The organism is uncultured Tateyamaria sp., from assembly GCF_947494755.1.
In the GTDB taxonomy this organism is placed as follows: domain Bacteria; phylum Pseudomonadota; class Alphaproteobacteria; order Rhodobacterales; family Rhodobacteraceae; genus Tateyamaria.
In genome coordinates this window covers 1-42,807 of the sequence record NZ_CANLVZ010000023.1, presented here as the reverse complement: position 1 = coordinate 42,807, position 42,807 = coordinate 1, and the positions used below count along the sequence as shown (strand labels likewise).

Below are 42,807 nucleotides of genomic sequence, written 5' to 3'. Positions count from 1 at the left end.
TCTTGCCGTGGTCAACGTGACCAATCGTGCCGATGTTAACGTGCGGTTTGGTACGTTCAAACTTTGCCTTTGCCATGTGTTCAGATGCCCTTCAGCTGACTGCGGGCCTACATGGCCCGGGATTTGATATCGCCGGGCATGTATTGCGGATTGGGCAGGAAATCAAGCGCCGCTGGCAGTCCCCGTGACCGGACCGTAAAGCTGGTTGCGCACCGACTCGGCAAAGCCATCGACGGTCTGGCGATAGTCGCTTTCGGGCGACGGGCTGGTTGCGGCACCGATCACGCCCGGCACGCGCACAAATTCCGAGAACCCGGTGATTTGGGTGGGGGCGATCAACACGTCCCCGGTGGCCGCATCACGCACGCTCAGCACGGCTGTCATCCGGCTGTTGCCCCCAAACGCCGCGGCAGAGCCACGCGAGGTCAGTTGTACGCTGGTCAGCTGGATCAGCAGGTCTGCGGTTTGGGGTCCCGGACGGGCCAGAGACGCCTCAAGTGCTGCCTTCACGTCGGCGGCAACCTGCGCCGGTGGGACGGCGATTTCGCGCCCAGTGACACCGGTGAACGAGGCTACATCAACCGTTACGTCGCGCACCACAAAAGTCTGCGGCGTCCCATCCTGCAGCATCGGCTGCGTACAGGCCGCCACCATGATAAGGACCAGCATCAGGCTCAGACGGCGGATATTCTCTAGCATAGGGGCGGACCTTTTCTGGGGCATGTTGTGAACAAGGATCGTCCCAGCTTAGTTGACCACCGCCGGTTCAGGAAGGGGTCGTGTGAGCGTACCGATAACAGTCCCGTCAACTGGGTCGGGCACGAACCACCCCTCTTCGGCCTGTTGTTTCACAAGGTAGCGCTCAACCGCCTTGGCGGCATTCTGGCTGAGTTGGTCAAGCTGCTCCTGCGCGTTCAGCGTGAACCCCGACCCGATGACCGACCCGGCCCCGAAGGTCTCAAGCACGGTGATCTGCTTGGGTTCATCGTTCAACTTGGCACCTGCCGCGTCATCCCAGACAGTGACATTCAGGATCAGCGCCGACTTTGGTGCCAGCACCAGCGGCACACCCGGTTGGGCCAAAACATAGCCTTCGACCGAGATGCCGAAATGGTAGCGGCTGGCACCCTGATAGCGCCCGAAGCGCTGCGCCATCGCCGCCTTGACGGTTTCGACCAGTTGCTCTTCGCTTGCGTCCCGGCTGAGCGGGCCCTTGGTCGCTTTGCTGGCCACCACGATATTGTGCTCAAGCCGGAAATCCCCGAGGGGCACGGGGGCCTCTTCCAGATCAGCGGCACCGCCACAGGCCCCAAGCAATCCAAGCAGCACAAGGCCGAACATCAGTCGCATCATTCTTGCGCACTCCACAACTCATTCCTGCCCGCAGCGTTACCGCAGGTGTGGCACCGGTGCAATTGCCCGCACCGACCCTCGGCATATATGTGACATAGCCGAGGAGCTTGCCTTCATGCCCGATACCGCCTTACCCAAGCGTCTGCCCGTGCGTGTTTCGCTCGTCAACGAAGAGTGGGGGGTGTTCAAAAGTCTGCAAATGGCGCGCAGCAATGTGTTGCGGATCATCCCCGAGGTCGCAACATCCCAACCCATCGTGTCAGGCAAGACCGGCAAGCGCTGGCACATGATTATGGACCCCGGCGCGATCCGCGCAATGCTGCTGGACCGGCTGGACCAATATCCCAAATCCATCGTCACGAAGAACCTGCTCAGACCCGCGATTGGCGAGTCGCTGTTCATCGCCGAGGGCGCGCATTGGCGCTGGCAACGACGCACGGCGGCCCCTGTGTTCACCCACCGCAACATGATGAACCTGTCGCCGATCATGACATCTGCTGCCGCACGCTGTGGGGATCGGATCGCCGCCGCAGGCCCGCGGGCCGTCAACCTGCTGGATGAGATGGTCACCACCACATTCGATGTGATCGCGGATGTCACCTTTTCGGGGGGCGACACGTTCGATCGCGATACCGTCCACAACGCGATTGAGGATTACATCTCGGAGGCTGGCAAGATTTCCCTGTTCGACGTCTTGGGTGCCCCCGATTGGGTGCCTCGCCCGGGCCGGATCATGTCGGGCAAGGCGATGCGCGACATGAAATCTGTTGCTGACAAGGCAATCGATGCGCGCGTGCAACGTGGCCCCGCGGGTGTACCAGACCTGCTCGATCTCTTGTTGCAGGGCGAGGACCCCAAGTCGGGGCGCAAAATGAACACCGCAGAACTGCGCGACAACCTGTTGACCTTTATCGTGGCAGGGCACGAGACCACCGCGTTGACGCTGGCGTGGTCGATGTACCTGTGCGCCTTCGATCCCGACGTGCAAGAGCGCGCCCGCACAGAGGCGCAATCCGTTCTGCAAGGCCGCGCGGCGACGGGGGACGATGTCGCCAGCCTACCTTTCATCCGCCAGATCATTGACGAGGCGCTACGCCTTTATCCGCCCGCCGGGATCGTGTCGCGCACCGCCATGGCACGTGATGTTCTGTGCGGCCACGAAATCCGACCCGGCGACACCTGCATGATTCCGATCTATGCGCTGCAACGCTCCAAACTGTTGTGGGACGACCCGGATGCGTTTCTTCCCAACAGGTTCGCGGATCGCAAATCCGTGGATCGCTATGCCTATCTGCCTTTTGGAGATGGGCCGCGCATCTGCATCGGGGCGTCCTTTGCGCTGCAAGAGGCGGTGATCATCTTGGCCACACTCCTAAGCCGGTTCAAATTCACACCGGTCGAGGGGCGCGACCCGGATCCAGTGATGATCCTGACGCTGCGCCCACAAGGTGGCGTGTGGCTGACGGCTGAACCTGCCTAGGTGCAGATCTTTTTCAGCGCCGCCCATTCCGCATCATCAAGAATCGGGGTCGTCACGCCCTGGTCACGGGCAAAGGCGCGTGCAGCGGCGGCCCGGTCCACAAGCTCTGGATGCGTGGACAGGTATTCGGGCAAATCGGGCGTGAGACGCTCCAGTTCGGACAGGCTGTCAAAGAAGGTTGCAAAGGCCGTCGCATCCGCCCCCGCCGCGTTCAGCATTTCCAGCGCAAAAACGTCCGCCTCGGCCTCGGCCTCGCGCGTGTAAGACGCGGTGAGCGTATATTCGGCCACGACGACCACCGCAGAGCCGCCCGCGAAATCCCCGAGGATCAACGACAAAAGCCCCGCAGATCCGGCGGCACGCAACGCGTTGCGCGTGGTGTCGCGCGCCTCCACATGGCCGATCTCGTGGGCGAGGACACCGGCCACCTCATCCGGTGTCTTGGCCCGCTCGATCAGGCCGCGCATCAGCACGATCTGGCCACCGGGCGCGGCAAAGGCGTTCACCATCTTGTGGTCGAACACATTGACATTGAGATCGTATTGCAGATCGGCCGCATCGGTGAGCCGGGCAATCATCGCATCAAGCGCGGCGCGCCCCTTGGAGCCGGTGCAGGTCAACCCCTGATCGCCGCGCCCGCCCATAAAGCGTTCCATCTGCTTCACCACGGCCTTGCCATAGGCAACCTCACGTTCGACCGGGATGAATCGGGCCAGCGTGTTGGCCATGGCAGGCAGGATGACAAAGATCATCAGCACCAGGGCCCCAACTGCAAGGCCAGCGCGTTTGGCAATCCGGCCTGTCGTACCCTTGGGGACGTCGACCCGCCCGATATCCGGACACAGGCGGCGCAGGATCGACACCATATCAGGGTCATCCACCGTCAGACGCGCCGTCACGATCAACGCACTGTCAAGCGCCGCATCCGCCTTGAGGGACAATACAAGCTGGTCCTGTCGCGCATGATCCGACAGGGCACGGATCGCGACCAGGGGCCAGTATTGCGAGCCCATAGGCAGTTCGGGATGGCTGAGCTTGAGTGTGTCTGCGGCGGTATCGACCGACAAATCGACACTCAGCCGCTGGCCGGACTCTCCGTCAAAGAACCGGCCAACGGACTGCATCAGATCGCGCCACCCACATCGAGCGCGTCCGCAAACCCTTCGGCGTCGGCCCCCGTGTCAGCCGCGCGCTGGTGAATGGTGTCGAGATGGACGGCATTCAAAACCGTCATGCTTTCGACCGCGTATTTGATCATTGGCTGCGTGATCATCACAAGGGACAAACCACCCGCGATCAGGAACGCAAGTGCATAGGGAATGGCCAGACCCACGAACAAGGCAGGTGACGCCGTACCGGCCATGATCGCGCTCGACATCGAGGCGACGATCCCCGCGATGATGCCAAAGATCACGGCCATCAGCAGACCGATCACAATCGTGCCGACCACGAAAATCTTGATGACTGCACCTGTTTCAAGGTGCGCGTCAAACATCACTCGCTCGTCCAGCACCTTGTTTCGGGTCAGATAGTTGAAGGCATAGACGCGGTAGTAGATCAGCCCGATCAGCAGCCAGATATAGCCAATGACCGCCGCCACACCCGCAATCCCGACCCCTTCGGTGACGATGGCGAAAACCACACCTGCAATGATGATCCCAAGCCCGATAAAGACATGCTTCATGCCTGCATAAAGGTCCTGCCAGCGCCCCATCTGCTCGAAACGAGCGTCGCCGTACCAACTGCGGTCAGCCATGTACTTTTCCAGACGAAACGTCGCGAGCGGGTTTAGAAGGCCCAGAGTAATGATGGTCAGAAAGATGTAACCCAAGGCGCGAAAAGCATAGCCCCACGCCCCTTTTTCCATACCGAACCGGATACCGCGCCAGCGCGTGCGCGCCATCTTGTAGCGCCGCGCGCGGTACTGCGCGAACAACATCAGCGGTAGCACCGCAAGGATCGAAAGGTTGATCGCCACCGCTTGGGCCGCAATCGCCGCCTGGGAGTCGTCTTCGGGAATGATACTGATCCCGATGAAGGCCAGCAGCAACTGGAACAGCCCCAGATAGATCGCAAGGATCACAATGGCGACGAGGAACCCAAGGAATTTCTCAAGCCCGGTGCCCGAGTATTCGAAACTGTCACCATCCCCGCTGGTGGCGGACCAGATGTATTTTCGGATGCGCGTCTTGGCCCAGAACCGGTAAATGCCGAGGGTCAAGATCGTCAGAATTGCCGTTTTGAAATACAACCCGAACAACGGCTTACCGGTCCCGAAATATCTGCCCTGTATTTGCGAACTCATAGTGCCCCACTCCTGCCTGCTTCTTGTTGTGCTCGTTGATATCAATCCCCGGTGAACCGGTTGTCACGGGGGAACCCGCGCGGTGCCATGCGCCCTGCCCCTGCCCGTTTGCCCCGCCATTCGGCCAGATCGGTTTCCGTGCGGGTCCGCCCCGCCGGGTCCAGCCAGCTTAGCCCATCGGCCAGCGTGAACACGGTCGCGTCCGACAACCCGCCGTCCTTGTATTTTTGCAAGCGCACGCCTTTACCTTTGACCATCTCGGGCAGTTCTTCGAGATCAAAGACCAGCACTTTGCGATTCTGCCCCACCACGGCCACGCTATCGCCGTCGGCAGGTGTGCACACCGCGACCGCCGTATCGCCGCGCACCGTCAGCACCTGCTTGCCGCTGCGAGTCTGCGCGATCACCTCGTCCTCAGGCACCACGAAACCATCCCCCGCCGTCGAAGCGACCAGAAGTTTGCGGCCCGGTTTGTGGGTCATGATCGAATGGATCTGCGCCTCATTCGGCAGGTCAACCATCAGGCGCAACGGCTCGCCCATGCCCCGCCCGCCGGGCAGGTTTGAAGCCGACAGCGTGTAAAACCGCCCGTTCGATCCGACCACGACCAGCCGGTCGGTGGTTTCGGCATGAAAGATGAAACGCGGCCCGTCGCCGTCCTTGAATTTCAACTCACGGGTCAGGTCGATATGGCCGGTCATCGCCCTGATCCAACCCATTTCGCTGCAGACGACGGTGATGGGCTCACGGTCGATCATCGCCTCAAGCGGCACATCCTCGACCGTGCCAGCCTCTGCAAAGGTGGTGCGGCGCGCGCCGCCATGCCAGTCCTTGCCGAACTGCTTTTTGGTCAGCTTCAGCTGATCCGTGATCGCGGCCCATTGAACGGTTTCGCTTTCCAGCAAGTCTTCAAGGCCCGCACGCTCTTCCATTAAGGCGGCCTGCTCGCGCAGCAACTCGACCTCTTCCAGACGACGCAACGACCGCAGGCGCATGTTTAGGATCGCTTCGGCCTGCACATCGCTTAGCTCGCCCTCACCCGGACCAGGGCCGACATAGTCCGCCTCGGTCATGGCGCGGGGATGGTCCTTGCTCCAATCCTCGCGCATCAGCGCGGCCTTAGGATCCTCGTCATAGCGGATGATATCGATCACCCGGTCGAGGTTCAGGAAGGCAACAATCAATCCCTCAAGCACCTCAAGGCGGTGGTCGATCTTTTCCATGCGGTGCTGGCTGCGGCGGATCAGCACCTCGCGGCGGAAATCGAGGAAGGCGCGCAGCACCTCCTTCATCGAACAGACCTTGGGCGTGACCCCGTCGATCAGCACGTTGAGGTTCAGCGAAAAGCGCACCTCAAGGTCGGAATTGCGATAAAGCATCCCCATCAGCACGTCCGGGTCGACATTCTTGGACCGCGGTTCGAGGATCAGGCGGATGTCATCGGCGGACTCATCGCGCACATCGCCAAGGATCGGGACTTTCTTGGTCTGGATGACCTCGGCCAGTTTCTCGATCAGCTTGGACTTTTGGACCTGATAGGGGATTTCGGTGACAACGATCTGCCATTGACCACGGCCCAGATCCTCGACCTCGTAGCGACAGCGCAGTCGGAAACCGCCCTTGCCGGTGCGGTAGGCCTGCGCGATCTGGTCGGCGGGTTCGACGATGATGCCACCGGTCGGAAAATCGGGACCGGGCACGAAGTTCAGCAGCGTGTCATCGCGCGCGTCCGGCGTCTTGATCAGATGCAGGCAGGCATCGCACAGCTCGGCGATGTTATGAGGCGGGATGTTGGTGGCCATGCCCACGGCAATCCCGCTCGAACCATTGGCAAGCAGATTGGGAAATTGCGCGGGCAGTACGGCAGGTTCGGTCAGGGTGCCGTCATAGTTCTCGCGAAAATCGACCGCGTTCTCGTTCAGCCCGTCCAGCAGCGCCTCGGCCACTGCTGTCATGCGCGCCTCGGTATAGCGCGAGGCAGCCGGGTTGTCGCCGTCGATATTGCCGAAATTGCCCTGCCCGTCTACGAGCGGATAGCGCACGTTGAAATCCTGCGCGAGACGCGCCATCGCGTCATAGATCGCCGCATCCCCATGGGGGTGATAGTTGCCCATCACATCGCCCGAAATCTTGGCCGATTTGCGGAAACCGCCATTCGAGGCAAGGCGCAATTCCCGCATCGCGAACAGGATGCGCCGGTGAACCGGTTTCAGCCCGTCGCGGGCATCGGGCAGTGCGCGGTGCATGATAGTAGATAATGCATATGTCAGATACCGCTCGCCCAACGCGCGGCGGAGGGGCTCGGATAGGTCCATGTTGGGGGGATTTCCGGTTTCTGACATAGATGGTGTGTAGCCGCCCACATGACGCGGAACAAGCATTGAAGCGGCCCAAACAAAAATCGGGAACCTTTGGAATGCGCATCGCGTTGCACTGACACAACAAAATGCAGTTGGGGGGAAACAGCAGTCCCTTTTACCACTGGCGGGAATCGCCCGCTCTGTTATCGACGTAGTGTGCTACACTGCTGCAAGGTGGCACCAAGAAAGTTTAGTTTGGGGGGACTCGCACGATGGGCAAGTTCATTATTATCAGTTTTGTGTTCATGGGATGGGCCTTTTACGAGATGAGCGGCGGGGCCGACTTTGACCCGATTGAGACGCGTCAGGCACGGATTGAGTTGCCCGCACCCGTGGTCGAGGAAACGCTTGAGCCAGTGCGCGTTGCGGCGGCCCCTGCGGCGACCGAAAACGTGACCCGCGTGTCTCTGAACCTGACATCGGTTGATGATGTGGCACGTCCTGAGCCTGCCGTTGGCAATGCCGAAGTGATCCAAGCCGTTGTCGAGACATCTGCGGACGCGATCAGCGACGAGACCCCGACAATCGTTTTGCCAAGCCTTGTCGGCAATGCAATCTCGATCACACCCGTCGATTTCGACCGCGACGAGACACCTGTCACAGCCGACGTCGATGTGCGCGCTGTCACCGGTAGTCGCGTCAACGTACGCGGTGGCCCCGGAACGGACTTCTCGGTGGTCAACAGCCTTGTGCGCGGCGATGAAGTCGAAATCCTGCAAGATCCCGGCAACGGTTGGGTGCAGTTGCGTCCTATCAATGGCGGCCAGGTGGGCTGGATGGCGGATTTCCTGCTGAGCGAAGGCTGATTGCATCCACGCAGCTCTAGGCTATGACTGCGCCCGTTGATATGACGAGGGCGCAGCGATGTCACAGAAATCCATTCTCATTACGGGCTGTTCATCCGGCATCGGATATGCGGCAGCCACTGGTTTGCGCGATGCAGGCTGGCGGGTGTTCGCGTCCTGTCGCAAGGCCGAAGATTGCGCGCGGCTAAAGAGCGAAGGTTTTGACAGCCCGCTGATAGATTATGCCGACACGGCTTCGATCACCGCCGGTCTCGGCGAGGTGCTGGAACAAACCGGCGGCACGCTGGATGCACTGTTCAACAATGGCGCATTCGGCACGCCCGGCGCGGTTGAGGATTTGCCCACAGACGCCTTGCGCGCCATTTTCGAGGCCAACTTTTTTGGCTGGCACGAGCTGACCCGTGCAGTCATCCCTATCATGCGGGCGCAGGGGCACGGGCGGATCGTTCAATGCTCCTCTGTTCTGGGCTTTGTCACGCTGCCGTGGCGTGGGGCCTATAATGCGACCAAATTCGCGCTTGAGGGGCTGACGGACACATTGCGGGTCGAAATGCGCGACACGCCGATCCACGTGATTCTTATCGAACCCGGCCCTGTCACAAGCAAGATCCGGGCCAATTCGATCCCCCATTTCGAGCGCTGGATTGATTGGAAAGGATCGGTGCGCGTCGAACATTACCGCGCCAAACTGCGCAAGCGGCTTTATGAAGACAGCGGACCAGACACCTTTGAGCTGCCCCCCGGAGCGGTTGTGAAAAAGCTGCGGCACGCCATAGAGTCGCCGCGCCCCCGAGCCCGCTACTTTGTCACGACACCAACCTATGTCATGGCGGCGTTGCGGCGCGTGCTGCCCACGCGGGCGCTCGATTGGGTGCTTTCGCGAGCGTAACCTGATCCCATTGTCGCTTTTTGCGCGCCGGCTGCTATGTCCAGTTGCGACTGTAATCAAAAGGACCACCCAAGATGGCCCAAGACCCCTTGTTCATTCTCATCCTTCTGGCCTGCCTCGCCGTCGTCGTCGTGCTGATGCTGGGCCTTGGCGGGTTCGCCAAAGGGTCGGGTTGGGCCAAAGACAACTCGAACAAGTTGATGCGCTACCGGATTGCGGCACAATTTGTGGCCGTGCTGCTGATCCTGGCCTATGTGGCCCTGAAACAAACCGGAGGATGAGCGGATGGTCGTTCTGAACAAGATTTACACGAAGACCGGCGATGCAGGAGAAACCGCACTTGGGAATGGCGCGCGCGTGGCCAAACACGCGATGCGGGTCACGGCCTATGGTACCTCGGACGAGCTGAACTGCTTTGTCGGTGTGGCGCGCCTCGAGGCGACAGGGGATGTGGATGCAGCCCTCAGTCGAATCCAGAATGACCTGTTCGATCTGGGCGCGGACCTGTGCCGCCCCGACATGGAAAAGGACGCCGAGTCCGAATACCCGCCGCTGCGGATGACAGATGCGCAGGTGACCCGGCTCGAGGCCGAAATCGATGCGATGAATGACGCGCTTGAACCATTGCGCAGCTTTATCCTGCCCGGCGGGTCGGCGTTGTCCGCACATCTGCATGTCTGCCGCACGGTTGCGCGCCGGTCTGAACGGCTGGCCGTGGAACTTGCGACGATGGAAGCGGTCAATTCAGCGGCCGTCAAATACCTGAACCGGCTGAGTGACTGGTTTTTTGTTGCGGCAAGGATTGCGAATGACGGTGGCAAAGCGGATGTGCTTTGGGTTCCGGGGGCGAACCGAACCTGAACCGTCCAGTATCCTGCGGAAATCTTGCGGTATCTTGCTAAAACCTTGCGTCTTGGCACGTTTCGGGCAGTTTTAACCACCGACGCGGCGTCGTTGTGGTGTGACGTGACGATTTTGTCCTGTTTCCGTAACCGCGGGTTAGGTAAACCATGCAGGACCCACTATCTCGGTTAGCGAAGTTGAGTCGTAAATTTTTTGACCGGTCCCTGACGGGTTGCAAATATGAAGAGAGGAACGCTCATGAAGGTGCTTGTGCCTGTCAAACGCGTGATCGATTACAACGTGAAGGTGCGCGTTAAAGCGGACGGTTCCGGTGTTGATCTCGCCAATGTGAAAATGTCGATGAACCCGTTTGACGAAATCGCCGTCGAACAGGCAATCCGCCTCAAAGAGGCCGGTCAGGCCGAGGAAATCATCGCAGTCTCCGTCGGTGTAAAACAGGCGCAGGAAACCTTGCGCACCGCACTCGCCATGGGCGCAGACCGCGCCATTCTGGTGATTGCAGCCGATGACGTGCATACCGACATCGAACCGCTGGCCGTCGCCAAGATCCTAAAAGGGGTCATCGACGAAGAACAGCCGGGCCTCGTGCTATGCGGCAAACAGGCCATCGACAACGACATGAACGCCACGGGTCAGATGCTGGCCGCCCTCATGGGGTGGAGCCAGGCCACCTTCGCCTCTGAAGTTGAGATCGCTGGTGACAAGGCCAAAGTTACACGGGAAGTCGATGGCGGTTTGCAGACCATCGAGGTCAATATGCCCACCGTCGTGACGGTTGACCTGCGCCTGAACGAGCCGCGTTATGCGTCGCTGCCCAACATCATGAAAGCCAAGAAAAAGCCGCTGGATGAAAAGACAGCTGCCGATTACGGCGTCGATGTCGCACCTCGTCTTGAAGTCGTGAAAACAACTGAGCCAGAGGCACGCGCCGCCGGGATCAAGGTAAGCTCTGTCGAAGAGCTTGTAGCGAAACTTAAAGAAGCGGGGGCTGTGTAATGGCTGTACTTCTTCTGGCAGAAATCAATGACGGCGAACTGGCCATGGACGCCACAGCCAAGGCTGTGACCGCATGCGCCGCACTGGGTGACGTGGTCGTGCTGGCCGCGGGTGCCACCTGTGCCTCCGCCGCCGCCGAAGCTGCGACAATCACCGGTGTCTCCAAGGTGCTGTGTGCCGAGGATGCGCTCTATGGCAAACGTCTGGCGGAGCCGGTTGCAGATCTGATCGTCTCGCTTGCGGGTGATTACGAGCACATCGTCGCTCCTGCGACCACCGACGCCAAGAACGTGATGCCTCGCGTGGCCGCGCTGCTCGACGCGATGGTGATTTCGGACGCAACGGCTGTGATCGACGCCAACACGTTCGAACGCCCCATCTATGCGGGCAATGCGATCCAGACGGTAAAGTCAGGCGATGGCAAGAAGGTCATCACCTTCCGCACGTCCACCTTTGACGCAGCCGAAACCGGCGGGTCAGCATCGGTCGAAAACATCGGTACGGCGGCGGATCCCGGTCTGTCATCCTGGGTCGAAGACAAGGTCGCCGCCTCGGATCGTCCCGAACTGACATCGGCCGGTGTGGTCGTATCAGGTGGGCGCGGCGTCGGGTCTGAAGACGACTTTGCGCTGATCGAAAAGCTGGCGGACAAGCTGGGCGCAGCCGTAGGCGCCTCGCGCGCCGCGGTCGACTCGGGCTATGCCCCCAACGACTGGCAAGTCGGCCAGACGGGCAAGGTTGTGGCCCCCGACTTGTACGTCGCGGTCGGCATTTCCGGTGCGATCCAGCACCTTGCCGGCATGAAAGACAGCAAAGTCATCGTCGCCATCAACAAAGACGAAGAAGCGCCGATCTTCCAGGTGGCCGATTACGGGCTGGTCGCAGACCTGTTCGACGCCGTGCCGGACCTGATCGAAAAGCTCTGATCGCGCTACACGCAATTGAAAAGGCCCGCATGCACGTCGCATGCGGGCCTTTTTCATTTCAGGTCATAGACTTGAGCAAAGGGGCCAGCGTATCCGCGATATCACGGTGCATCTGCGGGCCCAGCATCATCTTTGCGGCCGGGGCCTCCAGTTCCGAAAACACCATGCCATCAGTGTGCGCCTCAGCATCCTTTGAGGCGGTTACGACCTCGGCATACTTGGTCGCCAGCGGGATTACCGCATCAATCATGTCGCGCGTGACAAAGGCCGGGTCCGCGTCGATATCGGTGCCAATCTCTTCGGGCGTATGCGTGCTGGCCCACAGCAGGATCGTTTTGCCCGTGATCTGGCTAAGGACAAGGCGCATCCGCGCTGTCCACGCCGCGCGCAATTCATCCAGCACCGCCTCGAACCGGTCGGGTGACACAAGGTTCAGGCGTTGCAGCATGTGGTTGGTAAAGTTGAATTCGGCAAAGTCCACGTCCCGATAAATCGCGCGCAGCAAGGCGGATGCCTCGACAAAGCGGTCGTTGCGGCGCGGATGCACCCGGTAGAACCTGTTGGACATGTTGCGCGGGCTGGTGATCTGGATCACGGTCGCGCGCGCCTGTACCGCCATTTCGCGCACCACAGGATCGCCTGCGATCACATCCAGCCCCCCATTGAGGCTGCCGAAATTCACGCATGTGAGCCCGGTCTGGGCCTCGACAATGTCAGGAAAGGGCGTCGGGATGAACTTACCATACGTGGTCGTCCCTCCCAAAAACGCGACAAACGGTTTGTTCAAGGACCGCCTCGGCCCCCGAAACAGGACTTTGGAATTGCCATAACGGCACGGCAAGTAATCCAAGCCACCCGGACTCAATGCTTCGAAACTCATAACGACCCACTCGTTTAATATTTTACCCACGCTCAACTTCGCACAGGCGTGTTTCCAAAAGCCTAACGAAACATGACCACTTTATGACATTGGTAACACTTGCCCCCCATCGCGCCCCGCCCCTATGGTGCAGAAGCTGTCAGAAAGGATCACCATGGACATCAAATCGGTCGGGATTGTGGGCGCGGGTCAGATGGGCAACGGAATTGCGCATGTGATGTCCCTGGCAGGCTACGACGTGTTGCTCAATGACGTCTCGGGCGACGCGTTGAAAGCCGCGGTTGCCACGATTGATCGCAATCTCGAACGTCAGGTGAGCCGCGACAAAATCAGCGCCGACGAAAAAGCTGCCGCGATGGCCTGCATCAAAACAACGCCGACACTGACCGATTTGGGCCGGACAGACCTTATTATTGAGGCCGCAACCGAACGCGAGACCGTCAAACAGGCCATTTTCGAAGACTTGCTGCCTCACCTGCAACCCCACACGATCCTGACATCGAACACGTCTTCGATCTCGATCACGCGGCTGGCAAGCCGGACGGACCGACCCGAAAAATTCATGGGATTCCACTTCATGAACCCGGTGCCAGTGATGCAACTGGTGGAGCTGATCCGGGGCATCGCGACGGATGCAGAGACGTTTGATGCCTGCCGCGCGGTGGTCGACAAGCTGGGTAAAACCGCCGCGACAGCCGAGGACTTTCCGGCCTTCATCGTTAATCGCATCTTAATGCCGATGATCAACGAGGCGGTCTACACGCTCTATGAAGGGGTCGGATCTGTTCAATCCATCGACTCCTCGATGAAGTTGGGGGCGAACCATCCAATGGGCCCTCTGGAGCTGGCGGACTTTATCGGTTTGGACACATGCCTTGCGATCATGAACGTCCTGCATGACGGCTTGGCGGACACCAAATATCGCCCCTGCCCGCTGCTGACCAAATATGTCGAGGCGGGGTGGCTGGGTCGCAAGTCTGAACGTGGGTTCTATGACTATCGCGGGGACGTACCCGTCCCGACGCGCTAGGCCTCAGTCGGTCAGCGCCAGCGTGTGATCACGCAGCCACGCCATGAACCCGCGCGGATCGTCTTTCCACTTGTCCACGTCTTCTTGCGGCAGCGGGTGTCCAACGATGGGTCCTTGCGGCTTGTTCAGCGAATGCACGATCTCGTGCAGCAACAAACCCTGGCGCAGCATGGGCGACAGTTTGTTGGCGATCTGGTAGGCGCGACTGTTTTGTCCCGGGAACTTCATCGGCACAACCGTCGCGCCCGACCGGCGGATCAACTGTGCGGTGAACACGTTCCACTCGGCCTCGACGGCAGGGCCGAAGAACGTCTCGGACGCGGCAACGCCACCTGACGGAAACAAGGCCACAACGCCACCCGCCTTTAGATGGGCCATCGCCTTGGCGCGCATTTCGACACCTTTGCGCTGCGCGTCCGGTTCGTGAGGGAACGGCACGGGGATCATGAAACTGCCCGCCACCTCATCGATGGCCGTCAGCAGGGATCGGGTCAGAATGCGATAGTCGGGGCGTACCCGGCCAATCAGATCGGCAAAGATCATGCCGTCCACCATGCCGTGCGGGTGGTTGGCCACCACGATCACGGGCCCCTCTTTGGGGATCCGGTCCAATTGGTATTGCGGTGTCGTCAGATTGATGCCCATGACATCTAGGGCCGCACGCCAGAACGCCTGCCCTTGCGGGGCCCCTTGGCGCTCGAACTTTCGGATCAGGCGCAGAATGGTGAGCTTGCCGGTGAAGGCCTCCATCACCGTGATAAACGCAGCCTTCCAAGGGTCCTGAAAGGTGGACGCATATGACAGGCTGCGCCGGTCATATTTGGCAAAGCTGACCGTTTCCGGTTTCGCCATCTTCGCCATGTTTTGCGTGCTTTCGACCAATGGATCGTCACCCTTTTTTGACGTGCCGGGCCCAACACAACTGGCTCAGCTCTCTTCTCCGAACTTGTCAGCCACGAGGGCTGTCACAGCCTCGGCCAACGCATCCGCGTCCGGCCCCGAGGTTTCAACGTCAATAAAACTTCCCATGGGCGCTGCCAACATCAAAAGACCCATAATGCTGTCGCCTGATGCAGACATGCCATCCTTGTTCACGACGGCGCGTGCGTCAAAGGCTTCGACCACCTCAACCAGCTTGGCAGAGGCGCGCGCGTGCAAGCCCTTGATATTGACGATTTCCAGTGTGCATTGGGCCATGGATTATGTGTCCGCGCTTACATTTTGGCTGTCGATATATTTCTTGCCCGCGTCGAGCGCCATCCTCACCGCGTCTGTCACATCCAAGTGGCGACTTTTAGCGAGTTTGATCAGCATCGGCAGGTTTGCACCATAAAGGATGCGCCGGTTTTGCGGACGGCAGGCCAGCAGGCTCAGGTTTGAGGGCGATCCGCCAAACAGATCCGTGACGACCACGACCCCGCCGCCGTTGTCGACCTCGTTGGCGGCTGCGCAGATCTCGTCCTCTTTGGCCTGGCGGTTGTGATCCGCCTCGATCGTGATGGCGCGCACGCCCGGTTGGGCACCGACGACATGCTCGATGGCGCGCAGATACTCCGCGGCCAATCCCCCATGTGCTACGATGACAATTCCGATCACGTCGATGCCTCGTCCCGTTTGCGGCGATCCAGTTCCCGATGGCGAATAGACACCTGCCAGTCCGCCTCTGCAAGGGCTGCCGCCAAGGTTTCCGCCAAGGCAACCGAGCGGTGTTGCCCCCCGGTGCAGCCCAAAGCGACCGATAGATGTGACTTGCCCTCGTCCAGATAAGCGGGCAACAGCCACAGGACCATGTCCTGCAGGCGCTGCGCAAACAGGGGCGCACGCGGGTCCGTCCAGATATGGTCCCGCACCGCCGGGTCCTGCCCGTTCAGGGCGCGCAAAGCGGGTTCCCAATACGGATTCTTCAGGAAACGGCAGTCAAAGACCATGTCGACGGACCGTGGCAGCCCACGTTTGTAACTGAAACTTTGAACGGAAACAGCGAGTTGGCTGTGCCCGCCGGGTGAAAACCAATGCTCGACCTCCGCCCGCAGTTGATGGACGTTCAACGCCGTCGTATCGATCAGCACATCGGCGCGTGCACGCAACGGGCCAAGCAGATCCAGCTCGCGTTGAATGCCCACCTCGACCCGGTCGTCTGGCGCGAGCGGGTGACGCCGCCGCGTTTCGGAAAATCGCTGCAGCAGGACGCCGGTGTCGCAATCCAGATACAACAGCTCCGGTACAAGCCCATCCACTGCGGCGATCTGGCCCATCGCGTCCATAATGGCGGTGATCGAGAAATCCCGGTTGCGCGTGTCGATCCCAAGGGCCAGCGGCTTGTCCGTCAGCGGGTTGTCCAGCAGCGGACGGATCAGGCGCAGTGGCAGATTGTCAATCGCCTCATAGCCGAGATCTTCGAGCACCCGGATCGCACTGGATCGGCCAGCCCCCGATGGGCCGGTGACCAGCACCAAGCGGCGCGCGATTTTGTTGGTTTGTGTCATGACGGCTCTCTTCTTCCGCCTTTGACATATTGCAGGATCGCCGCAGGCCAAGCGTCCGTCTCGGCTTTGTGTAAACAAGGTATTGTACAGCCGAGTATTTCGATCTCATGCGCGTATGGCAGGCGGTTTGTTTCGGTCTGATCAAGGTCGATCACAAGGCGGATGGTCGCCTCGACCGCCTCTGCATTCAGCAACCCAATGCCGCGCGCCTCGATCAATCCCCGGATCGATGTGGGCGCGCTGGCGCGGAGTGTTCCCTGATCAACGCGCAACTCCGTCCGATCATCCGAAATCAGCTGCGCACCAAGTGCCATCAACTGTAAGGCAAGGCTGGACTTTCCGGTGCCCGAAGCCCCGCAGATCAGAACTCCCTGACCCTGAATTGCGACCGATGTGGCATGCAATCGTGTGTGCATGCGCGCCGGGAATTATACGGGCAGACCCACGACAAAGCGGGCACCCAAAGGTTCAGAGGTGATATCGGCATCTGTAGGGCGAATGTTTTCAGCCCAGATCACCCCGCCATGCGCCTCGACGATCTGTTTCGAGATTGCCAAACCAAGGCCCGAGTTGTTGCCAAAATGCTCGTCAGGACGTTGCGAATAGAACCGTTTGAAGATCTTGGTCAGGGCTTGGTCGGGGATACCGGGGCCCGTGTCTTCGACCACCACCAGCACACGGTTCTCGCGCTTGCGGGCCCAAATGCGGATCGCATCACCTTCCTCGCAAAAGGAGATCGCGTTGGTGATGAGGTTCACGAACACCTGGGCCAATCGCGCTTCAAGCCCTTGCACTTCGATACCTTGTGCAGGCAGATCGGCAATGAATTCGACGCCCTTACTGCGCGCGTCCTCGCCCAGATATTGGCCCAGATTTCCAAGCATGGTCAGAAGGTTAAAGGGTTCTTCTTCTTCCTTCACCAGCTCACTGTCGAGGCGCGATGCGTTCGAAATGTCACTGACCAGACGGTCAAGGCGACGGACGTCGTGGTCGATCACATCCAGCAGCTTTTCGCGCTGGTCCTCACGCTTGATCATACGCAGGGTTCCGACAGCAGATCGCAGGGACGCCAGCGGGTTTTTGATTTCATGTGCCACGTCGGCGGCGAATTGTTCGTTGCCGTCGATCCGGTTGTAGAGGGCCGCGATCATGCCACGCAGCGCACCGGAAAGGCGGCCGATTTCGTCCGGGCGCGCGGTCAGGTCAGGGATGCGGATGCGTCCAGGATTAACCTTGCGGGCGTTTTTGTCACGCCCAAGCTCAGCGGCTGCTGCCAAATCGGCGAGCGGGTTGGCGATGGTCGAGGCGAGCACAAGGCTCAGGCCAATCGACACCAGAGTGGCGATCACGAACATCTGCAACACGCGCTCGCGCTCACTGCGCACCATCGCATCGATTTCGCCGGACGCGCTGGTCAACGCCACAACACCCACGGCCGCGCCGTCCTGCTGAATGGGGGTCACGACGCTGAAAATCGCACCGCCCGCAACGTCCAACGCATCACTGACCTTGGTTTCTCCAGCAAGGCTTTGGGCAACAAGCGGGCGCAATTGATCTTCGATTTCAGGCGTTTCGGCAGCGCCTGATCTGGCAAATGGTCCTGATACGAGGTTCCAGACCCAGCTCAGACCGTCCGTCAGGATCGCCATGTCTCCCGATCCGGCATTGGGTTGGTCGGTCCGTAATGTGCCTTGGCTTTGCGCGATCAACGCCTCGGTCGGGTCAAAGACGTAGACGGTGTGCCCATCGCGCAGGTCGAGCGCGCCAAGGGTTGCGGCGACATCCACGCCATCGCCCGTCGCAAGGTTTACCGGCGCGCCTGCAGGCAGCTGTGCCTCGAACACGTCGGCCACCAACTCGGCTTGCGCCACCAGTGCCGCGATACGCTGCACCGCCAGACTGTCACGGGTCGAGTTCAGATACAGAATGCCCGCGACCAACACGTTCAGTGCGATCAGGTTGAAGGTGATGATCTTGCGCGCCAAGGGTGAGCCGCGCAGCGAGAAGAGGCCCCGCCGCGCACGATCGTCACGCAACTCGGACGAGGCTGCGGTTTCTGGTGCAACCCAGTCTTCGCCCAACACGACGTCGCCGTCGCGTGATGGTAGCGTGCTCATGTCTCGCACGGATGTCCCCTTGACCAGCGCCGGGAACGGCGCGGTTTATTCCTCGTTGTAACGATACCCGATGCCATACAGCGTCTCAATCGCCGAGAATTCGTCGTCCGCGCTGCGCATCTTCTTGCGCAAGCGCTTGATGTGGCTGTCGATGGTCCGGTCATCCACATAGACCTGATCATCATAGGCCACGTCCATCAATTGATCGCGCGATTTCACGAAACCGGGGCGCTGCGCCAACGCTTGAAGCAACAGGAATTCGGTCACCGTCAGCGACACGTCCTTGCCCTTCCAGGACACCGCGTGGCGCAGTGGATCCATGCGCAGATCACCGCGATCCATGACCTTGGTTTCTTCGGTATCACCGACGATATCACCGTCCATCGCATCCTGACGGCGCAGCAATGCGCGGATACGCTCGACCAGAAGTCGTTGCGAGAATGGTTTCTTGACGTAGTCGTCGGCCCCCATGCGCAGGCCAAGCACCTCGTCGATTTCATCATCCTTGGAGGTGAGGAAGATGACCGGCATTGTGGTTTTCTGCCGCAGGCGCTGCAACAGATCCATGCCATCCATGCGGGGCATCTTGATGTCCAGCACTGCCATGTCCGGCAGACGCTTGTTGAACGCGTCGAGCGCGGCCTGGCCGTCGTTATATGTTTCCACCTCGAAACCCTCAGCTTCGAGCGTCATGGATACCGACGTCAGGATATTCCTGTCGTCGTCCACCAGTGCGATCTTGGACATTGCCCGTTTCCTTTTACTGCTCAAACTTTTATTTTTTCGGCCACTCTCTTGGTTTTACGCTTTCGAATCAATCCATAAGTGCGAATCACAAGCCAAATGCGCCCCTACTAGGCGCTGAAATTGGTTAGGAATGACTAAATTGCCGCACATTCGCCCTATAGCTGTGCCCATCGGAAACAGTGTTTGCGCAATCTCCTGCTTTGGTGGCGCTAACGACGGCTCGTCCACCTATCCCTTGCCGGAATCTGCATGTTAAGACCGCAAAAGGGGGCGACGTGCTGTCGTTTTGGGTTTTTACACACCCACCCTGCACCAAAATAGCCGCGCAGCGGCATCAGGAGAGTTCATATGACATTTGGACGGGTCAACCCGCAGTTCCGCCTCGAAGATCAAGGGATCACAGAGTTGGGCGATGTCTATTACAACCTCATCGAACCTGACCTGATGGAGCGGGCGCTGGCTCGCTCCGAAGGGCACTTGGGCAAAGGCGGCACTTTTCTGGTTACAACTGGTAAGTTCACCGGCCGCTCGCCCAAAGATAAACATGTGGTCAAAACGCCAGATGTGGCGGACCACATCTGGTGGGACAACAACGCCGAGATGTCCCCCGAAGGCTTTGACGCGCTCTATGCCGACATGATCGCGCATATGAAGGGGCGCGAATACTACGTGCAGGACCTGACCGGCGGGGCCGACCCCAGCTATGCGATCAACGTGCGTATGGTGACCGAACTGGCCTGGCACGGCCTGTTTATCCGCCATATGCTGCGCCGCCCCGATGCCGAGGACCTCGCGGACTTTGTCGCTGATTTCACAGTGATCAACTGCCCGTCGTTCAAAGCGGACCCGGACAGACACAACTGCCGCTCCGACACCGTCATCGCGATGAACTTTGAGCGCAAGATGATCCTGATCGGCGGTACGGAATATGCGGGCGAAAACAAGAAATCCGTCTTTACCCTGTTGAACTACCTGTTGCCCGAACGTGGCGTGATGCCAATGCACTGCTCCGCCAATCACGCCCATGGCAATCCAGTCGACACTGCGGTGTTTTTCGGCCTGTCGGGGACGGGCAAGACCACCTTGTCCGCTGATCCAGGCCGGACGTTGATTGGTGACGATGAACATGGCTGGTCAGATCGCGGCACCTTCAATTTCGAAGGTGGGTGTTATGCCAAGACAATCAACCTCAGTCCGGAAGCGGAGCCTGAGATATACGCGACAACCGAAAAATTCGGCACCGTGGTCGAGAACATGGTCTATGATCCCGACACGCGTGAGCTCGACTTTGAGGATGACAGCCTGACGGCCAACATGCGCTGCGCCTATCCGCTGCACTATATATCGAACGCGTCGGCCTCGGCGCTTGGCGGACATCCCAAGAACATCATCATGCTGACTTGCGATGCGTTCGGGGTCCTGCCTCCGATTGCGCGACTGACGCCAGCGCAGGCGATGTATCACTTCCTGTCGGGCTTTACCTCAAAGGTGGCAGGCACCGAGCGGGGCGTGACAGAGCCCGAACCGACATTCTCGACCTGTTTTGGCGCGCCCTTCATGCCCCGCCGCCCCGAGGAATACGGCAAGCTGTTGCAGGGCAAGATCGCCAAACATGGCGCGACCTGCTGGCTGGTGAACACGGGTTGGACAGGGGGGGCTTACGGCACTGGCAGCCGCATGCCGATCCACGCAACGCGCGGCTTGCTGACAGCAGCGCTGGATGGCACCTTGGTCGCTGGTGAATTCCGCAAAGACCCCAATTTCGGCTTTGACGTGCCGATCTCTGTGCGCGGTGTCGCTGATATTCTGCTGGATCCTCGCCGCACATGGGACGATGGGGCGGCCTATGACGCTCAGGCCACCAAACTGGTCGAGATGTTCTCGACCAATTTCGAGCAGTATCTGCCCCATATTGATGACGATGTGCGCGCTGCCGCCCTTGGGTAGGCGACGCAAAGCGTCCTAGGCTGCTTCCTGAAGCGGAATATCCAACAGGTATTCCAGATCCTCACGGCTGTTATAGGCCAGAAATGTATCGATGGGCGCGTCACGGCCATCGACAACCCATTTCAACGCGCTCGGCTCAAGATGAAGGTAGCCGATGCGCGCACCGAACCCTTTGAAAGCCACCACGTTCAGGATGAAACCATAGATCCAATCCGGGTCCCATCGCTGCATCATTTCGAGCATACCGGTACGTCCAAGGACGGGCGCGAGGCCGACTCCGCGGTATTTGCCGCGCTCTGGGGCCACCCAGAACTCTCCATGATACGCCACCGTACCGGCGATTCGGTGGGTGCCCGGTGTCGCTCGGAAGCGGGATCGGGCCAGGTCGACACCCCGCAATGGGGGTGGAAACGTGCGGAACTGACGCAACAGGTAACTGCTGAGTGGGCGGCCACCCAATCGGATGCGACGCGCAGCCTGCGTGTGGATCAACTCATCGTCTTCGTTGCGACCGATGAGCCAGAAGGCATTGCTTTTATTCAGATTATGCAGATCAGGATCGAACGGCGCGCCAAGTTTCTGCATCGGGCGTTCGTCTGCCACCAGCGCTTTGTATTCCTCAAAATCGGTGCCAATCGTTAATTTGATACCTTGCGCAACCAGGATATCACGGCTTGTTGCGATGAAAGGGGCTGCGTTACCTGAAAATTGAATCGTCATGCATTGTCTCCTGTGCCGCACAGGGACAAAGTTAAGACAATATTAGTCAAATTACCCGCAAATATCTCACGTAAAGGTGGTGTTTTCCTTACCTTCCTGCGGGGTCGTCGCGGGCCAACTTCTCGAAATAGGCATTTTCAGGGTCAAAATCGGGCTTTACGATGTCGGTTGTATCGGCGCGCTGTTGACCATCAAGCTCGCTGATATTCACATCAGAGGTTGGCACCACAAGGGTCATGACGGCCGGTGAGCGGTCCGGGAAAAAGCCCGGCATCATCAACCGCTGATAGACCATCGTGGCCTGATCCGGGTCCTGTCGCTTGGGCATCCGGGTATATACGTGATCAAGGCGCGCGCTTTGCGTGGCCTCCACATCGTAAAACGCCTGATCCATCAGACGCCCGAATTCCTCACCCGCAGGCATCCGAGTGATGGGGCGTCCAATGCTCGATCGGGCGTAGTCACTGCCAAACCAGCTCACATAGGCGGACTTCATACCGAACTCGACGCAGATCCAGCCGGCATCCGTATGGCGATAGACCATCAAATAGGGTCGGACATGGGCCAGACAGGGGTTTTCGATCTCGTGCGAACACATCATCCATGCGCGATATGTCTCGCGCAACAGGATGGACTCATCACTCCAGACCCCGCCCATGGGCTGCTGCTGCTGATAAAAGAACCAGTCGCCCCGCCGCGCCTTGAGATATTGCAAGGCCCCAAATGATCCGGTCTGCCCTTGTGCCCAAGCCCGGGCGCGTAGCACCAGTTCCTGCGCTTCCGGCAGAGCGGCCTCGCCTGCGGCGGTCAGCTCGTAGCGTCGATCCCGCACCTCAAAAAGCGGCTCGCCCCGCAACACCTCAAGCTGTGCCACGTGACGACGCACCGTCTGGCGCGTGCTGTTCAACTCGGCCACCGCATGGGACAGGTTCAAAGTATGCGCCAGCGTGGTGAACGAGCGGATCATCTCGAACATCAACGGCTGGTTCATATCGGCCAAATTAGACAAAGGAGCGTTCACAAGCGATCTCAACGTATGATCTACAATACCCTATGGGTACACAAATCATACAATAATGCAACATTTACGTGTGAAAGAAACGCATATCTAGCCAATTGAACCGAGTCGGAGGATCGCCGATCACTTCCCCATAACAACCGGAGGTAATTATTTCATGTCGCATCCTGTCGACGTCCATGTTGGAAAACGTCTTAAACAAATTCGTACTCTGCGCCGCATGTCACAAACTGACGTGGCAAAACGGTTGAACCTGTCCTTTCAGCAAATTCAAAAATACGAGATCGGGTCCAATCGGGTTGCCGCAAGCCGCCTGTTCGAGCTGTCGCGGATTCTTGATGTGCCAACGTCCTACTTTTTCGAAGGGCTGGTCGAAGCGGAACCTGCACAGCGCCGTGACAACGGTGTGGATATTGTGAATGCCCTTGCCGCCATCGAAGACGAACAGATCAAATCACGCATCGTGACATTTATCGAAGACGTCTCTGGTCTGACGGTTGCGCGCCGCGCAAGCTAACCCGTCAATGCCCGCCGAATAAGGTTCAGGCCGGCAACGAGCAGCACCACAAGGGTCGCTTTTCGAAACAGCGCCTGGTCCACCCGGTCCAGCACCTGCCCCCCAAGCCATTGACCGGCAAGGGCGGGCAGGACCAGCGCAAGGCTCAGCGGCAGTGTCTCGGCCCGCAGCACGCCCGAACCCAGATGCGCCCCGACCAACGCAAGCGCCCCAAGCCCGTAGATCACGCCCTGCGCCCGCATCTGTTCGGATTTTTCCGTATCAAGTGCGGTCAGGTACAGCACGGTTGGCGGACCCCATATCCCCGATATGCCGCCCAGAAAGCCTGCGAAGGCCCCTATCCCTGCCTCGACATCGGCGCGCTGCCGCGCCAGCCGGAACCGCAACCCTATGAGTTGCAACACCGCGAAGCCCGTCACCGGAAAGCCGATCAGCCCCACCATCACCGAGATTGGCAGCACCCGGACGAGTTGGGCACTGGCCACCAGCATGACCCCGCCCACGACCAGATAGATCCAGAAACGCTTTGCAGATGCCAAGGCGGCTCCAATCCCCTGTCGCAGCGCTTGAGCGACATTCGTAATCAATGTCGGCACAATCAGACCGGCCAGCGCCAATTCCGGTTCCATAAAGGTCGACAGGCCCGAAATCATCACCATGGGCATCGCAAATCCAACGACCCCTTTGACGAAGCCCCCCAGGACGGCGATGATGAATGCCATCACCCAAAGACTGATCGGCAACAGGGTTGTGAGCGTATCCATAGCGCCCTCTTACGCCGAACCGTGCTGCACTGCAAAACAACGGCGCGAAATAATAGAACAAATTGCCGCAGCGAAATGAATATTAATTGCGCTGCACCTGCAAAGTGGATAGTGAGTCGCGCAGATCGAGATGGAGAAAAGCACCATGGCACATGACGGACAGGACTTGGGCGGCGTCGCCCCGATTTTGCTGGATGATCTGCTGGCCCTGACCGGCGCGGCCATTGCCCCCGTCGAGGCGATCACTGAGCTGGCGCGCACCTCTCTCAAGGAAAAGCTGAGCGTGGATGGCCGCGTCAGTGGCGCGCTGGTCGAGGAACATCAGACCGCAGCCCATGGTCTCGCCTGGCTGGCGACCTACACCGAATCCCTCCGCCAGATGCACAAATGGGCCGCCGCACTCGAGGCGCAGTCGAAATTCGGCGAGGTCGAGGCGCTGATCCTGCAAATCAGTTTTGGCGAATACCTCTGGCAGATCTATGGCGGCATCCAGATGAACCAGGGCGAGGTATTGCGCCTGCAAGACCTTGGCCTGTCCCAAGACGATATGCGCGGGATGATGGACCCGGCTGTGATGACATTGACCCAAGGTGGCAACACCCAAGCCGCCCGCCTGCGCCTTGTCGCCTTGATGCAGGAACGCAGCGCCGAGATCATCGTGGGCACATCCGGCCTCGATGATGAGCTTGAGATGATCCGTGAACAATTCCGCCGCTATGCGGTCGAAAAGGTCGAACCATTTGCCCATGACTGGCACCTCAAGGACGAATTGATCCCTATGGAGGTGATCGAGGAACTGGCCGAGATGGGCGTGTTTGGGCTGACGATTCCCGAACAATATGGCGGGTTGGGCCTGTCGAAAGCGTCTATGTGCGTGGTCAGCGAGGAGTTGTCGCGCGGCTATATCGGTGTCGGCTCACTCGGGACCCGCTCCGAGATCGCCGCCGAGTTGATTATCGCCGGCGGCACGGACGCGCAGAAGGAAAAGTGGTTGCCCCAACTGGCCAGCGCCGAAACCCTGCCCACTGCCGTATTCACCGAACCCAACACCGGCTCCGACCTTGGTTCCTTGCGCACACGCGCGGTCAGGGACGCCAACGGCGACTACAAGATCACCGGCAACAAGACGTGGATCACCCACGCCGCGCGCACTCAGATCATGACGCTGCTGGCGCGCACCGATCCAAACACGACCGACTATAAGGGCCTGTCGATGTTCCTCGCCGAAAAGATACCCGGTGATGAGGCCAACCCCTTCCCTACTGACGGCATGACCGGGGGCGAGATCGAAGTCTTGGGCTATCGGGGCATGAAGGAATTCGAACTGGCCTTCGATGATTTCCATGTGAAAGGTGAAAACCTACTTGGCGGGGAAGAGGGCAAAGGCTTCAAACAACTCATGGAGACGTTTGAGTCCGCACGCATCCAGACCGCCGCACGCGCGATTGGTGTAGCCCAATCGGCGCTCGATATCTCGATGCAATATGCCCAAGAACGTAAGCAATTCGGCAAAACCCTGATCAACTTCCCCCGCGTGGCCAACAAGCTGGCAATGATGGCGGTCGAGATCATGGTGGCGCGCCAACTGACCTATTTCTCGGCCTTCGAAAAGGATGAAGGACGGCGCTGCGATGTCGAGGCGGGGATGGCCAAGCTGCTTGGCGCACGGGTGGCCTGGGCGGCTGCGGACAACGGGCTGCAAATCCACGGCGGCAACGGCTTTGCGCTGGAATACAAGATCAGCCGGGTGCTGTGCGATGCGCGCATCCTCAACATCTTCGAAGGGGCCGCCGAAATTCAGGCGCAGGTCATCGCGCGGCGCCTGCTTGGCTGAAGGCATTGACCATTCGGCGCGCGCAGTGAAAGTGGGCACATGCTCACCTTCGCCGCCGCTGTCTTTTTCCTGATCATCACCCCCGGCCCGGGCGTCCTGTCCGCCGCCGGAGTGGGCGCAGCCTATGGAATGCGGTCCGGCCTGCGCTATGTGCTGGGGCTGTTCATCGGCAACATTCTTGTGATCCTCGCCGTTGTCACAGGGCTTGCGGCCCTCGTTCTGGCCAATCCGCTGGTGCGCAACGTGCTTTTCGCGCTGTCCACCGCCTATCTGCTTTATCTCGCGATGCGCATCGCCTTTGCTGGCTCAACCCTCGCCTTTCGCCCCGCGCAAAGCGAACCGGGCGTGCTGGCGGGCATCCTGCTGCAACCGATCAATCCCAAGGCTTACGCCGTCAACACCGCACTCTTTTCAGGCTTCGCGATCTTTCCCGACGCTCTGGTGGTCGAGGCGATCTGGAAGCTGATCATTGTCAACCTGATCTGGGTGCCTATCCACGTGCTGTGGGTCTGGCTTGGGGTGCGGCTGAAGGCGCTGAACCTCGCCCCACACCGGCAGCGGCTGATCAACTACGCCATGGCCGGGTCCATGCTGATCGTCGTCGCATTGGCCGTTTTTGCAGAGCTGCGCGGCTGAAATCAGGGCGTATCGCCTGCCTGTTAAGCAGCTTTTCACCCTAATGTGCGGCAAAGCGCCCAAAACCTCAGGTTGTCACGCTTTCCCTTGCACCGCAGCATACCCGGGCGTATCGCGAATTTATGGCCAAAGCACCTCTCTCCCCCGCCGCCTGGATTGAAGCCGGGCTTGACCAACTCACCGCCGTTGGGCCGATGGCCCTGCGCGCCGAGCCGCTTTCACGCTACCTCAAGACCTCAAAAGGGTCGTTTTATTGGCATTTCAAGGATGTGCCCGCGTTTCAGGCCGCCATTCTGGCGCATTGGAAGGACCGCGCGATGGCCGAGTTGAAGGCCGAAGCCGCGATGGACGGCACCCCGACGGACAAGATGATCCGCTTTGGTCAGAACGTGCAGAACGACACCGCTGGCCCGGCTCTGCGTGCATGGGCGCACGCAGATGCCACCGTGAGGGCGGCCGTGCATGACGTCGACAGCGCGCGCATGACCCGCCTTGTGGCTTTGATGTCCGACATTGGCGTCACCAATGATGATTTCACTAAAGCGGCATATGGCGCTCTTGTCGGTCTCAAGCAGATGAGTTCGGATGATGGGGAGGCGCTCGTCGCCTTTGCCGCCCTTGTCGATCTGGTCATGGCGCTCAAGTGATCAAGGTCGCAGCGTTCGCGCTTGTTGGATTTATTCCGGCCTGTCAGGCCGACGAGACCGTCGCGCGTTACGGTGCGGCGGGGGTCACGTGGACCCTCACGACACTGAACGGAGCCACCTTTGAGCCCCGCGCGACGCTCGAATTCGAGCCAGGCGGCCCGATGTCGGGGCAAGCCCCCTGCAACCGGTTCACGGCCACGAATTCGGTCCCCTATCCGTGGTTCGAAGCCGGCCCGATTGCGGCGACTAAAATGGCCTGTCCCGATCTTGATGCGGAAACCGCCTATCTTGGTGCGCTGTCGCTGATGACGCAGTCCGAGGTGCGCGGCAACACGCTGTTTCTGCGCAACGATGATGGCGGCGAGATGGTGTTCACAGCGTCCGAGTGAGCGCGTCGATAAAGCGCGCCCGCGCTTCGGGAAGCGGGCGGGTGCCCAGACTGCGGGCCAGATGCGCCTCAAAGAAGTAGCCCGTCGTGGAAAGTGCCTGCACGATCTCGGCATTTGACGCATCACCCTCGCCGTGCAGCACCGGGGGCAAAGGCAGCAACCGGTCCGCCCATTCACCCGCACCGGCACCGGATACAGCCCGCCCCGATTTGGGCGAGACATAGCGCAAGTCGTCCCGGCCCCCTGTCACCGCACAGACGCTCAGATCAAGGCCAAATCCAAGCTCTTCAAGCAGGGCCACTTCCCATTGAAGATAGGCCAGCGGCCACACATCGTTTTGCCCCAACAGATCAAGCAATTGCTCGGTGCGCCGGTACAGCAATGCGTGCGCCTCGCGTTCGGGCAGGCCATAGGCCAGCAACGCGGTCACCGTGTTCAACCCGGCCAAGGCCAGACGGTCACTCATCACAAGGGCGGCCCGGCTGCGCACAGGTTCGACTACGAAACTGCCTATATGGTCTTCGAGCCGGGCGCGCCAGGCCACATCCAGCTGCGCGCCCGGTTGCAGAATGGGCGCGATCTTGCGGCTGGTCCCGCCGCGCACCACCCCTGCGTGACGGCCTTTGTCCTCTGTAAATACATCGATGATAGCGCTGCTTTCACCGTGGCGGCGCACGCTGAGCAATATGCCGGTGCCGCGCCAGTCCATCTCAGGCCAACCCGTCCTGGTCCAACAGGTGGCGTCCTGCGCGGTCCTCGACCTCGATCACCCACAGATCAGGATCAAAACCGCGCTGGCGGGCGACGGCCGCATCAACATCCGGCTCAGGCCCCGCGGCCAGTTCGCTCCAGACACGGGTGTCGGTCATCAGATCAAAGGTGCGCTGGAACAGCGTCGCGCTACCGTCCAGCGTGTTCAGCTTGACCAAGACGACCCCGCCGGTGTCATCCCCGTGGACAACCACAAAGGCCGGAATATCCGCCAGCCGCAACCGCGCAAGATAGGCATCCACCCAGAACCGAGAAGTCAGACGCGGCACGACGCCCTCCGCTGTGTTGCTCCGGCACAGCACGCCAAGAGGCGACAGAACAAAGCTGGCTCAGACGTTTCCATCTTTGAAATCCAGCCCCATTTCGGAATAGCGTTCCGCCTCTTCCTGCCACTTTTCGCGCACTTTGACCTGCAGGAACAGATGTACCTTGCGGCCCAGAAATTCGGTCAGCTCGGCGCGGCTGGCTTGCGAGACGGACTTGATCGTCTCGCCCTTGTTGCCCAGCACGATGCCTTTGTGCCCGTCGCGGCTGACATAGATCACCTGATCGATGCGCGCCGTGCCATCCTTGCGCTCTTCCCAACTCTCCGTCTCGACGGTCAGTTGGTAGGGAAGTTCCTGATGCAGCCGCAGTGTCAGCTTTTCGCGGGTCATTTCGGCGGCAATCATGCGCATGGGCAGATCGGCGATCTGATCTTCGGGGTAGAGCCATGGCCCTTCGGGCACCTGCGTGGCGAGCCATTGGCGCAGCGTGTCCACACCGTGCCCCTTCTCGGCAGAGATCATGAAGGTCTCTGCAAAATCAAAGCGCTTGTTCAGATCGTCCGTCAACCCCAGCAGAACGGGGGCCTCAACCTGGTCGATCTTGTTGATGGCGAGGGCCACGGTACGTCCCTCTCCGATCTCGGCCAGACGTTCCAAAACGCGTTCCACGCCCGGTGTCACTCCGCGATGCGCCTCGACCATCAGCACGACCACATCCGCATCCGCCGCACCACCCCAAGCAGCAGCGACCATGGCCCGATCCAACCGGCGGCGCGGTTGGAACAGGCCCGGCGTGTCAACAAAGACGATCTGCGCCTCCCCCTCCATCGCCACACCGCGGATGCGGGCGCGGGTGGTCTGCACCTTGTGCGTGACGATGCTGACCTTGGCCCCCACCATCCGATTGAGAAGCGTGGACTTGCCCGCATTGGGCTCTCCGATCAGGGCGACGAAACCGGCGCGGGTGGTCATGTGTCTTGCTCCAATGCGTCCATCAGCGCCTTTGCGGCGCTTTGCTGGGCCTCACGTTTCGACCCTGCGGTGGCGCTGGCCTCAGCGCCTGTATCGAGTTGCGCTGATATCGTGAACACCGGCGCGTGATCGGGGCCCGTGCGGGCCGTTTCAACATAGCGGGGCGGTGCCAGCCCGCGGGCCTGTGCCCATTCCTGCAGGGCAGTCTTGGCATCGCGAGCGTCATCCTCGACCCGACCAATCCGGTCGGCCCAGAGTCGCAGGATCACGTCGCGCGCCGCGTTGAACCCGGCGTCCAGATAGACGGCGGCAATCACCGCCTCAACCGCATCACCCAGCAATGCCTGCTTGCGCCGCCCTCCCGACATCATCTCGGATCGTCCAAGGCGCAGCACATCCCCCAGCCCAATGTCACGCGCCACATCCGCACATGTTTCCTTGCGCACAAGCGCGTTGAAGCGGGGGGCCAGCAGGCCTTCGGCGGCGGCCTTGTCCGCGGACAACAGCGCCTCTGCCATCACAAGGCCAAGCACCCGGTCCCCCAGAAATTCCAGCCGTTGGTTGTCAGATCGGGTGGGCGAGGACATCGAGGCATGGGTGACCGCCTCGATCAAAAGGTCCGGCGTGTTGAACACATGCCCGATCCGCGCCTCAAAGGCTTTGAGGTCCGCGCCCAGCTTCACTCGATCCCCTTAAAGAAGCGGTCCGACCGCCATGTCCAGAAATAGAGCATCGACCGGCCTGCGGACGAAAAGACGATCCTGTCTGCGCGCCCGATCAGGTTCTCGAACGGGACATAGCCAACGCCACCTGCAACCTGAGCCAAACGGCTGTCGGAGGAGTTGTCGCGGTTATCGCCCATGAAAAAGAAGTTGCCTTCGGGCACGGTGTAGACGGAGGTATTGTCGGACCCCTGCACGCCCACATTCAGCACCACATGTTCGCCGCCATCAGGGAATGTCTCGACAAAGCGGGATTTGGTGCAGGCCGCCCCCTGCCCCACCGCGCCGCTTTCGCAGCGTGGCAGCAGACCTTGCGGCCCTTGGCGGTCAAACACTTCGGTGAATGTGCCTGCGGGTTCCTGCGGCACAGGGGTTCCGTTCAGGATGATCTGGCCATTGGTGATCTGGATCGTATCACCGGGCAGGCCCACGAGCCGTTTGATATAGTCCGAGCCTTGGACCGGATGACGGAACACCACGACATCACCGCGTTCAGGCTCGCCCGCCCAGATGCGGGTGTTGTCCCCGTCGATGAAACCGCAAAGCTTTTTCGCGTCCAGCCCGATCATCGGGATCGAGGGGCACGAGGCGTAGGAATAGCCATAGGCCATCTTGTTCACAAACAGGAAATCGCCGATCAGCAGCGTCTCTTTCATGGACCCGGAGGGGATCCAGAAAGGCTGAAAGAACAGCGTGCGGAACACGCCTGCAATCAGCAGCGCATAGACAACCGTTTTGATCGTTTCGATCACGCCGTTCTGGGACTTTTCCTTGGCGGCCATGGGGCGCTCCTGCTCGGGTCGGGTTCAGGGGTACATGCGGGTGCGGGGGTGGGGTGTCAAGGCGCGGGCCTGCTTTGGGCCACCGCCCGCAGTTTCGTGATCGGTTATGGGGTCTGGGTCGTGGATGTGGGGCGCGCTTCGATCACCACAAAAGCCTGTGCCCATGGATGATCGTCCGTCAGCGTGACGTGAATGATCGCCTCGTGCCCCGCCGGTGTCATCTCGGCCAGCCGTTCCGCGGCCCACCCAGTCACGGCCATGACCGGTTGGCCCGTGCGCAGGTTCGATACCGCCATGTCCTTCCAACTGATGCCCATGCGCAGACCGGTGCCAAGCGCCTTTGAACACGCCTCTTTCGCGGCCCACCGTTTGGCATAGGTGCCGGCCACGTCTTTGCGCCGTTCGGCCTTGGCCTGTTCCACATCGGTAAACACCCGGTCGCGAAACCGGTCACCGAACCGATCTAGGGTGCCTTGGATGCGCTCGATATTGGCCAGATCGGTGCCGATGCCAAGAATCACGCGGGGACCTCGATGTCATAGACCCTGATGCCGTCCGCGCCCCCCTCACACAGCGCCACCAATTGGGCACCAAGGGCCTGATGCTCGGGATGGACCGCATAGGCGGCCAGCGCTTTGGGGTTCTTGGCGTCCAACGTGAAGCCGTAGCTGTAGCCAGGCGATTTGCCCTCATAGTCGCGGTTAGGCCCGGCACGAAAGCCGCTGCACCCGTCAAGCTGGTCAACCAGATCGCCGAGCGACAGCATGATTTTATCAAGCGCAACCACGTCGACATCCTCGGGCAGGCGCAACATCACACAATGGCGGATCATGGGAGGGGTCCTTTCCTTGCGAGGGCTAGTTCAAACGCGCCACGGCGCGGGTGTTCAGATCAATGCGCCAGCGCGTGGCCTGTGTTGGGCAGCAGCGCGGATCGGTCGGGCCAGGCATATCCGTTGTCAATTCCACATGGGTGGGCGTGAAGACATGATCCCGGGGGGAATGGCCAAACAGGTTCTCGACGCGCCCCGCAAACTGCCAGCCTTGGGTCGTGCGCACATAAAGACCGACAGCAATCGTTGTGTTGCCGGCAGAGCCGGAAATCGCCTCGTACACGATACCTACGGCGCGATTGGCGCTGGCCGGGTCCTCGGCATTGGGCATCCAGTATGAGGCTTCGGCCCGACCGGAGGCCGTCATCGTGCCAAAGAGCAGCTTATCAAGGTCAGGCCACCCCGCCTGCTGCGCCGAAACCGGTGCGGCCAGCAAAGCGGCAATCAGGACAAGCGCGCGGGCGATCATTGTGCGGCCTCGCGGGCGGCGTCCATCAGCCTGCGCATTTCGCGAATGGCCGGATCGAGGCCCAAGAAGATCGCCTCGCCAATCAGGAAGTGGCCGATATTCAATTCACGCGCCTCGGGAAAGGCCGCGACGGGGGCAACGGTTTCGTAGGTCAGGCCGTGGCCGACATGCACCTCAAGGCCAAGGTCATGGGCAAAGGTGCTCATCTCGCGCAGGGCGGCCAACTCACGGTCACGATCCTCGATCCGGCCCTCGTGATGGGCGTCGCAATAGGCCCCGGAATGCAGCTCGATCACTTGCGCCCCGATGCGATGGGCGGCTTCGATCTGCCTTTTGTCAGCGGCGATAAAGATCGACACCCGGCAGCCGGCATCGCGCAAGGGCGCAATGAAATGAGCCAGCCTGTTTTCCTCGCGGGCGACCTCAAGGCCACCTTCGGTGGTGCGCTCTTCGCGCTTTTCGGGGACGATGCAGACGGCGTGCGGTTTGTGGCGCAGGGCGATGGCCTGCATTTCATCTGTCGCGGCCATCTCGAAATTGAGCGGTACGCTCAGGATGTCCATCAGCCCTTCGATGTCGGCATCCGAGATGTGACGGCGGTCTTCGCGCAGGTGGGCAGTGATGCCATCGGCCCCGGCAGCTTCGGCAATGCGCGCCGCGCGCAGCGGGTCGGGCGTGTCGCCGCCACGGGCATTGCGCACGGTGGCCACGTGGTCAATGTTCACGCCAAGGCGCAGACGGTCGCGCAGTCCAGTCATTTGGGTTCGTCCTCTTTCAACAGTGAGGGGCATCGTACTGCGCCAACGCGGCGCTGGAAATGCGAACAAAAGGGCAAAATTGTACCAAGGCGGGCCGGCGTAAGGCGTACCTGTGGTGCGCCCGTATCAGTCCGGCTTGGGTTTGGCATCTGCCGCCTTCGCCGCCGCTTTGGCCGCTGCCTTGGCCTTGAGGGCCTCGAACTTGGCCTTGATCGCGCCCTTGCGCCGCTTTTGATAGGCCCGGATCAACGGCACAGACACATAATAGGCAATCGTGGCCGAGACTACGCCGGGGACGATGCCGCCAACCATGTAGGGAAAGAAAATCTCGTCATAAAAGATCGACAGGCCCGTCCAATCACGCGGCTCGCCCATCGCGACACCTTTGAGGTTGTGCCACAGATCGCCGCCCGCATCGACGAACTTGCCACCAAACGAACGTTCGGTTTCTTCCTTCATTTCGGCGCCCAGCAACCAGTGGCCGGTCTGCAACGAGATGACGCCAATGGGCACGTACGTCAGCGGGTTGCCGAAGAAGGTCGCCATGAGCGAGGCGAGGATGTTGCCGCGCATGGCCGTTGCCAGCCCTGCCGCAATAAAGAAATGGATGCCGTAGAATGGGGTAAAGGTGGTAAACACCCCCGCCCAGATGCCGCGCGCAATGCGCTCTGGCTGGTCGGGCAAGCGGCGCACGCGGTGTTTGACGTATTGAAACGCACGCGCCCAGCCACCACGCGGCCACAACAGCTCGAACGCGGCGCGCAAAAACGGTCTGGTGTCGCGGCGTTTGAAAACCACTGTCTGCCCTTCGTGTTGCGCCTAGTCCGCCACCGTTGCCGGGCCTACGGGCGGCAACACTCGGTGGTAACGTTCAATGGCCGCTACGTCGCTTTCTGCCTGAAGCGCCCCCATCAGCGTGTGCAGATGCAAGGCGTCCCGCAATTCCACATAGATCAGCAACCTGTAAAAGTCAGGCTTGCGATCCATAAATTCCAGATTTGAGATATTGGCCTTACTTTCCCCGATCAATGTGCAAATACGCCCAAGGACCCCTGCGTCGTTGCCAATCGTGAGATCCAGTGTACTGCCGTAGACCGCCGGGTGCGATCCGTCATGCCAGTGCAGATCGATCCAGCGATCAAGCTGGTTTTCGTATTCCGCCAGTCGGGCGCAGTCGATGGCGTGTACCACCACACCTTCGCCGCGAAAGGTTATGCCCACGATCCGCTCACCCGGCAGCGGTTCGCAACAAGTCGCCCGTTGAAAGGACTGGCCGGGCAACAGACCGATCACCGCGCGCTTGGCATCAACCTCTTTGCCGGGCTTGGGCGTGAGGTCGGGGTAGATGGATTGCACCACATCGCGCCCGGTCAACTCGGCCGATCCGAGCCGGGCCAGCACCTCGTCCGCGCTACCGAGCCGCAACTGTTTGGCCGCCGCCTCGAGCGCCTTGTCGGTCGCCTTCTTGCGCACATGCGCAAAGGCCGAACGCGCCAGTTCGCGCCCCAGGGTGATAAACCGCTCGCGGTCCGCTTCGCGCAGCGACCGGCGGATCGCCGTCTTGGCCTTGCCCGTTGTCGCGATTTCCAGCCATGTCGCTTGCGGGGTCTGCCCCTCGGCGGTGATGATCTCGACCGATTGGCCATTCTTGACCCGCGTCCACAGCGGCACGCGCATCCCATCCACCTTGGCCCCCACGCAGGCGTTCCCGATCCGGGTGTGGATCGCATAGGCGAAATCGATCGGCGTGGCCCCTCGCGGCAGTTTCACCACCTCGCCCTTGGGGGTGAAACAGAACACCTGGTCCGAATACATCTCGAGCTTGACCGCTTCGAGGAAATCCTCGTGATCGTCCTCTCCGTCGAACTGTTCGGTCAGTTGGGCGATCCATTTGGCTGGATCCACCGCGAAGGGGTTTTGGGAGCGCACGCCATCCCGATATGACCAGTGCGCCGCAACCCCGGTTTCGGCCACATCATGCATCTGGCGGGTCCTGATCTGCACCTCGACACGCTTGCCGTCACGCCCCGACACGGTGGTATGGATCGATCGGTACCCGTTCGATTTGGGTTGGCTGATATAATCCTTGAAGCGACCCGGCACGGCGCGCCAACGCTGATGGATCGCGCCAAGGGTGCGATACACGTCCTCTTCAGCGCTCGTGATGATGCGAAAGCCGTAGATGTCGGACAGCCGGGAAAAGGACTGGTCCTTTTCCTGCATCTTGCGCCAGATCGAATAGGGTTTCTTGGCGCGACCGAACACCTCTGCCTCGATCCCAGCCTTTTCCAACTCGTGACGCATGTCGCCCGTGATGCGCTGGATCACGTCGCCGGTTTCACGCTGCATGGTGATGAAGCGGCGGATGATGGATGAACGGCCTTCGGGGTTGAGCACTTTGAAGGCGAGGTCTTCCAACTCTTCGCGCATCCACTGCATCCCCATGCGGCCCGCGAGCGGAGCAAAGATGTCCATCGTCTCGCGCGCCTTCTGGACCTGCTTGTCGGGGCGCATCGACTTGATGGTGCGCATGTTGTGCAGCCGGTCCGACAGCTTGACGAGGATGACGCGCAGATCCTTGGACATGGCCATGAACAGCTTGCGGAAGTTCTCGGCCTGCTTGGTCTCGATATTGGACAGCTGGAGGTTGGTCAGCTTGGTGACCCCATCGACCAGCTTGGCCACGTCCTCACCAAACTGCTCGGACACCATCGCATAGCTCGCCTTGGTGTCCTCGATCGTGTCGTGCAGCAGGGCAGTGATGATGGTGGCATCGTCAAGCTGCTGTTCGGTCAGGATGGCGGCAACGGCGACGGGGTGGGTGAAGTACGGCTCGCCGGAATGACGGAACTGGCCGTCATGCATCTGCGCGCCAAAGTCATAGGCGGCGCGGATCAGCTTTTCGTTTGTTTTGGGGTTGTAGTTGCGGACCAGCGCGACAAGATCATCGGCAGATATCATGCGGTCCGCACCTGAGTTGGGGTCAGCCCTGCCCTTGGGCGGCCATCAGCTGACGCAGCAGCATTTCTTCGGACATGCTGTCTTCTTCGGGCTTGTCCTGCTCGGCCCCCATGAGAAGCGCCATGGCGTCCTCTTCGGCCTCGTCGACTTCGATCTGGCTTTGGTTGCTTTCGATCAGGCGCTCGCGCAGCTCATCCGCGCTCTGCGTCTCATCCGCGATCTCGCGCAAGGACACGACGGGGTTCTTGTCGTTGTCGCGGTCCACGGTCAAGGGCGCACCGGCGGAAATCTCGCGGGCGCGGTGTGCGGCCAGCATCACCAGTTCGAAACGGTTTTGAACCTTATCAACACAGTCTTCAACGGTCACGCGGGCCATGGGAATGCTCCAGATCAGCAAATGGAAGTTAGAAGCACACTAGTTATGCGCGATTGGGCGGAATGACAAGCCGCTAATCCAGTGGAACAATGGGCGCGCGGGCCTCAGCTGACAAGGCATCGCGCATCTCGATCACGGACTTGCGCAGGATGGGATGGACCCAGTCAGGAGCCACGTCTGCAAGCGGTTCCAGCACAAAAGCGCGTTCGTGCATCCGGGGATGGGGCAGGATCAACTGACCGGGTGCCTTTTCCTGTTGCTCTTCCAAGGGCAGGGCCATCCATTGGCGTACGGTGGCCACATTGGGGCGAATCGCTGCGTCGACAGCCAGGAGATCGAGGTCGATGATGCGCTCTGCCCATCTTTTTGTGCGGCGTCGGCCTAATTTCGCCTCAATCCCGTGAAGCACCGTGATCGCCTCCATCGCAGACCAATGCGTCTCCAATGCAAGGGCGGCATTCACGAAGTCCGGACCACTGCCCGCAGGAACGGCTGGGGTCACATAATAACGGCTTTCAGCGCGAATCACGGCACCAGCCTGAACGATTTCCGCGACAGCTTTTTGAAGCACCTGCGCGGGTGACCCTGCGTCAGATGGCATGTTTGACCCAAGGGCAACCAGCAATAATGACCGGTTTTGAGGCAGGTTTCCGCCAGTTTCACCCCTATCTGCGTCTTGCGACATATTCAAAATCACCTATTTTCCACAGACCGTCTTTTCGCGCTTTTACGCACTCACTCACGGAAATCACAGGCGGTACCCGTATTTTCGGAAGGACATATTATGTTTTACAAGGACGAACGGCTTGCGCTGTTCATCGACGGGTCGAACCTTTATGCCGCCGCCAAAGCGCTTGGATTCGACATTGACTATAAGCTACTTCGACAGGAATTCATGCGCCGCGGCAAGTTGCTGCGCGCATTCTACTACACCGCACTGCTGGAAAATGATGAGTATTCACCGATCCGCCCACTCGTGGATTGGCTGAACTATAATGGCTTCACCATGGTGACCAAACCGGCCAAGGAATACACCGACTCGATGGGTCGGCGGAAGGTGAAGGGCAACATGGACATCGAATTGGCCGTGGATGCGATGGAACTTGCGCCACGTGTCGACCATATCGTGCTGTTTTCCGGGGACGGTGATTTCCGCCCGCTGATCGAAAGCCTGCAACGCCAGGGCGTGCGCGTGTCGGTGGTGTCCACCATCCGCAGCCAGCCCCCGATGATCTCGGACGATCTGCGCCGCCAGGCCGATAATTTCATCGAACTTGATGAGTTGAAGGACGTGATCGGTCGCCCGCCCCGCGAAGCAATGATCGAGCGCCAAGAACGAATCGAAGCTCAGGGATAGCGTGATACGGGCAGCGGCACTCACTCACCGCTGCCCGATGTCTCTATAGTTTCATGCTAAAATCTTTGGCGTGGGCGAAAAGTTGTTGCCCACCAAGGTGTTCTATTACGCCGCACGATGTGCAAACATCCCCCCAAACAGGGGGGATCACATGTATCAAGATGCTGCGAGACTCGAACAGGCCGAAACGATTGATGCGCTGTGGGCAGGCGTTGTCGCCGGTTTGCGCAAGCACGGTATCCACCACGTCATCTACATCTCGGCGACCGGAACACCGGCACATGATACGCGCGTCCTGTCCACCTGCCCCGAACTCTACAGCGATGCGCACCCCGACGACGATCCGTTTCTGGCCCATTGCTGCAACAGTTACGACATAACCCCGACCGGTGCGGAGTTTCTGCCCGATCACTCCTATCTTGATGCCCAAGACAAGGCGTTCATCAGCAAGGCCCGCGCCCACGGCTTTCTCAGCGGTTTCGGGATCCCGACACGATTGAGGGGTGGTGCGCGCTATGGCGGTTTCAACCTTGGTACGACGCTGGATCGCGCGGCGTTCATGGACAGCATGTGGCCCCGCGCCGAACAGTTTCGCCTGTTCTGTCTGCTGGTCCATCGCCGCATCGAAGAGTTGTCAGGCCGCGTCACGGGGCCGGAACCCGCGATGATCGCCCCCAATCTGCCGCCGCGCCTTGATACACTCAGCCCGCGTGAAACCGAGGTCATCTATCTGCTGGCCCGTGGCCTGAGCCGCAAAGAGGCGGCGCGCACATGCGGGATCAGCCAACATACAATTGCCGAATACGCCAAAAGTGCATATCGCAAACTGGGTGTGCGCAATCGCGCCGAAGCAGCCCGCCTGATCTATGGCGCGGTGCAGGGCACCTGATCCGCGCCGGGCCAGACTTTACCACACCCGCCCAAAGCCTTAGGTCTTAACAAAACATCTCGGAGCGCCCATGACCAAGCCACTTCTCACTCTGTATCTGGCTGCCCCGCGCGGGTTTTGCGCAGGGGTGGATCGGGCAATCAAGATCGTGGAAATGGCGCTCGATAAGTGGGGAGCTCCTGTCTATGTCCGCCACGAAATCGTCCACAACAAGTTTGTGGTCGACGGGTTGCGCGAAAAGGGGGCCGTCTTTGTCGAAGAGTTGTCGGACTGTCCCGATGACCGCCCTGTGATCTTTTCCGCCCACGGCGTGCCAAAATCGGTGCCCCAGGCGGCCCAGGCGCGCGAGATGATCTATGTGGATGCGACCTGTCCGCTGGTCAGCAAGGTGCATATCGAGGCACAACGCCATGCGGATAACGGCTTGCAGATGATCATGATCGGGCACGAGGGCCATCCTGAAACGGTCGGCACCATGGGGCAGCTGCCTGATGGCGATGTGTTGCTGGTCGAAACGGTCGAAGATGTGGCACAGGTGAGCGTCCGCGACCCCGACCGCCTGGCCTTCGTTACCCAAACCACCCTGTCGGTCGATGACACCGCGGATATTGTGGCCGCCCTGCAGGCCCGCTTTCCCGCCATCGTCGGCCCGCACAAGGAAGACATCTGTTACGCCACGACCAACCGGCAAGAGGCGGTCAAGGCGATGGCCCCGAAATGCGACGCGATGCTGGTCGTGGGGGCACCGAACTCCTCCAACTCCAAGCGACTGGTCGAAGTGGGCGCGCGCGCAGGCTGCTCCTATGCACAACTGGTGCAGCGCGCGGATGATATCGACTGGCGCAGCCTTGAGGGGATCACGTCCATGGGCATCACGGCAGGCGCATCGGCCCCGGAGGTGCTGATCAACGAGGTCATAGACGCCTTTCGCGCCCGCTATGACGTGACGGTCGAGGTGGTGGAAACGGCCGTCGAGAACGTGGAATTCAAAGTGCCACGGGTTTTGCGCGAACCGGCCTGAGCCGGGCGCATGACACATGCGCCTTACACAGACCATTCCGCCGTGGTGCAGTAAGGCGCACGTGTCGTGCGCCTAGGTTTACGCCCGCGCGCACTCTGCCTATCGTGCGAGCACATCCACTGCCCTCGGAGGTCGCCATGCTCTCTTTCCAATTCCTGCTGACGGCATTTGTCGTGGTGGTCGCGCCGGGCACCGGGGTGATCTACACGCTTGCATTGGGTCTGGGTCAGGGACGTCGCGCCGCACTTTGGGCCGCACTCGGGTGCACCTTCGGGATCGTGCCGCATCTGGCCGCAGCAGCCTTGGGGCTCGCGGCAATCCTGCACACCTCGGCCTTGCTGTTCAACGTCGTGAAGTTCGCCGGCGTTGCCTATCTGCTCTATCTCGCGTGGGGCAGTCTGCGCAGTGACGGGGCGCTGGCGATCTCCTCCACACGCTCTGCCGAGGCGGGGTGTCGCATCGCGCGCAGGGGCGCGTTGATCAACATCCTGAACCCGAAACTGTCGATCTTCTTCTTGGCCCTTTTACCCCCCTTCCTGTCAGGCAATCCGGCCACCGCCACGGTCGAGATGGCGATGATGGGTGCGGTGTTCATGGGCATGACCTTTGGGGTCTTCGTCCTTTACGGCGTATTCGCCGCCGCTGCGCGCCAATGGATCCTGGGATCAGAGCGGGTCATGGCATGGCTGTCGCGCAGCTTTGCCGCCATCTTTGCGGCGCTGGCCGGACGATTGGCGCTGGAACGGGCATGAGTGACGGTTGGGTCTATTTCGACGGGGTCATAACGCCGCTCGAATGGGGCAAGAATACCTGCACGATCATGCGCCTGCCGGACGACATCTTGGATGCCTTGCCCGCCGGAACACGGCGGATCGAGGGCGAGTTCGGCGACTTTCCGGTCAACCTTGCACTGACAAAAGCACCCGTGCTTGACGGCACCTTCGTCTACACTGGCAAGGCGTTTTTGCACGACAGCGGGCTTGAGGTCGGCATACCGTTTGAGGCGCGGCTTCGCCCTGTCGATCCCGATCTGGTCGAGGTGCCCGATGATGTGATGGCCGCTGTGCGCGGTGCCGGGCGCGTTGCGGAATGGGCCGCGCTCAGCCCCGGACAGCAGCGCGGCAAGTTGCACCTTGTCAACACTGCCAAAAGGGCTGAAACCCGCACCAAACGCATCGCAACCCTGATCGCCGAGCTATGACCAGAATTCCCCGCGCCCCCTTGCTTCTTGGCCTTGCTGGCCTCACGCCCTTTGTCTGGGGGGCGGCCACCGTGCTCAGCAGCGATCTCGCGGCGCTTGGTGCAGAGGTCTTGGGCCCCAGCTTTATCGGGCCATATGTGCAGCTGTTCTATGGGTCGGTTATCCTGTCCTTCATGTCTGGTGTCCTTTGGGGCTTTGCCACGAAAGCTACCGGCGCGCAGGCGGCGACAGGTTACACTCTTTCGGTGATCCCCGCGCTCTGGGCGTTTTTCATGACGGGCGGCGGGCCGACAAGTGCGGCGACCGACCTGATTTTTGGCTTTGCGGGCCTCTTGATGCTTGATTTTGCATTCGCGCAATGGGGGCTGACGCCTGCGTGGTGGATGCGCCTGCGTGTTTTGTTGACGGCCATCGTTGTGGCCTGCCTTGGTATAACGGTGATCTTATGAGCGATGCAGAAACCCTGTCCGTCTATGCGGCCAAAGCGGCGGAATACGCCAAACTGGTGACCGGAGAGAAGGTGAGCCCGAGCCTGTTGCGTTTTATCGACGGGCTGCCTGCCAAGGGGCGCGCACTGGATCTGGGCTGCGGCCCAGGATTTGCCGCCGGAGCGATGGCTCAGGCAGGGATCGAGGCGCATGCCTGGGATCCGGTGCCAGAAATGGTCGCCATGGCGGCCGAGCATCCAGGCGTCATCGCTCGCCAAGCGGTCTATGCCGATCTGGTCGAAGTGGACGCCTATGACGGGATCTGGTGCAACTTTTCGATGCTGCATACACCGCTTGCCGACTGGCCTGCCCAGTTTGCAGACATCGCACGGGCGTTAAAGCCGGGCGGGCTGTTCCACTTCGGCACCAAACTGGGCACAGGCGAGGCGCGCGACAGCATTGGGCGGCTCTATTCTTATATGACCGAGGCCGATCTGATGGACCTGTGCACCGCGACCGGGTTGACGGTCGAATACAGCCAAACCGGGGAAGAGGCCGGGCTGTCCGGGGAAATTGCACCATTCATCGTGTTCCAGGCTCGTACAGATGGCTGAGTTGTTTGCCTATACCGACGGGGCTTGCTCGGGAAATCCCGGCCCGGGGGGCTGGGGCGCGTTGTTGCGCGCGATGGACGGGACTACGGTGATCAAGGAACGTGCTTTGAAAGGTGGCGAGGCGCTGACCACCAACAACAAGATGGAATTGATGGCCGCGATCTCGGCGCTTGAGGCGCTCGACAAACCATCGACCATCACCGTGGTGACCGATAGCAACTACGTGAAAAACGGGATCACCAGCTGGATTCACGGCTGGAAACGCAATGGCTGGAAGAATGCGGCGAAGAAGCCGGTGGCCAATGTTGAGCTGTGGCAACGACTCGATTCTGCGCAAGCGCGGCACGATGTGACGTGGAAATGGGTCAAAGGACACGCCGGACATGCCGAAAACGAGCGGGCAGATGAGCTGGCCCGTGCAGGAATGGCCCCCTTCAAGCCCAAGTGACGTAGGGTCAAAACAGTTTCTGCGCTGTTTTTGCAGGCCCTAGTCATACTCCACAAATTTGTTTGTTACATGTCCGGTCGATCTTAGCGATCTGTTTTAAAAACGCTTTTTTGACTCAAAGCCCCCCACAGACCCTAGTATCTCCGACTTGTTCAGGCGTTTGTGACCGATTGGTCCCTTACTGTTACAGACCTTTTCCGCTATCTCTATCCCAAGACGAACGGCCACC

General features: G+C 60.3%; 51 protein-coding genes. 22 read left to right on the top strand and 29 right to left on the bottom strand.

The annotated features are described in order from the left end of the window. Positions 1 to 162 precede the first annotated feature (162 nt). Together Q0908_RS19405 and Q0908_RS19400 are read right to left on the bottom strand one after the other, a co-directional pair. A complete protein-coding gene (locus tag Q0908_RS19405; RefSeq protein ID WP_299288642.1) occupies positions 163 to 699 on the bottom strand; it encodes a hypothetical protein in 537 nt (178 codons plus the stop codon). A 48-nt stretch (positions 700 to 747) separates the two neighbouring features. Beyond that, entirely contained in the window at positions 748 to 1,353 is a 606-nt protein-coding gene (locus Q0908_RS19400; protein WP_299288639.1) for a hypothetical protein, read from the bottom strand. 115 nt (positions 1,354 to 1,468) lie between these two features. Between Q0908_RS19400 and Q0908_RS19395 the strand changes: the two genes are divergently transcribed. After that, a complete protein-coding gene (locus tag Q0908_RS19395) occupies positions 1,469 to 2,833 on the top strand; it encodes a cytochrome P450 (RefSeq protein ID WP_299288636.1) in 1,365 nt (454 codons plus the stop codon). On the opposite strand, the gene Q0908_RS19390 is transcribed toward Q0908_RS19395, so the two are convergent. The 3 genes from Q0908_RS19390 to Q0908_RS19380 are packed head-to-tail and all read right to left on the bottom strand — an operon-like array spanning position 2,830 to position 7,480. Next, positions 2,830 to 3,957, bottom strand: coding sequence for a M48 family metallopeptidase (locus tag Q0908_RS19390; protein ID WP_299288633.1), 1,128 nt, complete (start codon positions 3,955 to 3,957; stop codon positions 2,830 to 2,832). The genes Q0908_RS19395 and Q0908_RS19390 overlap by 4 nt on opposite strands. After that, positions 3,957 to 5,138: a DUF898 family protein gene (locus Q0908_RS19385; protein ID WP_299288630.1), complete on the bottom strand. Its 1,182-nt coding sequence runs from the start codon at positions 5,136 to 5,138 to the stop codon at positions 3,957 to 3,959. The genes Q0908_RS19390 and Q0908_RS19385 overlap by 1 nt, the downstream gene beginning before the upstream one ends. Before the next feature lie 41 nt (positions 5,139 to 5,179). After that, positions 5,180 to 7,480 (bottom strand): DNA topoisomerase IV subunit A, encoded by a 2,301-nt coding sequence (locus tag Q0908_RS19380; RefSeq protein ID WP_299288647.1) that lies wholly within the window; start codon positions 7,478 to 7,480, stop codon positions 5,180 to 5,182. Between the two features lie 230 nt (positions 7,481 to 7,710). Here Q0908_RS19380 and Q0908_RS19375 point away from each other — a divergent pair, with 230 nt between their 5' ends. The 6 genes from Q0908_RS19375 (at position 7,711) to Q0908_RS19350 (ending at position 11,979) form a co-directional block, all read left to right on the top strand. Continuing rightward, entirely contained in the window at positions 7,711 to 8,304 is a 594-nt protein-coding gene (locus Q0908_RS19375; RefSeq protein ID WP_299288627.1) for an SH3 domain-containing protein, read from the top strand. A gap of 58 nt (positions 8,305 to 8,362) precedes the next feature. Next, positions 8,363 to 9,193 carry an SDR family NAD(P)-dependent oxidoreductase gene (locus Q0908_RS19370; protein ID WP_299288624.1) on the top strand — a complete coding sequence of 277 codons (831 nt, stop codon included), beginning with the start codon at positions 8,363 to 8,365 and terminating at the stop codon, positions 9,191 to 9,193. A gap of 74 nt (positions 9,194 to 9,267) precedes the next feature. Then, complete coding sequence (locus Q0908_RS19365; protein WP_299288621.1) at positions 9,268 to 9,474, top strand: twin transmembrane helix small protein; 207 nt, start codon at positions 9,268 to 9,270, stop codon at positions 9,472 to 9,474. A gap of 4 nt (positions 9,475 to 9,478) precedes the next feature. Next, the gene (locus Q0908_RS19360; protein ID WP_299288618.1) at positions 9,479 to 10,054 is read left to right on the top strand and encodes a cob(I)yrinic acid a,c-diamide adenosyltransferase; all 576 of its coding nucleotides are present in this window, start codon (positions 9,479 to 9,481) and stop codon (positions 10,052 to 10,054) included. A 240-nt stretch (positions 10,055 to 10,294) separates the two neighbouring features. Next, positions 10,295 to 11,053, top strand: coding sequence for an electron transfer flavoprotein subunit beta/FixA family protein (locus Q0908_RS19355; RefSeq protein ID WP_299288615.1), 759 nt, complete (start codon positions 10,295 to 10,297; stop codon positions 11,051 to 11,053). Further along, on the top strand, positions 11,053 to 11,979 hold the full coding sequence (locus Q0908_RS19350; RefSeq protein WP_299288610.1) for an FAD-binding protein: 927 nt from the start codon (positions 11,053 to 11,055) through the stop codon (positions 11,977 to 11,979). Before Q0908_RS19355 ends, Q0908_RS19350 begins: the two co-directional genes overlap by 1 nt. Before the next feature lie 58 nt (positions 11,980 to 12,037). Here the strand turns inward: Q0908_RS19350 and Q0908_RS19345 are convergent, their stop codons facing one another. Then, complete coding sequence (locus Q0908_RS19345) at positions 12,038 to 12,859, bottom strand: DUF6473 family protein (RefSeq protein WP_299288607.1); 822 nt, start codon at positions 12,857 to 12,859, stop codon at positions 12,038 to 12,040. Between the two features lie 154 nt (positions 12,860 to 13,013). Between Q0908_RS19345 and Q0908_RS19340 the strand changes: the two genes are divergently transcribed. Beyond that, positions 13,014 to 13,889, top strand: a complete 876-nt coding sequence (locus Q0908_RS19340) for a 3-hydroxybutyryl-CoA dehydrogenase (protein WP_299288604.1) — start codon at positions 13,014 to 13,016, stop codon at positions 13,887 to 13,889. 3 nt (positions 13,890 to 13,892) lie between these two features. Here the strand turns inward: Q0908_RS19340 and Q0908_RS19335 are convergent, their stop codons facing one another. The 7 genes from Q0908_RS19335 to Q0908_RS19305 form a co-directional block, all read right to left on the bottom strand. Next, positions 13,893 to 14,750, bottom strand: coding sequence for a lysophospholipid acyltransferase family protein (locus tag Q0908_RS19335; RefSeq protein WP_299288601.1), 858 nt, complete (start codon positions 14,748 to 14,750; stop codon positions 13,893 to 13,895). Between the two features lie 66 nt (positions 14,751 to 14,816). Beyond that, a complete protein-coding gene (locus Q0908_RS19330) occupies positions 14,817 to 15,086 on the bottom strand; it encodes an HPr family phosphocarrier protein (protein ID WP_299288598.1) in 270 nt (89 codons plus the stop codon). Positions 15,087 to 15,089: 3 nt separating this feature from the next. After that, positions 15,090 to 15,485 carry a PTS fructose transporter subunit IIA gene (locus Q0908_RS19325; RefSeq protein ID WP_299288594.1) on the bottom strand — a complete coding sequence of 132 codons (396 nt, stop codon included), beginning with the start codon at positions 15,483 to 15,485 and terminating at the stop codon, positions 15,090 to 15,092. Next, positions 15,482 to 16,375, bottom strand: a complete 894-nt coding sequence (gene rapZ, locus Q0908_RS19320) for an RNase adapter RapZ (protein WP_299288591.1) — start codon at positions 16,373 to 16,375, stop codon at positions 15,482 to 15,484. The genes Q0908_RS19325 and rapZ overlap by 4 nt, the downstream gene beginning before the upstream one ends. Then, entirely contained in the window at positions 16,372 to 16,791 is a 420-nt protein-coding gene (locus Q0908_RS19315) for a hypothetical protein (protein ID WP_299288585.1), read from the bottom strand. Before Q0908_RS19315 ends, rapZ begins: the two co-directional genes overlap by 4 nt. A gap of 12 nt (positions 16,792 to 16,803) precedes the next feature. Continuing rightward, positions 16,804 to 18,492, bottom strand: coding sequence for a sensor histidine kinase (locus Q0908_RS19310; RefSeq protein WP_299288644.1), 1,689 nt, complete (start codon positions 18,490 to 18,492; stop codon positions 16,804 to 16,806). A 45-nt stretch (positions 18,493 to 18,537) separates the two neighbouring features. Continuing rightward, the gene (locus Q0908_RS19305) at positions 18,538 to 19,239 is read right to left on the bottom strand and encodes a response regulator transcription factor (protein ID WP_299288582.1); all 702 of its coding nucleotides are present in this window, start codon (positions 19,237 to 19,239) and stop codon (positions 18,538 to 18,540) included. Positions 19,240 to 19,587: 348 nt separating this feature from the next. Between Q0908_RS19305 and Q0908_RS19300 the strand changes: the two genes are divergently transcribed. Continuing rightward, the gene (locus Q0908_RS19300) at positions 19,588 to 21,186 is read left to right on the top strand and encodes a phosphoenolpyruvate carboxykinase (protein WP_299288579.1); all 1,599 of its coding nucleotides are present in this window, start codon (positions 19,588 to 19,590) and stop codon (positions 21,184 to 21,186) included. A gap of 15 nt (positions 21,187 to 21,201) precedes the next feature. Here Q0908_RS19300 and Q0908_RS19295 read toward each other — a convergent pair whose 3' ends face one another. Both Q0908_RS19295 and Q0908_RS19290 read right to left on the bottom strand, forming a co-directional pair. After that, positions 21,202 to 21,906, bottom strand: coding sequence for a hypothetical protein (locus tag Q0908_RS19295; protein WP_299288576.1), 705 nt, complete (start codon positions 21,904 to 21,906; stop codon positions 21,202 to 21,204). A gap of 88 nt (positions 21,907 to 21,994) precedes the next feature. Next, a complete protein-coding gene (locus Q0908_RS19290) occupies positions 21,995 to 22,897 on the bottom strand; it encodes a LysR family transcriptional regulator (RefSeq protein WP_299288573.1) in 903 nt (300 codons plus the stop codon). 184 nt (positions 22,898 to 23,081) lie between these two features. Here Q0908_RS19290 and Q0908_RS19285 point away from each other — a divergent pair, with 184 nt between their 5' ends. Beyond that, positions 23,082 to 23,441 carry a helix-turn-helix transcriptional regulator gene (locus Q0908_RS19285; protein WP_299288570.1) on the top strand — a complete coding sequence of 120 codons (360 nt, stop codon included), beginning with the start codon at positions 23,082 to 23,084 and terminating at the stop codon, positions 23,439 to 23,441. On the opposite strand, the gene Q0908_RS19280 is transcribed toward Q0908_RS19285, so the two are convergent. Next, positions 23,438 to 24,205, bottom strand: coding sequence for a sulfite exporter TauE/SafE family protein (locus Q0908_RS19280; protein ID WP_299288567.1), 768 nt, complete (start codon positions 24,203 to 24,205; stop codon positions 23,438 to 23,440). The two genes, Q0908_RS19285 and Q0908_RS19280, sit on opposite strands and share 4 nt — an antisense overlap. A 145-nt stretch (positions 24,206 to 24,350) precedes the next feature. On the opposite strand from Q0908_RS19280, the gene Q0908_RS19275 reads away from it, so the two are divergent. The 4 genes from Q0908_RS19275 to Q0908_RS19260 all read left to right on the top strand — a co-directional run bounded on the left by Q0908_RS19275 (position 24,351) and on the right by Q0908_RS19260 (position 27,711). Further along, complete coding sequence (locus Q0908_RS19275; RefSeq protein ID WP_299288565.1) at positions 24,351 to 26,039, top strand: acyl-CoA dehydrogenase family protein; 1,689 nt, start codon at positions 24,351 to 24,353, stop codon at positions 26,037 to 26,039. A gap of 39 nt (positions 26,040 to 26,078) precedes the next feature. Continuing rightward, positions 26,079 to 26,675, top strand: a complete 597-nt coding sequence (locus Q0908_RS19270; protein WP_299288562.1) for a LysE family translocator — start codon at positions 26,079 to 26,081, stop codon at positions 26,673 to 26,675. Positions 26,676 to 26,797: 122 nt separating this feature from the next. Next, complete coding sequence (locus tag Q0908_RS19265) at positions 26,798 to 27,322, top strand: TetR/AcrR family transcriptional regulator (RefSeq protein ID WP_299288559.1); 525 nt, start codon at positions 26,798 to 26,800, stop codon at positions 27,320 to 27,322. Further along, on the top strand, positions 27,319 to 27,711 hold the full coding sequence (locus Q0908_RS19260; protein WP_299288557.1) for an META domain-containing protein: 393 nt from the start codon (positions 27,319 to 27,321) through the stop codon (positions 27,709 to 27,711). The genes Q0908_RS19265 and Q0908_RS19260 overlap by 4 nt, the downstream gene beginning before the upstream one ends. Here the strand turns inward: Q0908_RS19260 and recO are convergent. The 13 genes from recO to folK form a co-directional block, all read right to left on the bottom strand. After that, on the bottom strand, positions 27,695 to 28,420 hold the full coding sequence (gene recO / locus Q0908_RS19255; protein WP_299288555.1) for a DNA repair protein RecO: 726 nt from the start codon (positions 28,418 to 28,420) through the stop codon (positions 27,695 to 27,697). The genes Q0908_RS19260 and recO overlap by 17 nt on opposite strands. 1 nt (position 28,421) lies before the next feature. Further along, entirely contained in the window at positions 28,422 to 28,751 is a 330-nt protein-coding gene (locus Q0908_RS19250; RefSeq protein ID WP_299288551.1) for a DUF1491 family protein, read from the bottom strand. 60 nt (positions 28,752 to 28,811) lie between these two features. Further along, complete coding sequence (gene era / locus Q0908_RS19245; protein ID WP_299288548.1) at positions 28,812 to 29,720, bottom strand: GTPase Era; 909 nt, start codon at positions 29,718 to 29,720, stop codon at positions 28,812 to 28,814. Then, positions 29,717 to 30,403 carry a ribonuclease III gene (gene rnc, locus Q0908_RS19240; RefSeq protein WP_299288545.1) on the bottom strand — a complete coding sequence of 229 codons (687 nt, stop codon included), beginning with the start codon at positions 30,401 to 30,403 and terminating at the stop codon, positions 29,717 to 29,719. The genes era and rnc overlap by 4 nt, the downstream gene beginning before the upstream one ends. Continuing rightward, positions 30,400 to 31,224 (bottom strand): signal peptidase I, encoded by an 825-nt coding sequence (gene lepB / locus Q0908_RS19235; RefSeq protein ID WP_299288542.1) that lies wholly within the window; start codon positions 31,222 to 31,224, stop codon positions 30,400 to 30,402. Before lepB ends, rnc begins: the two co-directional genes overlap by 4 nt. A 104-nt stretch (positions 31,225 to 31,328) precedes the next feature. Then, complete coding sequence (acpS, locus tag Q0908_RS19230) at positions 31,329 to 31,745, bottom strand: holo-ACP synthase (RefSeq protein ID WP_299288539.1); 417 nt, start codon at positions 31,743 to 31,745, stop codon at positions 31,329 to 31,331. After that, positions 31,742 to 32,056: a Dabb family protein gene (locus tag Q0908_RS19225; RefSeq protein ID WP_299288535.1), complete on the bottom strand. Its 315-nt coding sequence runs from the start codon at positions 32,054 to 32,056 to the stop codon at positions 31,742 to 31,744. The genes acpS and Q0908_RS19225 overlap by 4 nt, the downstream gene beginning before the upstream one ends. A 25-nt stretch (positions 32,057 to 32,081) precedes the next feature. Next, positions 32,082 to 32,525 carry a hypothetical protein gene (locus tag Q0908_RS19220; protein ID WP_299288532.1) on the bottom strand — a complete coding sequence of 148 codons (444 nt, stop codon included), beginning with the start codon at positions 32,523 to 32,525 and terminating at the stop codon, positions 32,082 to 32,084. Beyond that, on the bottom strand, positions 32,522 to 33,283 hold the full coding sequence (locus tag Q0908_RS19215) for a pyridoxine 5'-phosphate synthase (RefSeq protein ID WP_299288529.1): 762 nt from the start codon (positions 33,281 to 33,283) through the stop codon (positions 32,522 to 32,524). Before Q0908_RS19215 ends, Q0908_RS19220 begins: the two co-directional genes overlap by 4 nt. 126 nt (positions 33,284 to 33,409) lie before the next feature. Further along, the gene (locus Q0908_RS19210; RefSeq protein ID WP_299288526.1) at positions 33,410 to 34,081 is read right to left on the bottom strand and encodes a DUF2062 domain-containing protein; all 672 of its coding nucleotides are present in this window, start codon (positions 34,079 to 34,081) and stop codon (positions 33,410 to 33,412) included. 21 nt (positions 34,082 to 34,102) lie between these two features. Next, positions 34,103 to 36,244 (bottom strand): bifunctional (p)ppGpp synthetase/guanosine-3',5'-bis(diphosphate) 3'-pyrophosphohydrolase, encoded by a 2,142-nt coding sequence (locus Q0908_RS19205; RefSeq protein ID WP_299288525.1) that lies wholly within the window; start codon positions 36,242 to 36,244, stop codon positions 34,103 to 34,105. A 22-nt stretch (positions 36,245 to 36,266) separates the two neighbouring features. Further along, complete coding sequence (gene rpoZ / locus Q0908_RS19200; RefSeq protein WP_299288523.1) at positions 36,267 to 36,620, bottom strand: DNA-directed RNA polymerase subunit omega; 354 nt, start codon at positions 36,618 to 36,620, stop codon at positions 36,267 to 36,269. A 73-nt stretch (positions 36,621 to 36,693) separates the two neighbouring features. Beyond that, positions 36,694 to 37,305, bottom strand: a complete 612-nt coding sequence (gene folK, locus Q0908_RS19195; RefSeq protein ID WP_299288520.1) for a 2-amino-4-hydroxy-6-hydroxymethyldihydropteridine diphosphokinase — start codon at positions 37,303 to 37,305, stop codon at positions 36,694 to 36,696. Between the two features lie 99 nt (positions 37,306 to 37,404). Between folK and Q0908_RS19190 the strand changes: the two genes are divergently transcribed. From Q0908_RS19190 to rnhA, 8 genes are all read left to right on the top strand, one after another. Beyond that, positions 37,405 to 37,977 carry an NYN domain-containing protein gene (locus Q0908_RS19190; protein ID WP_299288517.1) on the top strand — a complete coding sequence of 191 codons (573 nt, stop codon included), beginning with the start codon at positions 37,405 to 37,407 and terminating at the stop codon, positions 37,975 to 37,977. A 151-nt stretch (positions 37,978 to 38,128) separates the two neighbouring features. Beyond that, complete coding sequence (locus Q0908_RS19185) at positions 38,129 to 38,866, top strand: LuxR family transcriptional regulator (protein WP_299288514.1); 738 nt, start codon at positions 38,129 to 38,131, stop codon at positions 38,864 to 38,866. Between the two features lie 70 nt (positions 38,867 to 38,936). Next, positions 38,937 to 39,887, top strand: a complete 951-nt coding sequence (gene ispH, locus Q0908_RS19180) for a 4-hydroxy-3-methylbut-2-enyl diphosphate reductase (RefSeq protein WP_299288511.1) — start codon at positions 38,937 to 38,939, stop codon at positions 39,885 to 39,887. 137 nt (positions 39,888 to 40,024) lie between these two features. Continuing rightward, on the top strand, positions 40,025 to 40,639 hold the full coding sequence (locus tag Q0908_RS19175; protein WP_299288508.1) for a LysE family translocator: 615 nt from the start codon (positions 40,025 to 40,027) through the stop codon (positions 40,637 to 40,639). Beyond that, positions 40,636 to 41,088, top strand: a complete 453-nt coding sequence (locus tag Q0908_RS19170) for a YdeI/OmpD-associated family protein (RefSeq protein ID WP_299288505.1) — start codon at positions 40,636 to 40,638, stop codon at positions 41,086 to 41,088. The genes Q0908_RS19175 and Q0908_RS19170 overlap by 4 nt, the downstream gene beginning before the upstream one ends. Beyond that, on the top strand, positions 41,085 to 41,537 hold the full coding sequence (locus tag Q0908_RS19165; RefSeq protein ID WP_299288503.1) for a DUF3429 domain-containing protein: 453 nt from the start codon (positions 41,085 to 41,087) through the stop codon (positions 41,535 to 41,537). Before Q0908_RS19170 ends, Q0908_RS19165 begins: the two co-directional genes overlap by 4 nt. Next, positions 41,534 to 42,130, top strand: coding sequence for a class I SAM-dependent methyltransferase (locus tag Q0908_RS19160; protein WP_299288500.1), 597 nt, complete (start codon positions 41,534 to 41,536; stop codon positions 42,128 to 42,130). Before Q0908_RS19165 ends, Q0908_RS19160 begins: the two co-directional genes overlap by 4 nt. Next, positions 42,123 to 42,578 (top strand): ribonuclease HI, encoded by a 456-nt coding sequence (gene rnhA, locus Q0908_RS19155; RefSeq protein WP_299288497.1) that lies wholly within the window; start codon positions 42,123 to 42,125, stop codon positions 42,576 to 42,578. Before Q0908_RS19160 ends, rnhA begins: the two co-directional genes overlap by 8 nt. Positions 42,579 to 42,807 lie beyond the last annotated feature (229 nt).

Bases quoted from the DNA above. Each gene is read 5' to 3' on its own strand.
- Q0908_RS19405 (WP_299288642.1), bottom strand. From the start codon at position 699: ATGCTAGAGAATATCCGCCGTCTGAGCCTGATGCTGGTCCTTATCATG.
- Q0908_RS19400 (WP_299288639.1), bottom strand. From the start codon at position 1,353: ATGATGCGACTGATGTTCGGCCTTGTGCTGCTTGGATTGCTTGGGGCC.
- Q0908_RS19395 (WP_299288636.1), top strand. From the start codon at position 1,469: ATGCCCGATACCGCCTTACCCAAGCGTCTGCCCGTGCGTGTTTCGCTC.
- Q0908_RS19390 (WP_299288633.1), bottom strand. From the start codon at position 3,957: ATGCAGTCCGTTGGCCGGTTCTTTGACGGAGAGTCCGGCCAGCGGCTG.
- Q0908_RS19385 (WP_299288630.1), bottom strand. From the start codon at position 5,138: ATGAGTTCGCAAATACAGGGCAGATATTTCGGGACCGGTAAGCCGTTG.
- Q0908_RS19380 (WP_299288647.1), bottom strand. From the start codon at position 7,480: ATGTCAGAAACCGGAAATCCCCCCAACATGGACCTATCCGAGCCCCTC.
- Q0908_RS19375 (WP_299288627.1), top strand. From the start codon at position 7,711: ATGGGCAAGTTCATTATTATCAGTTTTGTGTTCATGGGATGGGCCTTT.
- Q0908_RS19370 (WP_299288624.1), top strand. From the start codon at position 8,363: ATGTCACAGAAATCCATTCTCATTACGGGCTGTTCATCCGGCATCGGA.
- Q0908_RS19365 (WP_299288621.1), top strand. From the start codon at position 9,268: ATGGCCCAAGACCCCTTGTTCATTCTCATCCTTCTGGCCTGCCTCGCC.
- Q0908_RS19360 (WP_299288618.1), top strand. From the start codon at position 9,479: ATGGTCGTTCTGAACAAGATTTACACGAAGACCGGCGATGCAGGAGAA.
- Q0908_RS19355 (WP_299288615.1), top strand. From the start codon at position 10,295: ATGAAGGTGCTTGTGCCTGTCAAACGCGTGATCGATTACAACGTGAAG.
- Q0908_RS19350 (WP_299288610.1), top strand. From the start codon at position 11,053: ATGGCTGTACTTCTTCTGGCAGAAATCAATGACGGCGAACTGGCCATG.
- Q0908_RS19345 (WP_299288607.1), bottom strand. From the start codon at position 12,859: ATGAGTTTCGAAGCATTGAGTCCGGGTGGCTTGGATTACTTGCCGTGC.
- Q0908_RS19340 (WP_299288604.1), top strand. From the start codon at position 13,014: ATGGACATCAAATCGGTCGGGATTGTGGGCGCGGGTCAGATGGGCAAC.
- Q0908_RS19335 (WP_299288601.1), bottom strand. From the start codon at position 14,750: ATGGCGAAGATGGCGAAACCGGAAACGGTCAGCTTTGCCAAATATGAC.
- Q0908_RS19330 (WP_299288598.1), bottom strand. From the start codon at position 15,086: ATGGCCCAATGCACACTGGAAATCGTCAATATCAAGGGCTTGCACGCG.
- rapZ (WP_299288591.1), bottom strand. From the start codon at position 16,375: ATGACACAAACCAACAAAATCGCGCGCCGCTTGGTGCTGGTCACCGGC.
- Q0908_RS19315 (WP_299288585.1), bottom strand. From the start codon at position 16,791: ATGCACACACGATTGCATGCCACATCGGTCGCAATTCAGGGTCAGGGA.
- Q0908_RS19310 (WP_299288644.1), bottom strand. From the start codon at position 18,492: ATGAGCACGCTACCATCACGCGACGGCGACGTCGTGTTGGGCGAAGAC.
- Q0908_RS19305 (WP_299288582.1), bottom strand. From the start codon at position 19,239: ATGTCCAAGATCGCACTGGTGGACGACGACAGGAATATCCTGACGTCG.
- Q0908_RS19300 (WP_299288579.1), top strand. From the start codon at position 19,588: ATGACATTTGGACGGGTCAACCCGCAGTTCCGCCTCGAAGATCAAGGG.
- Q0908_RS19295 (WP_299288576.1), bottom strand. From the start codon at position 21,906: ATGACGATTCAATTTTCAGGTAACGCAGCCCCTTTCATCGCAACAAGC.
- Q0908_RS19290 (WP_299288573.1), bottom strand. From the start codon at position 22,897: ATGAACCAGCCGTTGATGTTCGAGATGATCCGCTCGTTCACCACGCTG.
- Q0908_RS19285 (WP_299288570.1), top strand. From the start codon at position 23,082: ATGTCGCATCCTGTCGACGTCCATGTTGGAAAACGTCTTAAACAAATT.
- Q0908_RS19280 (WP_299288567.1), bottom strand. From the start codon at position 24,205: ATGGATACGCTCACAACCCTGTTGCCGATCAGTCTTTGGGTGATGGCA.
- Q0908_RS19275 (WP_299288565.1), top strand. From the start codon at position 24,351: ATGGCACATGACGGACAGGACTTGGGCGGCGTCGCCCCGATTTTGCTG.
- Q0908_RS19270 (WP_299288562.1), top strand. From the start codon at position 26,079: ATGCTCACCTTCGCCGCCGCTGTCTTTTTCCTGATCATCACCCCCGGC.
- Q0908_RS19265 (WP_299288559.1), top strand. From the start codon at position 26,798: ATGGCCAAAGCACCTCTCTCCCCCGCCGCCTGGATTGAAGCCGGGCTT.
- recO (WP_299288555.1), bottom strand. From the start codon at position 28,420: ATGGACTGGCGCGGCACCGGCATATTGCTCAGCGTGCGCCGCCACGGT.
- era (WP_299288548.1), bottom strand. From the start codon at position 29,720: ATGACCACCCGCGCCGGTTTCGTCGCCCTGATCGGAGAGCCCAATGCG.
- lepB (WP_299288542.1), bottom strand. From the start codon at position 31,224: ATGGCCGCCAAGGAAAAGTCCCAGAACGGCGTGATCGAAACGATCAAA.
- Q0908_RS19225 (WP_299288535.1), bottom strand. From the start codon at position 32,056: ATGATCCGCCATTGTGTGATGTTGCGCCTGCCCGAGGATGTCGACGTG.
- Q0908_RS19220 (WP_299288532.1), bottom strand. From the start codon at position 32,525: ATGATCGCCCGCGCGCTTGTCCTGATTGCCGCTTTGCTGGCCGCACCG.
- Q0908_RS19215 (WP_299288529.1), bottom strand. From the start codon at position 33,283: ATGACTGGACTGCGCGACCGTCTGCGCCTTGGCGTGAACATTGACCAC.
- Q0908_RS19205 (WP_299288525.1), bottom strand. From the start codon at position 36,244: ATGATATCTGCCGATGATCTTGTCGCGCTGGTCCGCAACTACAACCCC.
- rpoZ (WP_299288523.1), bottom strand. From the start codon at position 36,620: ATGGCCCGCGTGACCGTTGAAGACTGTGTTGATAAGGTTCAAAACCGT.
- folK (WP_299288520.1), bottom strand. From the start codon at position 37,305: ATGTCGCAAGACGCAGATAGGGGTGAAACTGGCGGAAACCTGCCTCAA.
- Q0908_RS19190 (WP_299288517.1), top strand. From the start codon at position 37,405: ATGTTTTACAAGGACGAACGGCTTGCGCTGTTCATCGACGGGTCGAAC.
- Q0908_RS19185 (WP_299288514.1), top strand. From the start codon at position 38,129: ATGTATCAAGATGCTGCGAGACTCGAACAGGCCGAAACGATTGATGCG.
- ispH (WP_299288511.1), top strand. From the start codon at position 38,937: ATGACCAAGCCACTTCTCACTCTGTATCTGGCTGCCCCGCGCGGGTTT.
- Q0908_RS19175 (WP_299288508.1), top strand. From the start codon at position 40,025: ATGCTCTCTTTCCAATTCCTGCTGACGGCATTTGTCGTGGTGGTCGCG.
- Q0908_RS19170 (WP_299288505.1), top strand. From the start codon at position 40,636: ATGAGTGACGGTTGGGTCTATTTCGACGGGGTCATAACGCCGCTCGAA.
- Q0908_RS19165 (WP_299288503.1), top strand. From the start codon at position 41,085: ATGACCAGAATTCCCCGCGCCCCCTTGCTTCTTGGCCTTGCTGGCCTC.
- Q0908_RS19160 (WP_299288500.1), top strand. From the start codon at position 41,534: ATGAGCGATGCAGAAACCCTGTCCGTCTATGCGGCCAAAGCGGCGGAA.
- rnhA (WP_299288497.1), top strand. From the start codon at position 42,123: ATGGCTGAGTTGTTTGCCTATACCGACGGGGCTTGCTCGGGAAATCCC.